This window comes from Paenibacillus sp. JQZ6Y-1 (assembly GCF_040719145.1).
Classification (GTDB): domain Bacteria; phylum Bacillota; class Bacilli; order Paenibacillales; family Paenibacillaceae; genus Saccharibacillus; species Saccharibacillus kandeliae.
On sequence record NZ_JBFDUZ010000001.1, the window covers coordinates 230,686 to 288,356 of the forward strand.

The following is a 57,671-nucleotide window of genomic DNA, read 5'->3' on the forward strand; positions in this document are numbered from 1 at the left end:
AGGCAGGAGCGGCAAAAGCGTGAAGCCGAATTGCGCAGTCTACAGGCGCATATTCGTCCGCATTTTCTGTACAACACACTCGATACGATTCAATGGATGGCACGGAAAAAGGGCGCCGAGGACATTTCGCAGTTGGTCGATTCCTTGTCCAAGCTGTTTCGCATTGGATTAAGCGGCGGTAGCGACATTATTACGCTACATGAGGAAGAGCAGCATATTCGCAGTTATTTGCAAATTCAACAGACTCGTTATCGCGATCGTTTGCATTATACGCTGGATATTCCAGAATCACTGCAAGGTGTATATGTGATCAAGCTACTGCTACAGCCGCTAGTGGAAAATGCGATCTATCACGGCATTCGTGCTCGTCGCGGACCGGGCATGATCACGGTGCGTGCGGAGCAGCAGGAGGAGATGCTGATCTATACCGTGACCGATGACGGAGCAGGCATTACCGAAGAACGGCTAGCCGAATTACAGCAACAGCTAGAGCATCCGCTGGATACGCTGGGCAGTCGTGGACCAGAGCCGAGTGGCAGCTATGGATTGCTGAATATTCAGGCGCGTATCCATCTGGCGTATGGAACACGCTATGGGTTGACCTTGCAGCGCGGAGAGCATGGGGGAGCGATTGTTACCGTCACTCAGCCGCTGTTGCGTCAATTTCCGCCACATACGATTCGTCAGGAGGAGGATGACAATGAGTGAACAATTACAGGTCATGATTGCCGACGATGAATATATTATTCGTGAGGGGATTCGGGAGTCGGTGGATTGGAAAGCGCTTGGTATGGTCGTCATCGCCGAGGCGGAGGACGGGGAGGAAGCGTTAGAGCTGGCTTTGCAGGAAGAAATTCATATTTTACTGGTCGATATGAATATGCCGTTTATGGACGGGATTACGCTGATTCGTCGGATTCGCGAGCATCAGCCAGATTGCCGATTTGTGATTATTACGGGGCATGATGAATTTAGCTATGCGCAGGAAGCGATTCGGCTTGGCGTCAAAGATTATATTCTCAAGCCAGTGGACCCGGTGCATCTGCGCCGTGTGCTGGAGCAGATTGCGACCGAGCTGAATGGCGATTGGCAGCAGGAGCAATATTTGAAACAGGCGACTGACCAGATTCGGCGCAATATTCCGCTGCTGCGCGAGCAATTTTGTCTCGATTGGCTACAAGGACGTTTGCTAGATTCGGAGGTGCAGCACCAGCTGGAATTTCTGGATTTGCCGACGCAGCTGCCTGCTGCACTGCTGTTGGTACGCTGGTCAGGTCATGCAGAAGGGCGACCACCCTTGCAGGAATATGACCGTCAACTGCTGCTGTTTGCGATTGGCAATATTGCTGCTGAACTATTACACGATATTCCGCTGGTTGCCTGCCGTGATGCTTCCGGTATGATCATTCTCTGTCTGTGGCAGCTGCCGCAGCAGAATATCGGTGAGCGTATCATCGCTGCGGTGCGTGATTATATCGGGCTGCATATTCAGCTGCATATCCAACCTGTCGGTCATGTGGACGAATCCGATTTGTCGCTGAATGCGCTGGCACCTGCCTATCGGTTTGCGAGACAGATGATGGAGGGGCAGCTTCAGCTGTCACCGCTGGTACGGCGAGCACGCAGTTATATTGCCGAGCATTATGCCGATCCACAGCTTACGCTAGAGGTACTAGCAGATCAGTTGCAGGTATCGTCGGCATATTTGAGCCGCACGATGAAGCGCGAGCTGGGATATTCCTTTATCCATCTACTAGTACAGGTGCGCATTCAACGTGCAACGCAATTGCTGGCGGAGAGTGAAGGTACTATTTTGGAGGTGGCGGAGCAGGTGGGGTATGAATCGCAGCATTATTTCAGTACTGCTTTTAAAAAGGTGACAGGTGTATCGCCCAATCGCTATCGCCGTGAGAAGGTTCCGCATTGATTGTCAGTTTTATGCTGATGGGGCATAGGGTTCGCTTTGATGAGAACGAACGATTGTATGTCGTAGCAGCTTGCCGTTAAGGAACAGCTATAGTATAGTGGAGCAGTGCTATCGTGCAATGAGCCAGTGTACGCATTGCCCATCGTGGTATGTTTCGTTGGTTGATGTGCGTGTACTGCCCTCGTTATCGGATATAGCTTGCATGATCTATACTCGCTATACTGCTATACCGAATCATACGACTCGGATTGTACGCTCATCATGCCTCTATCGCATCCATGTATCGGTGGAGCAATACAAGCAGACACAAAACTGTAAAAAATAAATACCGCTGTTCCACCACACCACAATCTCATGACCAAGATACGGTTCAAAATCACCTGTATCTTCCAAATGATGGTCATGCAGACATGATCCATGTACAACAATGTGAATATCGAATATAACACCATAGACGCAACAACCGGAGGAGCCTGTCAACACAGGCTTCTTTTTGTCTTTTTTCGGATGATTGTCGTTTAAGGTTGATCTCTGACTGATGAATTCGCTATAGGGTGGTTATGGGTACTATATAGTAGTAGGGCTTGTTTTTACGCTGTTCTGCTTGCGATCACACGGTATAGGATCGGTTTTTATAGCCGATTTGATATAAATCTATATATAGAACATTCGGGGGGTGTGTCTAAGGGTGTATGTGCTGCATGCTGCCATTCTGGCTCCATTTGTACTGGCTGCGCTGGTACCGCTGATTCGCAAATATGTAACATCTGTACATACCGGCTGGTTTGTGTTGATTTTGCCGGTGCTGCTGTTTACGCTGTTTCTTACTTACCTACCGGTAATCCGTTCCGCTGATACCGGTGTGATGACATTGCCGTGGATGCCATCGTTGGGCATCGATTTTGCGGTGTATTTGGACGGGCTGGGCTTGCTGTTTGCCCTGCTGATTACGGGAATCGGTGCGCTCGTCGTCCTGTATTCTATTTACTATCTTGACCCAGAGCAGGAAGCGATTCACCGCTTCTATCTGTATTTGCTGTTGTTTATGGGTGCAATGCTGGGCATCGTATTGTCCGATAATATGATCGTTCTGTATACATTCTGGGAGCTGACGAGCATCTCGTCGTTCCTGCTGATTGCGTTCTGGTATGAGCGGGATCGGTCGCGGTATGGGGCGCTCAAGTCGATGCTGATTACGGTATTGGGCGGATTCGCCATGCTTGCCGGATTCGTGCTGCTGCATGGCATGACAGGGACATGGAGCATTCGCGAAACGATTGCTGCGTTATCGCAGATTCAGGATCATCCGCAATTTATGCTGGCGATGATTCTAGTGCTGCTTGGCGCTTTTACCAAGTCGGCGCAGTTTCCATTCCATATCTGGCTACCAGATGCGATGGAGGCGCCTACGCCAGTTAGTGCCTATTTGCACTCGGCAACAATGGTCAAGGCGGGCATTTATCTGGTCGCACGCTTCAGCCCGATCTTCGCTGGTGAAGCGGAGTGGTTCTGGATCGTCTCGCTCGGCGGGATCATTACGATGTGCTATGGCTCGATTATGGCGGTACGTCAGAATGATCTCAAAGCACTGCTTGCTTATTCCACCATCTCACAGCTTGGCTTGATCATGTCACTGTTCGGTGCAGGCTCGGCGGCTGTGCATCTCGGTTATGGCGAGGAATCGCTGCTGTATGCGGGCGCAACGACAGCTGCCATTTTCCATCTGATCAATCATGCGACCTTCAAGGGAGCCTTGTTTATGGTTGCTGGTATTGTCGATCATGAAACGGGCACTCGTGATATGCGTAAGCTCGGCGGATTGATGAATCTGCTACCGATCACATTTACCATCTCTTGTATCGGGGCATTCTCGATGGCAGGCTTGCCGCCGTTTAACGGATTTCTGAGTAAGGAAATGTTTCTAGAAGCGATGGCGGAGTTGACACATGGCGACTTTTTCAGCTTGAGTACGTGGGGTATTCTATTCCCGATTCTGGCGTTCGTCGGCAGTGTGTTTACCTTTGTGTATTGCATGATCTTTGTATTCAAAACGTTCCGTGGTCCATATGAGCCGGAGCATTATGATACGAAGCCGCATGAACCGTCGTGGGGCATGCTGTTGCCGCCGGCGATTCTAGCGCTGCTTGTGCTGGTATTCGGATTCGTACCGAATCTGCTGTCCTACAGCTTGATCGAACCAGCGATGCGGTCGGTGCTGCCAGGTCTTGTGCCTGCTAGTGGGCATTATGAGGTGCATATTTCGTTCTGGCACGGATTTACTCCAGCACTGTGGATGACGGTTGGCATTATTGTACTGGGTACGATGCTGTATATTCTGCTGCCGCGTTGGGAGCGTATCTATCAATTCTATCCTGCCAAATTCACACTGACTCGCTTGTATGATGGCTTGCTGCATTATGGGGAAAATCTGTCGCGCGGCATCACGCTGCGTTATATGAGCGGCTCAGTGCATCATTATCTAGTGTACATTTTCACCTTTATTATTGTGCTGGTTGGATTCGGATTGTTCCGCGCGGATGGCATCTCGCTATCGCTGGATAACGCCGCACCGACAAGCATCTACGAGATTATATTGATTCTTCTACTGGTCGGCTCGGCGGTTGCCGTTCCCTTTGCTCGTCAGCGTCTGACAGCGGTTATTATGACTGGTGCGGTCGGTTATCTGGTGACGCTATTCTTCGTCTTCTTCCGCGCACCTGATCTGGCGCTGACGCAGATGATTGTCGAGACGGTGTCGGTTGTGCTGTTCCTGCTCTGCTTTTACCATATGCCGGAGCTGCGACGCGAGGTGAGTACGAAGGTATCACGCTGGCTGAATGCGATTATCGCGATCGGGGTTGGCGTGATTATGACCTTCGTCTCGCTCGCAGCGAGCGGCAGCAGTAGCTTTGACAGTATTGCTAGTTATTTTGTGGAAAACAGTCATGATCTAGGTGGCGGCGACAATGTGGTCAACGTCATTCTGGTTGACTTCCGTGGCTTTGATACCTTTTTGGAGATTACCGTGCTGGGCATCGCTGCACTAGGAATCTTCTCGATGATTCAGCTGCAAATGAAAGTGCGCGATACCGGCGCACGCATTCTATATGTGAAGCCGAAGATCGAGCTAGCGCCGAGTGTGCCGATCGGTCGTACACGCAAGGAAACACGGACAATCTCGGAAAATATGAATCTGTTCAAAAGTAATGACGTGATTCTCGCTACAGGCACGAAGGTGATCGTGTTTATCATTCTGACCTTCGCGTTATATCTGTTCTTCGCCGGGCATAACAATCCGGGCGGTGGCTTTATTGGTGGTCTGATGGCTGCCGCAGCACTCGTATTGCTGGCGCTATCCTTCAATGTAGAGCTGGCGCGCCGAGTCGTGCCGATTGATTACCGTGATCTGATCGCAACCGGACTCGCAATTGCATATCTGACGGGCATGGGTTCGTTCCTATTCGGAATGCCCTTCCTCAGTCATACGTTTGCGTATGTGGAGCTTCCGTTCCTCGGTAAGACGGAGCTGGCGACGGCAATGATCTTCGATCTGGGTGTGTTCTTAACCGTCATTGGTGTGACGATGACGATCATTTTACAAATAGGGGAGGACCGCTGATATGGAAATATGGATGTCGCTTGCCGTCGGCATATTGTTCGCTGTTGCCGTCTATCTCATTCTATCGCGCAGTCTACTGCGCATCATTCTGGGCGCTTCGATTCTGACGCACGGGGTACATCTACTGCTGCTTACCATGTCGCGGTTGAAAACAGGTGCCCCGCCGCTATTGGGTGAAGAATCCGGCTCGTATGTTGATCCGCTGCCGCAGGCATTGATTCTGACCTCAATTGTCATCAATTTCGGCGTGACCGCCTTCTTTTTCGTACTGGCGTACCGCTCGTACATCCGTCTGAAAACGGATGATATGGAGGAGGTGAAGCGCAAAGGTGGCCAATAATCTGCTTGTATTTCCACTACTGATTCCGTTGGTGACAGCAGTGCTGCAAGTGTTCGGACGCAATTCTATCCATTTTCAAAAGATCGCCGGAGCAGTCGCCGTGCTGCTGAATATCGGGATTGCCAGCTGGCTGATCGTTGATGTGCAGCACAACGGGATTCAACTGCTGCCGATGGGCGATTGGGCAGCACCCTATGGCATCGTGCTGGTTGCCGATATGTTCGCAGCGCTGCTTGTGTTGACTACCTCGATTCTGGGCGCCGTTTGTCTATTTTATGCGTTTGCTAGTATCGGGGAGGAGCGGGAAAAGCATCATTTTTATCCGTTTTTTCAATTTTTGCTGGCAGGGGTGTATGGGTCGTTTCTGACCGGAGATTTGTTCAACTTGTTTGTCTGTTTTGAAGTGATGCTGATCTCGTCGTATGCGTTGATCGTACTAGGTGGTACGAAGCGGCAATTGCGGGAGACGCTCAAATACATTTTGATCAACATTGTGTCATCATCGTTGTTCGTCGCGTCGCTTGCGTATCTATATGCGGCAACAGGAACACTCAATATGGCGCATTTATCGCAGCGCATTGCCGAAGTGGGGCAAACGGGCATTATTAGCGTCATTGCGCTGTTGCTGTTAACGGTATTCAGTCTAAAAGCAGGATTGTTTCTCTTTTACTGGCTACCGGGACCGTATTCGTCGCCGCCGACTGTGGTATCGGCGATCTTCGCTGGATTGCTGACCAAGGTGGGATTGTATGCGATTATGCGTACCTTCACGCTCATCTTTTACCATGATCACGGGTTTGTGTATGATCTGATCGGCTGGCTCGGCATTGCCACAATGGTGCTAGGTGTGGTCGGAGCGGTTGCGTACCGTGAGATCAATCGCATTCTGGCGTATAACGTAATCGCTGGGGTTGGTCTAATCGCCTTCGGGCTGGCAACCGCCAATCGTGCAGGCATGGAGGGCGCGATCTTCTATATGCTGAACGATATGATCATCAAGGCGCTGCTATTCATGCTTGCTGGTGTGATGATCGGTGCAGCCGGAACCGCGCGCTTGCAGCAGATGAGCGGTCTGATCAAGCGTATTCCGCTGACCGGCTGGATGTTCTTCATTACGGCATTGGCGTTAGCTGGTGTACCGCCGCTGAGTGGATTCGCGGGCAAGCTGCTGATCGTGCAGGGAGCGATGGAACGAGGCTGGTATACGATGACACTCATTAGTCTAGCAGCCAGTCTGGTCATGCTTTACTCAGTGATGCGCATCTTCATGCTCGGCTTCTGGGGCAAGGAGCGCAAGCTGGCGGATGAGCAGGATCATGTGCCGGAGGATGTATATCAGGACTGGATTGCCGAAGCGGGGAATCCGAATTTGATGCCGGATGCGCAAGAGAATGTGCTAGAGCATCGCTGGGGCATGTTCAAGCCCGTGCTGCTTATGCGCTCGGCATCGGTGCTGTTCGTGCTCGTTATCGTGATCGGGCTAGGTGCAGGTTATATTCAGACGTATATTGCCGAGGCGGCAGGCGTGCTGATGGAGCCTTCTTTATATATTCAGGCTGTACTGGGGGGCGGTTGAGAGATGGGATTTCAAATTGTACTCAATCTGCTGATTGCCTTTGTCTGGATGGCGCTGCATACGTCATGGGATACCCCCAGCTTCGTCATTGGGTATCTGATCGGTCTGCTAATGATCTTTGCTCTGCATCGCTTTTTCCCGCAGCCGTTTTATGGACGGAAATTATGGGCGGTGGTGAAGCTGATTGTGCTGTTCTTTTCTGAGCTGATCAAATCCAGCTATGTCGTGCTGAAGCATATTGTCAGTCCAAAGCTGGACATTAACCCCGGCATTCTGACCTATGAAACGGATCTGACATCCGATTGGGAATTGACGCTGTTGTCGACGCTCGTCTCGCTTACGCCCGGCACGGTGCTGATCGAGGTATCCAAGGAGCAGCATCTCGCCTATATCCATGCGATTGATATTCGGGACGAAGAGAAGCTATCTAGCGATATTCGCAATACCTTTGAAAAAGCGATCAAGGAGGTGACCCGGTAATGCCATTATTGCAAACTGCGCTATTGATTACGCTGATTCTGTTGTCGCTGGCGATTGCCGGGTGCATGTATCGGGTGCTCAAAGGACCGTCCATGACTGACCGCATTACCGCACTGGATACGATCGGAGTCAATCTGATCGCCATGATCGCAGTATTGTCGATGATGCTGGATACACAGGCATATCTGGAAGTAATGCTGCTAGTCGGGATTCTGGCATTTATCGGAACGGTGGCTTTTGCCAAATATATTGAACGTGGGGTGGTGATTGAGCATGAATATGAAGATACAGACGAGCAGCCTGATTCAGACGATCGGTGAGCCAGTCATTGCGATCTTGATTGTGCTGGGCGCGGTATTGAGTGTACTAAGTGCATTTGGTATTATTCGTTTTCCTGATGTGTACCTGCGTGCCCATGCCGCGACCAAAAGTGCGACGCTGGGTGTCCTGTTTGTCCTGACAGGAGCATTCCTATTCTTCTGGGTATACGATGGGTATCCAAGCATGCGCATTTTGCTGGCAATCGTATTCGTGTTCATCACCGCGCCGATTGCGGGTCATTTGAACGCGCGCGCTGCGTACCGAACCGGTGTACCGTTATGGAAGCTGGCAAAGGATGAATTGAAACCAGCTTTAAAGGAAAAGGGCATCGACCGCGAGCGTGCCGAGCGTGAAACGTTGAACTGAATACGTACGGCTGGCGGCTTTTTGCAAGGTTGTTCCCTTGCGATCTACAACTTGCTTCATAGGACAATATGCCTTGGTGACAGGTTCTCGAAAAGAATAAGGATATGACATTTCTATCATGTAACTGGGTATATAATGTTGTATCATGTCTGTTACGAGAAACTGAATAGGAGTTGATGTCTATGAGCAGCATTAGAACAAGTCGATCCAGCCGTATTACTTTATCAGCGATTCTCTGGAAAAGTATCTGGTACGGATTCATCGCTGGTATGATCTCCGGCATGGTCAAGATTGGGTGGGAGAAAATCCTACCACCGCGAACGATGGCGCGGGATGCAACCAATCCGCCACAGCAGCTATTGCAGCAGCTTGGATTGTCGCAGGATACAACGCATGCGTTTGTGTATTATTCGACCGATCAAAAGGTATTCTATGTGGCACTCATCATCCACTTTGCCTTCGCGATTGTGTTCGCGGCGTTGTATATTTTGCTGGCACAGTATTGGCAAACGATTACGCTCTGGCAGGGTGCAGTATACGGGATTGTGATCTGGATCATCTTCCATCTGCTGTTGATGCCTGCTCTCGGTACCGTTCCATCCGCTTGGGATCAGCCGCTGGCTGAGCATATATCGGAATTCTTCGGTCATATTATCTGGGCATGGAGTATTCATGCGACTGCCTTTTTCCTGATTGCTCAGGATCGTAGACAGACGTTGCGACAGCTATAATGTCGATCTTCTATGTTACATGATCTGCACTAATAGTGACGCTTCATGAGGGATAGTGAATGAGAAATGAATCGTACGAATCTAGAATAGCAACGCAGGATTCCTAACTGTTAAAAAGCTTCTTTGTGCACAAGAGACGATGTTTCGGATATTCTGAAACGATGCAGTCTTGGCACAAGGAAGCTTTTTTGATGAGCAGAACAGCAGATAGTTATTTTAATCCATTTACATACAGTCCCATTTTGTCATGTGGCGAAATATATGCTAGAATCATGTTGGATTAATTGTTAACCTATAATTTTATATAAGGTTAACAATTAAAACATAGCCTATGTTAAAGGAGTTATCGCATTGATGAATTCATCTACCATTCTCCCTACATACTGGAACGACCTTGCAGAGCAATCGTTAAGCGGCAAACCGCTATCGCATGAACAAGCGTTGTCGATGTTGCAATGTCACGACGACGAATTGCTCCCACTTATGCAGGCTGCCTACACTGTCCGCCGTCATTTTTACGGCAAAAAGGTAAAGCTCAATATGATCATCAATGCCAAAAGTGGACTATGCGCAGAGGATTGCGGCTACTGCTCGCAATCGATCGTCTCCACTGCACCTGTGCAAAAGTACAGTCTGCTGGATCGCGATACCTTGTTGGCAGGCGCGCGGGAAGCGCTGAACCGTCAGGCTGGAACATACTGCATCGTTGCTTCTGGCAGACGACCGAGTGGACGCGAGCTAGAGCAGGTGGTGGAAGCGGTCAAGGAAATCCGCGCTACCATGCCACTCAAAATCTGCGCCTGTCTTGGTTTGTTAAACGAACAGCAGGCACAGCAGCTTGCCGAAGCAGGTGTGCATCGGTACAACCACAATCTGAATACAAGCCGCGATCATTATCCATCGATTACTACCACGCACAGCTATGATCAGCGCTGTGAAACGGTGGAGCAGGTGAAGCGCAGCGGCATGTCGCCCTGCTCTGGCTTGATCGCGGGCATGGGCGAGAGTGACGACCAGTTGGTGGAGCTAGCAATGGCATTACGCGAGCTGGATGCCGACTCGATTCCGGTGAATTTTCTAAATCCCATTGCTGGAACACCACTCGCACATCGTCCGCACACACCAGCGATGAGAGGATTGCGCATCTTGGCGATGCTACGCTTGATGTGTCCATCGAAGGAAATTCGGGTTGCCGGAGGACGGGAATTGAATCTGCGTACCTTGCAGCCGTTGGCGCTGTACGCCGCCAATTCGATCTTTGTTGGCGACTATTTGACCACACCCGGACAGGAGGCGGCGCTGGATTATCAGATGATTGAGGATCTAGGGTTTGAGATTGAACACAATGCGCTTGCAGATCAGGCAGAGTGAGTGGAGAAGGCGACCGTTCCCATCTTACTTTACCATGCTCATGATGGCTTCATCGCTACATAATCCAGCAGCATCTTCACAACGGGCTGCACAACCACATCACCGTCCCGATGGTCTTGCAGCTTCGGTGTAGATGTCATGCTCACACGTTGCAGCACGCCCATGACCGTTTGGAAAATAAGTACCCCGGCATGGGATACATCCAGTTGTGGATTCAGCGAACCATCGCGTACGCCCTGTTCCAATGCATCATGCAAAAAGCCCCGCCCCGTTCCATGCTGCACAAATTGCTCATAGCGCTGCCGCAGGTCGTCATCGACCTGCATTTGTCCATAATACAGATCGAACAGCGCTATGAAGCGCAGCTGTTGTCCATGAATAAGCGCATAGTCTACCCATGCCTGCAAAATGTTCGCCAGTCGATCACGCCCATTGGTCTGCGGCAGATCGCTGGCAGTCAGCAGGTCGGTCATATCACGCAAAATGTGCATTTGCACATCGAATACGAGTTCATTCATATCACGAAAATGCTTATAAAAGGTCACCCGACTAATGCCTGCCTTGTCGCATACATCCTTGACCGTAATATCTGGGAAATTCTGCTGCAAAAATAATTCTGCCCCCGCCTGCACCAGCTCGTCACGATTGTGATTGCGTAGCTGCTGATGCCATGTTTCCTGTTGTTGCTTCATGTATCATTCCTCCAAGGCGTACCATATTATATAGAGCACATCCATGCCCGCACCATACTATGAATCCGAACGATCTGCATAGGTCTGCGTAGTCTCAACAGACGATGATCTGTCCTTGTTACGCGTTAACAGCAGCGCTGCCAGCAAAACAATTGCCCCAATCATATACGGCAGCCCGATCCGGTAATCAAATAATGTACCTGCTACAATCGGTCCAGCAATATTGCCGATGCTGCCATACGTCGTATTCAGCCCAGCGACGAACCCCTGCTCATCATCTCGTGCATGATTCGCCAGCAACGTGTTCACCGTCGGACGCAAAAAGGCATTAAATGCAAAAAACAACGATGATACCGCTAGCAAATACCACAAGTTTACCGGAATCAGCATCAACACGAGCGCCACTGCCGTCATAATCAGCGACAGCCGAATGAGCCGTGATTCGCCAATGCGACGAATGACTTTATCCAGCGCCCAGATTTGCACTGCGATCCCGATGACTGCGCCCAATGTAATAATGATCGCAATCTGTGCGGATGTGAAGCTATATTGCTGCTCTACATAGAGTGCATATACCGTTTCGTAATTGACCAGCCCGAACGTCATGACGAGAATCAGCAGCAAATAACGGAAATACGGAGTGTGAAACGACGACACCAGCTGCGATACCATCGACGGCGTTGCCTGCTGACCGCGAAGCTGCTGCGTCCGACGTTCCGGCGGCAATGTTTCCTTGAGCAGCAGTGTCATCACCGTCGCGACCAGTCCCAGCGCTGCGGCGACTAGATAGGGAACACGAATGCCATATTGCGCAATGATACCGCCAATCCCCGGACCAAGTACCATGCCCAGATTCATCGCTGCGCTGAGATACCCCATGCCTTTGGCACGTGTCGTATTGGTCGTCACATCCGCTACATACGCCAGCACCGACGGCACCATAATGCCCAGACCGATCCCGCCGATAAAGCGTGCCATGTATAGCGATGGCAAGTTGTACGATACCGCAAACATATAATCTGAGATCACCGTTAGGAACAGCCCGGAAAGAATCATTTTTTTACGTCCATAGCGATCCGACATGCGACCGCCAATTGGGGAAAAGATAAACTGTGCCGCCCCGAACGCCGCGATCATATACCCTGCCGCTGTACCCGCCGCATCAAACTGCTTCAAGTATTCCGGTAAAATCGGAATAACCATCCCTTGACCAAGTAAAGCGATAAACAGATTCAGCATTAAAATCCCAAGTGGAAAGCCACTTCCGGCTTGTAAGGAAGGCGATTTTGTCATGAATAATAAGCTCCTTCTAAAGGTTTACACATCGTAAACGTTAACAGTATGTAAATAATTATAAAGGATCTATTTTGAAAATGTAAAGGATATTCAGCGACTGATCACAGCAGATATGAGATCAACAACAATCTGCCGTACTCAGCGGCAGCATGGAGTACGGCAGATTGCATATGGTATATCGAATTTACGTAGGGCATATCGGATGATGATGGTTACTATGAGAACGTCTACACCTTTGAATATGTCTATCTAGGAAAGTGAGCGCCTTGAACGATTCGTAAGCTATACTTCGTTCGGACGATTTGATAAAAGATTACGATTGTTCCACTGGCAGCAATCCACGTTCATCAAATACCTGTTTCGCAACCGCTATCGCATTCAGCACCTTCGGAAAACCAGTATACGGAGAGCAGTGCATCAGCGCTTCTACAATCTCAGCAGGTGTCAATCCGACATTGAGCGAAGCATTCAAATGCACATGTAACTGCGCTTCACAGCCGCCTTGTGTGGTAAGCGAGGAGATGGTTACGAGCTGGCGCTGGCGTGCGTCAAGTGTATCCCGTGAATACATATCACCAAACGCATACTCGATCACATACCGCCCCAGATCGGGTGCGATCTCTTGTAGCGAAGCAATCACTCGCTCGCCTGCTTGTCCGTCAATCTCACGCAATTTGTTCCAACCACGCTCATATCGCTTGTTATCACTGGATGGAACAGTAGCATCGTTGGTTGAGGTTGGAGTGGAATCGGTAGTAGAGATGGGCTTATCGTTGAAATCGGCTGTTTGGGAAATAGGGTTTGTCATTGCAATCATCCTCCTGAAATGTTCACGAATATAATGCGGGTAAATCATCGTTTCTTTACTTGTTTGGGTAAATAGAGGCGGGTCTGCGTCCTACCAAATCAGCATATCGCTTTGAGCGCGCTCAAAGGCAAGCATGAATTTCGCAGCAGTATGGTATAGTAACCATATGGAAAAGTCACTGAACATACAGCAAATGGTAGACATGACTGGATTAAGCGCACATACGCTGCGCTATTACGAACGAATTGGATTGCTACGCAATATCGAACGAAACGCCCAAGGGCATCGCATATACGCGGCGCAGGATGTAGCATGGGTAGAGTTTCTGCTTCGTTTGCGCGATACCGGCATGAATATCGCAGGTATGCAGCGCTTTGCTGAATTACGCAGTCAAGGCGATGCGACAGCAAGCGAGCGTCGGCAGATGCTGGAGCAGCATGAGCTGCAACTACAGCAGCAGTTGGCGTCATTGCAGGATCATTTACACAATATTGGAGACAAAATTCAATACTATCGTCAACTCGAACAGCAGAGTGTGCGACAAACATAGCCTCATTGTCGCCATGTATACCATACACAAAGTAAACAGAATCAAAGGAGTCGTATTCATGACCAGCAAAGTAGTACAACATATTAGCGAACTTGTCGGCGATACGCCGGTATTGAAATTAAACCGTATCACGTCGCCGGAATGGGCAGATGTATATGTCAAATTGGAGTATTTTAACCCTAGCGGTAGCGTCAAGGATCGTGCTGCGCTGAACCTGATCATCGAAGCGGAAAAGTCGGGTGACTTGAAGCCCGGCAGTACCATCATCGAACCGACCAGCGGCAATACGGGAATCGGACTGGCGATGAACGCTGCTGCGCGTGGTTACGGTGCAATCCTCATCATGCCAGATAATATGTCACAGGAGCGCATCAGCATCCTCAAAGCCTACGGCGCACAGGTCGTATTAACACCTGCCGCCGAAAAAATGCCCGGTGCGATTCGCAAGGCAGAGCAGCTGCTAACGGAGATTCCGAACAGCTATATGCCGCGCCAATTCGATAATCCTGCCAATGCAGATGCGCATCGTCATACGACAGCGCTGGAGATCTTAGAGCAGATGGAAGGGAAGCTGGATACGTTTGTTGCCTCCGCAGGTACAGGCGGGACGATTACGGGAACAGGGGAAACGCTACGCGATCATTTGCCGTATGTACGCATTATGGTCGTCGAGCCGAAAGGCTCTCCCGTTCTGTCCGGTGGTCAACCCGGTCCGCACAAGCTTGTCGGCACTAGCCCGGGCTTTGTTCCGTCGATTCTGAACACGTCGATCTATGATGAGATTGTACAGGTGGCGGATGAGGATGCAATCTCTATGATGAAGGAGCTGGCGCGAACCGAAGGATTGCTGCTTGGACCTTCTTCGGCGGCGACGGTATGGACGGCAGTGCAGGAAGCAAAGCGGCTAGGAGCAGGGAAGAAGGTACTTTGTATTGCCCCAGACAATGGCGAGCGGTATCTGAGTATGGATTTGATTTGACCCGCTAGAAAAGCACATATGATCCTATTCATATGAAGTAGTAACTATAGATGAGTGAACAGTAGCTCATCATCAAACTGTATAGTTATCTTGAACGATAGCAAGTCAGCTTGCCCATCCATGGATGTTCTAATCATGTGGATGAGCAAACTGGCTTATTTTCATTTATATAGTGAAAGCATGGGCAGGCAGGACAAGAGGATTCCAACAGTACAATTGACAACTATATAATTAACCAGTAAACTAAAATTATTAACCGGTTAATTATTGGAGGATATCTTGATGGATGCGACACAGAAACAAGCATTTCAAGCGGTAGAGCAGCTATTGCTCAAGCGTGAGCAAAATGTGCAGAGGCAACAGCAGCTGGCTGAACAAATGGCAGCAGAAATGGAGGTTGCTTCTCACAAGTGGACCATTACCCAGCTTCATTTGCTCTCGATTTTACAGACACAGGGCGAGGTCAATAATATGTATTTGGCTGAGCAATTACGTATTTCACGACCAGCCGTTACCAAGGCGACAGCGATTCTACTCAAGCATGAACTGATTCGGGAAGTACGTAGACCGAACAATCTGAAAGAAGTCTATTATGCGCTTACTCCAGCAGGCGAGCAGCTTGCTACAATTCACGAGCGACTGCATAACCGTTTGTTAGAGCAATACGAGCAGCTGTTTAGTCAGTTTGACGAGTCAGAATTAACTACGATTATTCGATTTTTGCATGCGTGGGCAGCGTATATATGATGACGTCGATATTTGATGTTTCGATAATGCTAGCATCTGATTCTGCTCAAATGTTTGCAGCTGTACAGTTCGAATGAAGCGCAAGAATCATAATGTTCCGATCAATGGAGGATGATACAATGAACGAACAATTGAGCAAATCCGAAGCACTGGCATTTTTAAATACAATGTATCGTGATGTAGTTATTGGTATGGATGATACATGTATTGATCAGTATTTTGCCGCTGACTATGTACAGGTTACCGATGGTGTACGTAGTAATCTAGATGAGTTTAAGCATCATGTTCGTATGCTACGGAAAGAGGTGCAGTCGATTGCAATTTCACCATTTACGCATTATGCCTATGACGAGGCTATACAGACAGCCACCCTCCGCTATATCGTCGATGTAGAGAAGAAGAACGGCAAACGTGGGCAGGTAGAGTTAATAGCGATTTTTGAGTTACAAGGTGAGCAGGTACTACGTTGTCATGAGCTATCGTCTTCACTAGATCAAGCTGATGATTTTCACGATATTGCTAGCTTGAGTTGATCGTAGATTCCTTTTCACTATGTTCTCTTTAGACGTAAACGAAGCACCGCTCAGTATTGTTTCTTTAGATGTACATTGCGTACCATAGTTATAAACGTAAACAATACCATCTATACAAGAAAGCCCGCCAACCCTGCATACATACAAGGTTGGCGGGCTTCTTTTAATCTTGATTGTCCTGTTCATTCCATAATCGTCCATGATCATGCCATTGCCCGTACATCCGGTTTACCCGCGTCTGCTTGATGAATGTATCCAGTCTGCGAGCGAATAAATCGGGCTGGTGGCGGACATTTTGAATGTTATCGATCCGTATTCTGCGATACAGTTCAGGCATAGTGATAAAATTTGCATATACCTCAGGCTCACGCTGTAGCCACTCCATAATCTCTGCATCCACCACGAAATGCTCAATGTCCATATCAGGCAGCACCCGTCGTCCAGCTGGCGTCATCTGTCCGAGCCGTTCCAGTCGGCGGACACGCTCCTTATTCAGCTCTGTCCATGAGCTGTTGCGCCGTCTTGGTGACATCCGTTGCGCTAAGATTCCGTCAGGTGTTTTCTTTTTCACGCCATCGATCCAGCCAAAGCATAGCGCTTCTTCTACCGCATCGAGGTAAAGGAGCACACCATCCGTAGCCTTGATACTAACAGCGATCCAGCAATAGTCGGTATCCTCATGATGCTGATATAGCCATTCGCGCCATTCCGCTCGTGAGGTGACCGATAACATGGGTTCTGTAGACATGTGGGGTGGTTCCTTTCCGCGATTTGTTCAGATGTATTTGGCTAGTATTGGGAGCATATTGGGCTAGGAAATGGATTGATTATGGGTAGTTGTAGGATTCGCTTGCTGTGGCTGTTGATAGAGGTACAGGATATAATCGTTCATCACAGAAGGATATCCAAGCTGTCGTAGCATGGTTGTAATATTCCCACGATGATACGTACCATGGTTTACCAGATGCAGCACCAACTCTTCCAGTGATAGCTCGCGCATCCCAGCATACGGATTGTTCACGACAATCTTTTGCGACAAATCGGTCTGATTGCTCCATTGTGCATACTGCTGCGCCTGCTCGGTAAGGCGAGCCGTACATTCGGACAAGTCCCATTCGCTGCCGAGTGGTAGTAACGGCTGGCTCTGCTCTAATGCTTCTGGCATCTCTGTTCCATTCAGCACCAGATACCACATATGATCGACCGCATACAGATGACCAAGTGTAGCCGAGATGGTAGGGTAGGAGCTTAGTGTCTCTTCGTGAAATACAGAAGCAGGCAGCTCCTGTAGGCGTGCCAAAAGGGTTTCATTTGCCCAGTGATGATAACGTAGCATATTGCTGGTTGTACTATTCATAGATCAGCTCTCCTTTGGATATGTAGAATGAATAACCATTTACAAATCGAGTGTAGCAAAGGAAGTATGACAACAGACTGTCATACTTGCGAAGTGTATCGATGAATTTTGAAAAGGGACATTAAAGGAGGTTCAGCTCATCTTGCTCATAGCGCTCCAGCATCTGATAGAGCTTCTGCTTCATCGTCGCGCGTATTTCTGGCGGATATAACACCTCGGCGTTCTCACCCAAGCTAAGCAGTATGCCATATAGCCATTTCGTTTGCTTCGACTGCTGAATGTGGATGCGAATGGTCATGCTTCCATCGGAGTGGAATTGACGCTCGGCGTGCTGAAAATGATCCAGCGCATAGGCAAGTGCTTCCTGATTGATGCGAATAACAACCTCTATATTCGTATGGGGCAGTGATTGCTCTGGCTGTAAGGAAGTGGATTGTCGTTCTGTATTCGGAGCTGTATACGCTACGGCTTCATGCTGTCGTATCGTAAAATGCTCCTTCCTTAGCACCGTATCCAGCATGCGCGATAATCGGAATTCGCGCACACTTTGCCGGGAGCGGCAATAGCCAGCTACATACCATGCCCCGTATTTAAAATAAATCTGATTCGGCTCTAGCTCACGAGTTGTGCGTTCATTGTTGGCATTGATGTAGTCAAACTGCACGACCTGCTGCTCGGCAATCGCTTGGCGGAGTAGCTGTAACAGAAGGGTGTTTGTATGATACGACTGAAAATTAATGTCCAGCCGTGGCATCTGCTGTACCGGCTCGATACTTTGCAATCGGTCAATCGTGCTCTGCACCTGCGTATCTTCGAACATCGTGGACAGACTATGCAGCACCGTCACCAGCGAAGCGACATCATGCGAACCGAGTAGACTTTTATCCAGCTTGTAGCCGTCGATCATCCCGTATCCACCCTGACTCCCCTGATGCGAAATAACCGGAAAACCTGCTGCCCCGATCACATCCATATCGCGATAAATCGTCCGCGGCGATACGCCATATTCCTCTGCCAGCACCGTGGCAGATACAACTTCATGATTGAGTAGCTTGTAAATAATGGAGATGAGACGCTCCAGTTTCATGGTGAATTCCTCCTTTCCTCGCATTCGTTTGTATCTGAAGACACGAGTAATTGCTGTAACGCATATCCATCCTTGATACCTTGCTCATACATAGTAGATTCGGCGAGTGATCTTAGACTGGTCATGATGTCGCTATATTCAATCAAAGCTGCTTTTGATTCCGCTAACGTCCAATCGTGAAGCGACAACTCTACAATAGATTGAAAATGAACATCGCAATCCAGACTCAGTTTTCGATATTCTTCCTTTTGCCACAGTATCTTCTCATGGATATCTGCCATTCGCAAGGAAAGCATTTGATCATAACTCTGTTTCATGTTCATGAAAGATCCCCTTTCGTATGTATTCCGTTCATCTGCATACCGATTTGCCTTAGGCAACCGATCAGTAGTGCTTCTTTGATCATACATGGCTTGTATTTTTCAATACACAATGTAGACGTTTGGTTCGATAGAGCGAAGTAGATCTTCGACTTCACGAATGCAATGTACGACAATGCCAACATATCGTTTCGTTTTGAAGCAATTAAGTCCGATTTTTATAAAAAAGGTCAAATAAACGAAAAGACAGCCATCCATCACCAATGCTATCTTATTTAAAGAAAGCGTTACCAAACCATCGCAACCGGCAAAACCGACCGATACATATTTTCCTTTCATCCGGTTCTGCCATCTCAACCAACCATCTCAAACCGTGCCGTTCAAGCACATATACGAAAGGAGCATCCGTAATGAAAAGGGGACTAATCCTACTGCTGATCGCCGCGATGATGATCACACTCAGCGCCTGTAATCTGGCAGAAAGCAGCGTCGGCAGCAGTGAGAAAGGCTACGTCGGTATCGCCATGCCGACCAAATCGTCAGCACGTTGGGTAGCGGACGGACAGAACATGGTGAAGCTGTTCCAGTCCAAAGGATACAAAACCGATCTTCAGTACGCTGAGGATGTCGTCGAAAATCAAATTTCCCAAATTGAGAACATGATCACCAAGCAGGTCGATGTGATCGTGGTCGCTGCCATTGACGGCAACACACTGACCGACGTCATCGGTAAAGCGCACGCGCAAGGCATTCAGGTCATTTCGTATGACCGACTCATCATGAACACGCCATACCTAAGCTACTACGCCACTTTTGACAACTTCAAGGTCGGCGTGCTGCAAGCGTCTTATATCGAGAAAAAGCTCGGACTCGACAAAGGTAAAGGTCCGTTCAACATCGAACTGTTCGGCGGATCGCCAGATGACAACAACGCCTACTTCTTCTTTAACGGCGCGATGTCTGTTCTACAGCCATATATCGATTCCGGTAAACTCGTCATCCAGAGTAAGCAGACCACCATGGCACAGATCGCCACCCTACGGTGGGACGGCTCACTCGCTCAAGCGAGGATGGACAACCTGCTCAGCGCCTACTACGGCAGTCAGAAGCTCGACGCCGTATTGTCACCATATGACGGCATCAGCATCGGGATCATCTCATCCCTCAAAGGCGTAGGCTACGGCTCCGCCGACAAACCGCTGCCGATCATTACCGGACAAGACGCCGAACTCGCATCCATCAAATCCATCGTCGCCGGCGAACAAACGCAAACTATTTTCAAAGACACACGCAAACTCGCCGAAAAAACCGTCGGCATGGTCGACAGCATCCTGCAAGGCAAACAAGCCGAAGTCAACGACACCAAAACCTACAACAACAACGTAATGGTCGTCCCAGCCTACCTGCTCGACCCAGTATCCGTCGACAAAGACAACGTCAAACAAGAAATCATCGGCAGCAACTACTACACCGAACAAGAAGTCTACGGCGACAACGCACCAACCAATTAAATCAAAACCAATCATCACCACAACTATATAAACAAACAAATTCCTAACCAACATCTCATTCAAAACCCCAACATCTTAAGTACGAAATAAGTGAACAATCCAATAATCACTGTGCATTAAGTCCAAATCATCAACCTAAAATCACTCAAAACTCAAAGTTCGTTAGGTTTTAAATCTCTTAAATCTCTCAACCCTGCCCCGCGCAGAAAACGGCATGGATGCCTTTGCACAGAGCGGAGGGAAGGGAATTGGGGAAAAGGACGACCTTGGAGCTGCGGGAATCTTCATTTTCACCTAATCCAAAAGATTCCCGCGGCTCCACCGGAGTCCGTTCCCCAATCCCTTCCCATAGCGGTCTGCTGCAACAGCACCCAAGCCACCCCTTCAAGCCAACTGAAAGGAGCGCCACCATGGACAACATCATCCTAGAAATGAAAGGCATCACCAAAACATTTCCCGGTGTCAAAGCACTGGAAAACGTCAACCTTCAAGTGCGCAAAGGCGAGATTCACGCCCTCTGCGGCGAGAATGGTGCCGGTAAATCGACCCTGATGAAAGTACTCAGCGGCGTATACGGCTACGGCAGCTACGACGGCGACATTATGTTCGAGGGCAAAACCTGCCAATTCAAAAACATCAAGGACAGCGAAGAACTCGGCATCGTCATTATCCACCAAGAGCTAGCGCTAATCCCTTACCTGTCCATCGCCGAGAACATCTTCCTTGGTAACGAACGCAAAAAGGGCGCCGTCATCGACTGGAACGAAACGATGCAGCGGACGCAAGAATTGCTGAATAAAGTCGGTCTGAGCGAACCGCCAAGTACGCTTGTGACCAACATCGGTGTCGGCAAGCAGCAGCTGGTCGAAATCGCCAAAGCCTTTTCCAAAAAAGTAAAACTGCTCATCTTGGACGAGCCAACCGCAGCGTTGAACGAGGACGATAGTGAAAACCTGCTGGAACTGCTACTCGGCTTCAAAAGTCAAGGCATTTCCTGCATCATCATCTCTCATAAACTGAACGAAATTTCCAAAGTTGCTGATTCCGTCACCATCCTGCGTGATGGGAAAACGATTGAGACGTTGGATATGAAAAAGGACAGCGTTACCGAAGACCGCATCATTAGCGGCATGGTTGGACGCGATCTGACCAACCGTTATCCAGAACGCCAGCCGAAAATCGGCGACGTAACGCTTGAAGTGCGCGATTGGAATGTCTTCCATGAGCAGCACGCCGACCGACAAGTGATCCATAATGCAAACCTGAACCTGCGACGCGGCGAAATCGTCGGTATCGCCGGGCTGATGGGCTCCGGTCGCACCGAGTTGGCGATGAGCATTTTCGGCAAATCGTATGGTAAAAACATATCCGGCACCTTGATCAAAAACGGTCAAGAAATCCGCAACAATGACGTCACCCAAGCGATCAAAAACGGTTTCGCCTACGTTACCGAAGACCGTAAAAACTACGGTCTGATCCTGCTGGACGACATTAAGCGCAACATTTCCCTGACCGGCTTGGAGAAACTGTCCAAATCCAGCGTCGTCAACGAACATGAGGAAGTTCTCGTCGCCGAAGACATGCGCGGTCAAATGAAGATCAAAACGCCAAACATTCTGCAAAAAACAAGCAACCTAAGCGGCGGTAATCAGCAAAAAGTCGTACTAGGCAAATGGATCTTCTCCGGTCCCGACATCCTAATCCTCGACGAACCAACCCGAGGCATCGACGTCGGCGCCAAATACGAAATCTACACCATCATCAACCGCCTAGCCGACGAAGGCAAAAGCGTACTGGTCATCTCATCCGAACTCCCAGAAATCCTAGGCATCTGCGACCGCATCTACGTCATGAACGCCGGCCGCATCACCGGCGAAGTCACCAAAGCCGAAGCCACCCAAGAAAAACTAATGATGTACATGACCAAAGAAAAAGCCAAAACCGAAGCCTAACACCAAATCCCTTAATCAATCAAACTGCTACCCCCCCGTTTGGAGGGCACTGAGTATTGCAACGCACGGAGCGGAGGGAAGGGAATTGGGGAAAAGGACGACTTCTAGTGTTTGTGATTTTCAAACACGGGGTCCAATGAAAAGTGATTTTTGCGCAAGCAAAATATCTTACCGCTTTGGAGCTACGAGAATCTTCATTAACACCTAATCCAAAAGATTCTCGTAGCTCCACCGGAGTCCGTTCCCCAATCCCTTCCGGCAGCGTTCCCCGCGCGATGCACAACCCCATGCCAACCACCAACAAACATGTCGAAAGGAGCATCACCCATGTCCACATTAAGCAAGCCAGTCAAGCAAAAAGACAAGGAAGGCGGACTATCCCGTCTCTTCAAAGGAAATATTCGTCAATACGGCATGATCATTGCCCTCGTTTTCATCATGTTGCTGTTCCAAGTACTGACCGGAGGACTGCTGCTCAAGCCGATCAACATCACCAACCTAATTTTGCAAAACAGCTATATTCTCGTGCTCGCTATCGGTATGGTACTCGTCATCATCACCGGGCATATTGATCTGTCGGTCGGTTCCATCGCCGCCTTTGTCGGCGCAATCTCCGCCATCTTTATGGTCAATTGGCAAATGAATCCCGTGCTGGCGGTCATTCTGTCCATCGTTATCGGTGGTCTGATCGGTGCATGGCAGGGCTTCTGGGTCGCGTATGTGCGGATTCCCGCCTTTATCGTCACCCTTGCCGGGATGTTGCTGTTCCGCGGTCTGACCATGATCGTGCTGGAAGGGCAGTCCATCTCGCCATTCCCGAACGGCTTTCAAAAGATCAGCTCCGGCTTCGTACCGGACTTCACGAATGCAGCAACCAATATCGTCGCAATCATCGCAGGTATTGCGCTGTCTGTGCTGTACATCGTAACCGAGCTGAAAAATCGTTCTGCGCAACGCAAATACAATTTTGATACAGGCTCGCAGGCATTGTTTATCACCAAGCTGGTACTTGTGCTCGCGATTATCAACCTGTTCACCTTCGTACTGGCAAGCTATGCTGGTATCCCAACGATTCTGGTATTGTTGTTCTTGCTGATCGTTATCTATTCCTTCGTGATGAACCGTACCGTTATGGGTCGCCATGTGTACGCCATTGGTGGTAACGAAAAAGCCGCAGCACTGTCCGGTGTCAAAACGAAAAAAGTAACATTCTGGGTATTCGTGAATATGGGCGTATTGTCCGCTATCTCCGGTCTGATCTTCGCAGCACGTCTAAATGCAGCGACTCCAAGAGCGGGTACTAACTTTGAGTTGGATGCCATCGCAGCCTGCTTTATCGGCGGCGCATCTGCTTCCGGCGGGATCGGAACCGTGTTCGGTGCGATCATCGGTGGTCTGGTTATGGGGGTACTGAACAATGGTATGTCCCTCGTTGGACTCGGCATCGACTGGCAGCAAGGTATCAAAGGTCTGGTACTGCTGCTGGCGGTAGCGTTCGATATTTACAACAAAAACAAAGGCACAAGCAGTAACTAATTGCCAATCCTCAACATTTTACCAAACGTATCATCACCGTATATTTCGTATAAAAAAGGAGCCCTGTATATGATCAGGGCTCCTTTTGCTGTCTATTTACAAGTGGAATAATACAGACGACCCGAAAAATGAGACACCTCACACGAAATTTGGTACATTCCCGCGTCCCATTCTCACGTCTATAATAAAATACATAAATGTAATCGCTTACATAAATAGAAGGGAGTGGAATCAATGGAAAGCGGCATGAAAAGCAAGTCGGGTTCCCGGCAGTCTACGCGATCCTCGTCAGGCACTGCGCGACGCTGGTTTCGACGGTTGTATACACAGCGGCATTTACAGACGATGGCGCTGCTTGGTGTGGTATGGATGCTGGTGTTCAACTATATTCCCATGTACGGCATCATCATTGCATTCAAAGAATTTAATATTGTCGACAGCATTGCAGCCGCCCCTTGGGTCGGGCTGGAGCATTTTCGCGCCTTTATGGAGGATGAGAATCTGCGGGATGTCATTCGCAACACACTAGGCATTAGCTTGATCAAGCTGTTTATCGGCTTTCCGTTGCCGATTTTGTTCGCGCTATTTTTGAACGAATTGCGCTCGGTTCGGTTCAAAAAGTCGGTGCAGACGATCTCGTATTTGCCGCATTTTCTGTCGTGGGTTATTCTGGGCGGTATTCTAACCACATGGCTGGCGGATGTAGGCGTGATCAACCAAGTATTGCTCGCACTGCATCTGATTGATCAGCCGATCTCGTATTTGGCAGAGCCGAAGTACTTCTGGGCGATTGTGATCATTTCGGACATCTGGAAGGAGCTGGGCTGGTCGGCGATTATCTATCTGGCAGCGATGGCGAGTGTATCGCCAGAGATGTACGAAGCGGCAACGATTGACGGCGCTGGACGGTTTCAGAAAATGTGGTACATCACCTTGCCGGGCATTCAGAGCACAATTGCGATCTTGTTCATTTTGGCAGTCAGCGGTGTGCTGAACTCCAACTTTGACCAGATTCTCGTACTGCGCAATTCGCTCAACGAAAGTGCTAGTAATGTAATCGACATTTATGTGTATCAGACGGGTTTATTATCGGGGCGATTCTCGTACTCGACCGCTATTGGCTTGATCAAATCGGTCATTGCGCTTATCCTGCTGCTCATTGCCAATCAGGTGACTAAGCGTCTGAATAATACGTCATTATTTTAAATACTGAAGTAGGAAAGGAGTGTGCTGCCCATGATAACCTCGTCTCGGCGGACGCGTGGGGAAGTGATTTTTGATGTATGCAATACGATCTTTATGCTGCTAATCTGCTTTGTCACGATATATCCGATCTGGTATGTGATGGTGAATGCGTTTAATGAAGGTACGGATGCGATGCGCGGCGGGATTTATTGGTGGCCGCGGATATTCAGTCTGGAGAGCTTTGGTGCGGTGTTCCAGAGTGAAGGCATTATGCAGGCGATGTGGATTACCGTTGCCAAGACCGTGATTGGTACGTTCATTCATGTGCTGTTTACCGCTATGGTGGCATATGCACTGTCGCGGCGCGATCTGATCGGCGGCAAGCTGTATATTTGGATCGGCACGATTACGCTGTTTTTCAGCGGCGGCTTGATTCCAACCTTTTTGCTAATGAAGGATTTGCAGCTGTTGGACAATTTTATGGTGTATATTATTCCGGCGATGTTCAGCTTTTTTGATCTGATTATCTTTATGACCTTTTTCCGTGAGATTCCAGATGGGTTGGAGGAAGCGGCGCGGATTGATGGCGCGAATGATTGGTCGATCTTTTTCAAAGTGGTACTGCCAGTGTCGATGCCTGTTGTGGCGACGATTGGATTGTTTCATGGCGTGTACCAATGGAACGATTATTTTACCGGCATGATCTATATGAATGATACGTCATTGCAGCCAATTCAGACGTATCTGTATCGTGTCGTTGCCGAATCCAGCTCCAATCAGATGCTAGCGGCAGTGCCGGGTAGCATTAACCGCTCCGTGACATCGCAGTCGATCAAGCTGGCGACGATGGTTGTGACAACGTTGCCGATTGTATTCGTCTATCCGTTCTTGCAAAAGTACTTTGTCAAAGGGATGATGATCGGGTCGATCAAAGGATAGTGGAACGGCAAGCATTGGAATACAAACATACAGCAATACGAATACGCATCATTCTCACATAACGATCCCGTTCCCTAACCAGCACATCCATAACCAATACGCTCATGACCAACACATCTCTAACCAGTGAACCAATACAAAGAAAAACGAGAGGGGTTATTTTCATGTCAAATGGCGAACAGCGATGGAATGATATGCAGCAAAAGTCAGACCATCATCAGTCCAAATCCGCACATGATATGCCGACAATAGCTAGTCCTGAACAACGCTCATCTTACGATTCATCCCAAACAACGGAGCGCCGAACAGCCAACAAACGCCCAGCATCCTCATGGCGCAAGCCAGCTATGGCTGCGCTGATGGCGGGGCTGTTAACATTAACAACTGCCTGCTCCTACTTTGGCGGCGGCAGCAAAAGCGCCAGTGAAAATACCACACCAGTCAAGCAGGCATCTGCCGATGAGCCGGGCTGGAAAGTGGACACGTCACCGATTACCTTTGACTGGTATATGAACTTCTCGTGGTACACTGGCACCGATTGGGGCAAGGACATTACGAGTCAGTATGTAACCAAAAAAACAGGCGTGAGCGTTAACTTTATCGTTCCAGCGGGCAATGAGAATGAGAAGCTGAATACGATGATTGCATCTGGCAAGCTGCCTGATTTTATTACCCTTAGCTGGGGCGAGGATGCCGTGAAGAAGATGATTGAGGGCAAGCTGGTGTTGCCGCTCAACGAGCTGGCTGAACAGTATGATCCTTATTTTCTAAAAGTGGCTGATCCGGCGAAGTTATCATGGTATACGCAGCCGGATGGCAATGTATATGGGTATCCGAACGCGTCTTCGTCACCAGCGGACTTTGCGAAATATGGCGAAAATTATTTGTCCAATCAGGTATTTGTCGTACGCAAGGATATGTACGAAGCGCTGGGCAAACCGGATATGCGCACACCGGAAGGCTTTTTGAAGGCATTGGAGATGGCAAAGGAAAAGTACCCGCAGGTGAACGGACAGCCGCTCATTCCACTCGGTCTGCATGAATTTACCGAGAATGGTAACTACTCGCTGGAAGGATATCTGCAAAACTTCCTCAATATTCCGATGGAGCAAAATGGCAAGCTGTACGACCGTCTGACCGATCCCGAATACCTGCGCTGGCTGAAAACGCTGCGTCAGGCGAATCAGGAAGGGCTGCTGGCAAAGGACATCTTTATCGACAAACGCGCTCAAATGGAAGAGAAGATCTCGCAAGGACGCTATTTCGCGATGCTGTACCAGCGCAGCGATTTTGGCACACAGCAAAATGCACTGTATGCGCATGATCCAAACTCCGTGTATATCGCCGTCGATGGTCCGTCCAATGCGAAGCTGGATGCACCAGTACTAAATGGACCGAGCATTTCCGGCTGGACCCTTACGTTGATCTCCAAGGATGTAAAGGATAAAGCGCGTGCGATTCGCTTTTTGGACTATATCATTAGCGAAGAAGGACAACGCGATCTGTATATGGGCGAGCCGGGCGTGACGTATGACATGGTCAACAACAAGCCAGTATTCAAGCCAGAGGTGCTGAAGCTGCTCAATACTGACCGCTCTGCCTTTGATGCTAAGTATGGAGCTTCCCATAAATACTGGATGGAGATGGACACCAACATTACCGACCAGTGGAAGCCAGAAAGCGTCGAGCCGTTCAAGCAAATGGAAGATTGGACCAAGGGCAAGACCGTCAGTCGCTCTGAGTTTGATCAGCTCAATCCGACGGGCAACTCACCGGAAGGTATTATCAATACGAAGATCGGTCAGCTATGGGGCAAAACATTGCCACAATTGCTGCTCGCATCATCGGACAGTGAGTTTGACCAGATTTTCCAAGAGTATCTGAACAAGCGTGACCAGTATGGTCTTGCTAAGGTACAGGCATATCAGCAGGCAGAATATGAGAAAAACAAAGAGAAGCTGAGTATACAATAATCCATGTACACGCAAAACCGCCCATCATCATGGCTATAGGTCATGATGATGGGCGGTTTGTTGTACGTTCATATAGAAGAAGAGCAACAGCTATAGCGCAATGACAACGTTCATTCGTTATTGTGGGCTGTTTACCTTGATCAGCTGTTCAAAGGATTGAATGTTGGTAGCGAAATCTGGCACGGTGCCGTTTGCTTCCGCCTCTTGCACCAGTTGTACGACCAGATCGTTAAACGGAGTAGCGATGCCTTTGCCCGCTGCCATATTCGGTACAACGCCGTTAATATAGCCGATCTCTGTTTTGCGCTGCTTTTCCAGATCCTGCAACATGCTTGCTTTCAGGAGACGCGACGGCGCCATCACTTGGCGCAAGGTCATGATGCGTGCAGGCAGATCGTTCTCATCCTGCAATTCCAGCGAAGCAATATCAAATCCACCCATAGTGGCAAATTGGACTCCATTGGCGTGTCCAACTTTGATCGTTTCGTCGGCAATATGTGCAGCACTGGCGATACCGATTTCGTTATCCAGAATATCACCGTATTCCCCGTTCAGCGCCGCCGACAATCCGCTAAATGCGTTGTTGATCAGCAGCTTCGACCATTTGGTCCCTACCAGATTGTCGGAAATATGCGTACCACCGACCAGCTCCAATACGGATTGAATATCGTGGATGCGCGAAGTCATTTCCCCGTTCAACTCGCCAATTTGAAACGCATAAGACTTGAATTGTGCATATTCAGTCGTAAGTTGAGATACTCCCGGCTCCATAAAGGTAGCGCCAAATTCAACCGAACCCGCAATTACGCGATGCGCACCGACCAGCTCGGCTACATGCTGCTCTGGTATACCGTTTTGCAGCGAGCAGACAACGCTGTTCTCATTCAGAAATGGAAGCAGATCGTGCAGCACAGCATCATTATACAATTGCTTGGTCAGCAGCAGCACCAGATCGTAGATGCCGGATTTTTGCTGTGGAGTAATCGCTTTGACTTTGGATGAAAAGTCGGTGGTGCCAGTCACGGTTGCTCCTTGTTCATTCAGTGCTCGTACATGATCCTCATACGTGTCGATTAATTCTACATTCATACCGCCAGCGCTCAAATATGCGCCGACAATCGTTCCAAGTGAGCCTGCGCCCAGAATAGCAATTCTCATGTGTAACTCCTCCTCGATGAATTAAGCTTGTTCCAAATAGTTGTATACCGGATGTGCCGCATTTAGCGTCAGATCGGTTAAAATATGGGAAGCAGATACGATTTCACGCACAGGCAGATCGGCGAGCGGAGCGAGTACATGCTCAAACAGCTGGAGTCGCGCCGGACCAGACCATGCCCATTTCACATCAATATCGGTAATTTGGGTACGAACCAGATCGCAGATACGCAATTGTCCGGTATAGTCGGTTGCCATTTTGACCATAAAGGTAGGACGGCAGATTTCCTGTTTGGCTTGTTCAATATCCATAGGCACATGTTTGTAGCCCATCGTAGCGTTAGCTACACGCAGACTGCCATAATCCAGTGTGCCGACAAGTGTATCGGAGTCGACATACAGCTTCGGTGCGCCGAGCTTTTTCGGATAGGCGGTCAGCTCACGTCCGCTGGCAATGGCGGGAAAATTGTCCACGTACATGGAGTGGACATAGTCGCCTTCTTCGCCGTTAAATTGTACGGGAATTACCTGACCAGCTTCGGTATAAGCGCCCAAGCCGGATACATCTGGCATCCACATGACTTCAAATTTGACCAATGGATCGGTAATTTCTAGTGGCTCAGGTACGGCAGCACGCAGCGCCTCCGCATCTGTGCGGTAAATGATATTGAGATATTCACGATTCACGAATTTGTAAGGTGGAAGTGGATATGCAGGTGCAGTTAATGGAGTGTTAAAGTTTTTGGATATTTGGTTCACATCGATTTTCATGAGAGATTCATTCCTTTCGATATAAGATGGGATACCTGTATTGTACGTCTTTGTTTACATATGTTCTAATACATAATAAAGTATGAATATATTTATTCCAGTAAATGAATGGGGCGGATTTTGATATGGAATTGCTACAACTACAATACTTTCAAACCGTGGCATATACCGAGCATATATCTAGAGCGGCAGAGCAGCTGCATATCGCGCAGCCGTCGCTCAGTCTAACGATTAAGCGACTGGAGGATGAACTGGGTACGAATCTATTTATACGCAAAGGGCGCAATATTCAGTTGAGTGAATCTGGCAAAATCCTGCTCAAGCATGTGGATCGTATGTTTATGGAGCTGGATAACGCTCGACTAGAGATTCAGTCACAGCATGAACAGGCATCGCATACGATCAAAATTTCCATTTCCAATCCACGCTTTCTGTCTCAAATCATCATAAGCTATATTCATAAGGAACCGGACTCCAAAGTGCATCAGGGCATTCGAATGAAGGATGAGATCATTTCCTGTCTGAAAAAGGGTGATATTGATCTTGGCATTGCTGGTCATGCCACCGCAGATGAGGAGATTGAGAGCTGTCTGCTGGTGGATGAGGATATTGTGCTGGTGCTGCCGCTGACTCACCGCTACGCGCAGCGAACAGAGCTTCCGCTCATAGAGGTCGCACAAGAGCCGTTTATTTCGCTGGCGGATAATCGGGAATATAGCGAATTTATTCGAGATTTGTGCGGTAGAGCAGGTTTTGTGCCGAACAGCATGTTTGAGGTGGATTCGTATTTGCTGACCGAGATTATTCAGGTGAATCAAGGTGTATCTTTATTGCCAGTGTCCGTCTGCAAGCAATTGAATCTGCATTATATCCGTATCGCTGGTGTATCGCCTACCTATTCGGTTCATCTGTTCTGGATGAAGCATAAAGTATTGCCGCGCGCAGTGACCTCTTTCCGTGATTATATTATCGACTACTACCAAAAAAACGAGAAAATGTTCAAGCTTTCTTGAAAAATGATCACAATATTGGGTTACAATGGGAGTAATAATGTAAGCGCTTATATTTAAAAGGGGGAAGCAGTACGTTTGAAAGCATTGCGGGATACATTACAGACTCTTTTCAAGCGCCTAAATGGCATATCCTTACAAAGTCGGCTGATTGTCGCGTATATCGTCGTGATCTTGCTGCCGACTGCTGCCATTTCCTATTATTCGTATCAGCAGATCAATACGACATATATTCAGGATACCCGACTCAAAAGTGTCGATACGCTGCAAAATGAAAAACAGACCATTCTTACACAAATTGAGACGATGGAGCGTGCGGCACAGCTAGCATTATCAGACAAAGCGGTCATTCAATATTTGACCGAGAATCAGGATACACCGACAGCGGAGCTGTTAGAATTCAATGCGAATTCGTATGCACGGCTTGCTCAGATTCAGATCAACAATCCGTCGATCCTGCATTTGCGATTGTATAGCAATAGTCCCAATACGTACGAGATTTGGCCGATTATTCTGCATGAAAGTCGTACAGCGGATGCGCCATGGTACAACATGGTCAAAGGATTGGGTGATCGGGAAGCATGGTATATGCAGCGCAGTGATCTATCGTTGGATGAAGTGGATACTCGAGGAGCACTAGAGCCTGATCCGCCTAAGCTGTCCTTGCTTCGCGAATTGGAATTGCCGCGCGGTCATCATGCAGGCATCATTCAAGTTGATATGCGCTTGTCTGATTTGGCGCCGCTTACCTTTGGCAAAAGTCAGGAGGATAGCACGCGTATGCTGCTGCTGGATGCAGGCGGTGGCAACGTATCGATGGATGAGCAGGATAATCTGTACACGCGGCTGGCGCATCGTTTATTAACCGATAAGGCAGACCCAGCTATTCATGTTGCGACGGAATCCAGTACAGATGACTACACGTTATCTGGCGAACAGCCTTCATCATGGAATGGTCAAACGTGGGCGCAATACAGAGAGGATGGACAATCGTATTTGCTGACTAGTATTCCGGTGGAGCGGCTCGGTGCGCGACTGGTTCAGGTGACTTCGCTCGAAAAGATGCTACAGGATACCGGACGTGCGCGCAATCTGATCATTATGGCAACCGTGGCATTTATCCTGCTCGTCTCGCTCATTACGTATGTAGCAAATGCGTTAATTCTCAAAAATCTACGCAAGCTGACCCAAGCGATGCAGCAGATGCGCCGTGGTGAAGGTACACCTGTTGTACAGGTGGACGGCGGCGGGGAGATCGGCGAGCTGGCATACCATTTTAACCGGATGAGCGGCACGATCAATGAACTGATTGCACAGGCAGTACGCAAGCAGGCGCTGATGAAGGAAGCGGAGCTGCGAACGCTATACAGCCAGATAGATGCGCATTTTCTATATAACACGCTGGAAAATATTAAAATGCTCGCCGAAATCGAGGATCAGCGCCAGATCTCCGACGCGCTCACTTCTCTTGGCGGCATGATGCGCTATAACTTCAAATGGGCGGGGGAATACGTCACGCTAGAACAAGAGCTGCGCCATATTCGCAATTACATCGATGTCATGAATATTCGCTTTGATGAGCCAGTTCGGCTCGATGTGCAGATTGCCCCTTTGTATAACGAACTTGAGCTGCTCAAGATGTCGCTGCAACCCATTGTAGAAAATGCCTTTAAGCATGGATGGGATGAAGATAGTAGCAGGGAGCGCCTGCTGACCATCTCGATCGAAGACGAGGAGAATATACAAGAAGAGCATCCTACACAAGACATAGACACCAAGATACCGAACATACATCGAAATGTACAAGGAACAGAGCAACGCATTGATATGGGCATGGATATTAGCAAGCGCACCACCCATGCCAGTATGGAGGAACGCAAACCCTCGCATGTACGAATCCATATCAGCGACAACGGCAAAGGCATGAGCGCTGACACATTGGAACAGCTCAATGTCAGACTGCTGCAACATGGCAGTACGAGCGAATCGTCTGCACGAACGATGCAGGCAGATTCTACTGTATCAACACAGCAGTATGGCGTGGGACTGCTGAATGTGCAGCAACGTATTCGATTATTTTTTGGCGAATCGTACGGCTTGCAGGTGTACAGTGTGGAGGGCAATGGCACCGAGGTTACATTACGCATACCGAAAATTGTACTGGCAGGAGGAGACATTCGGCATGAGACAACTACTGATCGTGGATGATGAAAAGAATATCCGGCATGGCCTACAGGTGATGATTGAGCGAGAATTTCCAGAGCGTTATCAGATTCGCTGTGTGCGTCATGGGCAGGAAGGATTGGAAGCGATGATGGAGCTGCCTGCCGATCTGGTCATTACTGATATTCGTATGCCAGTGCTGGATGGCATGGGCATGTTGGACGCAGTGCGGGGAATGGCGGAATTATCGGTACAACCGGAAGTGATCGTGCTGAGTGGGCATGACGATTTTGAATATGCGAAGGCAGCGATTCGTTATCAGGTGCGCGAATATTTGTTGAAGCCGATTCGACGAGAGGATTTATTTCAGGCGTTGGAGCGGCTGGAGGGGGAATTGCAGCAACGCGATGAGCGAGCACGTCAGCTGGAAGATGCGCATCAATATCGAATACGCTGGCAGGAGGAACAGCTTTCTCGCTTGCTGGACAGCAGCACACCGGATACCGATAACATGCTTATGAACGGCGAATGGCCAGAGCTGCCACAGCCTTATGTGATCTGTGTATGGCAATGTGTAACCGCAGACGGTCATCCAGTTCCAGTGCAGGAGTTGGATATGCTTCTGCGTCAGCTGGATGCAGGAGAAGGCTGTTATTCGTCGAATATCGCGGAGCTGCAAGTATTGGATCGCGAAGGCAGACGCGTCTGGATTATGCACTATCAGCAATTGGTACGGTTGCAGGAACTGGCGCGTGCCGCCGGGCGGCGGGATGTTTCTGGCTTGTGGGCAGGTATAAGCTTGGCAGGCGAAGGGATTGCCCGCTTACCGCTTGCTTATACAGAAGCATGCCGCGCGCTAGCATATGGATTCTTTTGTCCGGGTGTGTATATGCTGCATTATCAGCCTGAGCAGGAATCGATGTCGTTATCCCCAGTGTCGGAGGAAGAGATTCGCCAGCTTGGCAATCTGCTTGGTACAGGCGATGTGGAAGAGATGAATCGCCGATTGCATCGTCTGTTCCGTTTGTCCGAGCTGCATCATATGAATATGGAGTATGTGCGGCGTACGGTATTCATGGTAAACGAGCATATTCTGGATGAGGTGTTTCGGCATTTTGGCGAAGCATCGCTGGAGGTGCTACGACTGTATCGTCGGGTATGCAGTCTGGATCATTATCGTTATTTTCACGATTATTACCGCGATCTGGAACGGCTGCTGCTCTGTCTGGACGAGTATATCGGGCAGCTGCGGCTGGTACACAGCGAGCATCATCGACTGCGTGAGGCGGTCGAGTATATGCAGCAGCATTATGACCGTCCGCTCAATATGGCAATGGTCAGCAATCATGTGTCACTCAACTACTCCTACTTCAGCGAAGCGTTCAAAGCGTATACGGGCGAGAACTTTATATTATATTTGAAAAAGCTGCGTATTGAGCGTGCCAAACCGCTGCTGAGCGAGCCGACATTGCGGTTAAGTGAGATTAGTCAACAGGTCGGATTCGAGAGCAGTCGGCACTTTTCTAAGGTGTTTCGTGAATTGGAAGGCATCACGCCGCAGCAATACCGATCCAAACTGGAATTACGTTCAAACATTTATTGATTATTCAGATGATTTTTACATTATGTTCGTTTGCAAACACAATAATTTGAAGTAAAATAGTTGGGTAGCCAAAATAAGTGATTTTCGGTCTATATTGTCGAACCTATTGGTCATTTCACTATATACTGGAGGGCTTTAAGTGCCAAACGGTGCAAAATGGAGTATACGCACTAAAATTGTGGCGGGTTATATCGTGATTATTATCTGTCTGGGTGTCGTGTTGACGATGATGTCAAGCCGTGTGAACCAGCTGGAGGAAGAAAGCCGATATATCAATGATCATGATCTTGAAGTCCATAACCTTACCAATGCCCTGGAAAAGCATGTGCTGGATATGGAAACCGGACAGCGAGGCTTCGCTCTAACCGGAGAAGAAAGCTATCTGGTGCCTTATAACGATGCCGCGACTCAGTGGGAATCGGATTATAACGAATTATTGTCCCTGATTGCAGGCAATGCGTTACAGCAGAGCAATCTAGAGACGATTAAGACAGGCATTCAAGGCTGGATCAATGATGCCGGAACGCCAGTCATTCAGATGAAGCGTGATGGCAATACCGCTGGTCTTACCCGCTTTTTTGCTAGCGATCCCGGCAAGCAGCAGATTGATCAGCTGCGCACGGAACTGGACGCATTTCGTACAAGTGAAAAGGCACTGACGACAGCTCGCATTGAAGCCACATCAGCGAGCAATGAACGTTTGCTCATGATGATGATCTCTGTTTGGGTGCTGTTAGGTGTCGTATCGATTTTGACGGCGATCTTCATTTCCCGTCAGATTGTGCGCACGATTAATGATGTACGCGATACAGTAAGAGGGATTGCAACCGGTGGGAATCTCAAGACACGAATCGAGATTCAAAGCCGCGATGAAGTCGGCGAACTGGCGGAAGCTGCCAATGAGTTGCTGGATCATGTGCAATATGAGAACTGGGTAAAAGATCAGATCGCACAGGCAGCAACTCGTTTCCAAGAAGCGGCTGATGCGGATGCGTTAGCAGCGATATTGCTTACTAAGGGCAATAAATGGTTTCACGCGCCATACGGTATCGCCTATTTGCAAAGTAATGATGGCACATGGCATCGTGCAGCGAGCTTTGCCGTCGATAACAAAGAGGCGGAGCTAGGCACAGAGATGATTCAGCAAGGACGCGGTTTGACCGGTCAATGTATCGCTGAGCGTCGGATGCTGGAATTGCATCCATTGCCTGCAGATTATGTACGCAATGTCAGCTCCGGTCTGGGGCAGGCAGAACTGCAAGCGATGGTAGCCGCGCCGGTTATTTTTGAAGGAAAAGTAATTACGGTTGTAGAATTCGCACTGCTTCAGCCACTGACGGAGCAGCAAAAGCATCTGTTCCAGCAATTGCTGGACATCTTTGCGGTGACGATGAATTTGGTCATGACTCGCATGGAGGTTGAACAGCTGTATCGCGATTCGCAATCGATGAATCATGAGCTGCAAGTACAATCGGAGGAATTGCAGGTACAATCCGAAGAACTGCAAGCACAGACAGAAGAATTGCAAATGCAGACAGAAGAACTGCAAATGCTGAACGAGCGATTGGAGCAAGGCAAGATGGCAGCGGAAAGTACAGCGATTGAGCTGGACAAATACGCACAGCAATTGCAGGTTAGCTCGCGTTACAAATCCGAGTTCTTGGCGAATATGTCGCATGAGCTGCGTACACCACTGAACAGTATGCTCATTCTGTCGCAGATTCTGGCAGAGAATGGCTCCGGCAATCTGGCGGCAAAAGAGCAGGAATATGCTTCGATCATTCACTCGTCCGGTAAGGACCTACTGAATCTGATCAATGATATTCTCGATCTGTCCAAAGTGGAAGCTGGCAAAATGCAGCTGGAAATCAATCCGATCAGCGTCACCGCGATGGTGGAGCAAATGGAACGCAGCTTCCGCGAAACGGCGGCACTGCGCGATCTGTACTTCAAGGTTGAGGTGGACTCGAAGGTGCCGGACCTGATCTATTCGGATGAATTGCGGATTCAGCAGGTGCTGCGCAATCTGTTGTCCAATGCGTTCAAGTTTACCCAGACGGGCGGCGTTACCTTGCAGGTAGAGAAGATGAATCGCATCCAGAATGCTGATTACGACAATGCACAGCCGATGCTAGCATTCAGTGTCAGCGATACGGGGATTGGTATTTCCGCCGAAAATCGCGATGTGATCTTTGAAGCGTTCCGTCAGGCAGACGGTGCGACTGCACGCAAATATGGCGGTACAGGTCTAGGGCTGTCCATCTCCTCCCAGCTGGCAAGTCTGCTGGGCGGCACGATCCATCTGGAAAGCAAGCTGAACGAGGGTAGTATCTTTACCTTCTATATTCCGTGCATGGTGACCGATCCGAATTCGGAGCATGCCATGTTTGAAATGAATGACTCGCTGCCGCTGAATCGTACGCTGTTTGTAGAGGAAGGAACGTTGTCCTCTGCGGATCGTCTAGATTCGTATATGACAAGTGGTGAGCGTCCGCTGCTGCATACCGACCATACGTTGTCTGGAGCGCACGCTGGATTAAGCGCAGATGACGCAGCGATTGCACAATCGCAAGCGCCAGGAACTGACATTTTGAATGGCAAAAAGATTCTCATTGTGGATGACGATATTCGCAATGTATATGCGCTGACCAGTATGTTGGAGCGCTATAGTATGAATATTGTCATTTCTCAAAATGGACGCGATGCGCTGGAAATCCTGCATATGGATCAGGATATCGATCTGATTTTGATGGATATTATGATGCCGGAGCTGGATGGATACGAAACGATGAAAACGGTACGTAACCTGTACGGCTACAGCGAAGTGCCAATCATCGTGCTAACTGCCAAAGCGATGAAAGAAGATCGTGAGAAGAGTGTTCAAGCAGGAGCAACCGATTATATGAGCAAACCGCTGCAAATGCAAGACGTATTACAGCGTGTTCGTTACTGGTTGCATCAGCAGGCTACACGTTATTCTGCACATTGAGGCAAATTCACTCATAAACTGCATGATTCAAAGGCTCGGATATCCCGTCAACGACGCGGTATCCGAGCTTTTTTGCTATCAGATAGCGCTCCTTTAAAAATATGTAAAGCAACTTAGTTATATAGGTCTTAATACCCTTGATGTGTTCATTTTTAAATAGTACATTTTTACTACAAACGTGGTGAGCTACGTCATCTTTTCATCATATTCACTTGCACTTCAATCATGGACTTGTACAGCACGATCGGAAGCAGGGCACCCGTTCATTTTGTCAGAAAGGAAGATTACAGATGAATATCAGTTCAAGCCCTGGGTATGCCTCCAGCAGTAGCTTGCAGCAGAGCTATCCTGCCAAAAGTAGTGGCGTTGATGCAACGGATACCGATGTCCCGAAGCAGAAGCAGGAACAGGACAATAGCGATCCACAGGTACAGGCAGAAAAAGCCAAGGAACAAAAGCTGAAGGATCAAAAGATTCAGGATCAAAAACAGCAGGACAAGCTGGCAGAGGAACAGAAAACGGAACGAAAAGAAGAGTACAAAAAAGAGGACAAAGCCAAAGAGGTCCGCAAAAAAGATATGGACACGTTGTTCGACAAGCAGCAGCATGAACAGCAGGCAAGCAACAAAACCGCTCATGATGTGCTGATCGAAAGCATTTACAGCAAGCTAGGCACAGACAGTCAGTTGCCAGTAACCAAAAACAATTACGAGGACACGATCAAAAATCTCGTCAGTCGCGGATTTCAGGTGAGCGCGGACGAAGAACGCTTGACCATTTCGTCCAAGATTCATCAGCTAAAGCTAGAAATCAGTAAAGATTCCTATGAGCAGTACATGCAGTCCCTTTATCTCAAAGCGGGTCTGGCATCTAGTAGCGATATCGCAACAGATCCATCCGATAGCGATAGTACGACCGAGCCGATCGGCGGCAGCATTAGCATCGGTACGGGCAGCGGTTCTACAGGCAATTCTTCATCGGATTCTGCAAATACAGGCACATCGACGCAACCGACAACTTCTCCTTCCACAGACAGCACCAATCAAGGCAATGCTTCGCATGACACCAGCACGACCACACCAGTAGCAAACGATTCAGGTCATGCTCCATCACCTACTGCCAGCAATGGCAATACTGTATCTTCAGATACGCATGGCAGCAGCTCGACACCGTCATCCAGTGACAGCAGTACAGCACCTGCTACTGGCAATACAACGCCTGCACCTACAACAAGCAGCGATAGCGGCAGCACATCGAACACGCCAGCAGGCACACAAAACACGACCACTTCGACAACCGACAGTGGCGGTACTAGCACAAGTACAACACCAACATCAACAACTAGCGATTCGTCTGGCAGCAGTACAACGAATAACAGTAGCAGCACATCGCCATCCAGTAGTACAGGTAGCAGTAGTACTACGACATCATCAGGTAGCACAACAGGCAATACAACGTCATCTGGAAGTACAGGCAATAGTGGCGGTAGTGGTAGCACATCGTCCGGCACTACGACCAATAGTGGTAGTACGACACCATCTGGTAGCAGCACAGGCACTGGAAGCAGTTCCTCTTCGGACACGACCTCAACCGGCACTACAGGCGGTACAAGTGGAACAGGTGTCGGCTTGATTCCGGGTGGGATTTTAAAATAATCTTCGCTATCCTAATATATTGTGCACATCTGTGTAATGAAGCCTTTTTCCTGAATATGGGAAAAAGGCTTTTTTGTTGCTTCTTGTCGGTTCCTGACTAGCTTTTGTTTGTAATATTCGTATAACAACATGTAGATACATATATAAATTAATTGGATAAAAATACCTTTATTAGGAATAAAGTACCTTGCTGGATAACTGTATTAATAGTAAATTATTACCAATAAATATGGTATTATATTCCTTAATTGTATGTGACATAAATGGTGGATATATAAATAAACCGAATTCACTGCCGCTGCCGTCGACGTGCATAGGATCAACAACCTACAAAGCGAGGAGCACACTTCCATGAATATGACAACAGCCAGTTATACTCCCTCTTCCAATGTATATACTTTGTATGGAGGCGCACAAAATCGGATGCAGGATCAATCGATTGCCACCGATACAGGGAATGGAACCAATGTAGATACATCGTCGTCCGACGGCAAAACACCGGCAGAGCAAAAGATCGAATCCAATAAACAGTATAAGCAAGAACTGAAGGACAAGGAGCAACGCGACAAGGATCTGGATAAGCTGTATGAACAACAGCAGAAGAAAACGGAATACGTTCATCAGCAGCTCAAGCAGACGATAACCGGTCAAGGGTATTTCCAAATCGGCGAGCGTCAGGATATTGCGTTGACGAAGGATAACTTTGATACGACGGTGAAAAATCTGATGCACAAAGGCTTTCAGGTGGATAACACGGAGCAGCAGGTAACGATCTCATCAAAGCTGCATCAGCTAAAATTGGAAATGAGTAAAGAATCATATAATAAATATCTGGAAATGACCTACGGCAAACATATTGCCGAGCAGATGACTGGTACGAAGCCAGCGGCGAATGCCAATGCGTCTACTTCTGTTATTTATACAGGTAATACAGGCAATCTGTCTGGCAGTGCTACGGTGAATGTAGGCGGTGCATCTGCAAGTGCATCAGCAGGCGCATCCGGTACGTCCGCATCGTCAGGTAATACAAGTACTGCGCAATCCTCTTCACCAGCAGTCGGTCAGCCAGCAACGCCGTCTGAGCAGCCAGTATATACACCACCAGTGGCACCGCAACAACCAGCCACTGGAAATGATCCGGTTGATCATCAATCTAGTCCTGCGCCAGCTAGCCCGGCAACTTCCCAGCAAGACGGCAATACGAACGGATCAACGAATGCACAACCAACACCAGCTTCGACAACTCCGGTGGCAGAAGCGCCATCGTCCGGTACACCAACATCTGGAACAGCTCCATCCACTAGCGAGAATCCAGTAGCACCGACAAATTCTATTCCAGTAACCATACCGATAAGCGTGCCCAATATCGTGACTGATACGGTGGCACCAGTCGTGAGCAGCCCAGCTGCTACCTCGACGACTCCGATAACCAATACAGGAACCGTCCCATCGGGCAATAGTGGCACTACTACCGATTCGTCCGCAACAATTCCAGCAGCATCGACACCGATAGCAACAACGACACCTACAACCACAGCACCAGTTACATCGACACCAGTAGCGACAACGACGCCTACAACCACAGCACCAGCTACATCGACACCAGTAGCGACAACGACACCTACAACCACAGCGCCAGTTACATCGACACCAGTAGCAACAACAGCGCCTATAACAACAGCGCCAGCGTCTTCAACCGTTAGCGCTCCAGTTACAACAAGCAGCACGCTGAATAGCGTTACCACTACTACAGCACCTGCAACAAGCACCACAACAACTGCAACACCAGCACCAACAACATCAACATCCACTGTGTTGGGTACTGTTGTAGGCAGTGTGAACAAAACGCTGAATGGTACACTCCGTAAATAATTTGCATATTCCATAACAACGTAGAAGCGAAGACAGAAAATAAGCCATACGAGCAGCAAGACAGCTCCAAAAGAGATATTCTTCCACTCAAAAAGCCTGCTTTTCCGACTCGTCTGTACAGTGTGTTCACTGCATAGACGGGAATGACGGAAAGGCAGGCTTTATATTGTCACGTTGTCACGGCTTCATGTGGAAAGGAATATTGCACGTTGCTTGCATTTGCAGACGTATTGATCTGACCGATTGCGATATGGATAAAATAGAACGCTGTATATCCATACAGATCATGCTTCGGCTGCGGTACCGGCGCTGTGACGTGCATGTCGATACAGCTCGGCATAGATACCGCCCTGCGCCAGCAAGCGTGAGTGTGTACCCTGTTCCGCGATGCGACCATGCTCCATGACCAGAATGCGGTCGGCATGCATAATGGTGGACAGTCGGTGGGCGATTACGATGGTGGTTCGTCCGCGCGATACGGTTTGTAGCGCTTGCTGTACAAGCTGCTCGGTATGCGAATCCAGATTGGCTGTCGCTTCATCCAGAATCAGTACCTTCGGACGAAATACAACAATGCGGGCAAAGGAGATTAGCTGACGTTCTCCAGCGGATAATCCGCTTCCTCGCTCTGACAATGTCGTATCGTACTGCTGCGGCAGACGTTCAATCATCTCATGCGCACCGACAAAGCTACATGCCTCGATGACCTGCTCACGCGTAATATGCGATTGGAATAGGCGCACATTATCGATAATCGATCCAGAAAATAAGAACGGCTCCTGCTGAATCAATCCAACGATCCGATGCAGCTGCTGCTGCGGAATGCGGCGCAGATCAATATCATCAATCGTGACGGAACCGTCCCATACATCGTAAAATCGATTCAGCAGCGAGATCAGCGTACTTTTGCCCGCACCCGTCGTTCCGACCACGCCGATCATTTCGCCGGGGCGAATATGCAAATCTAGCTCTGGCAGTACCGGTTGATCCACATCATAGCCGAAGGTGATATGGTTGAAATCAACTTTCCCTTTCACCTTTTCAGGATCAAGCGGGGTCAGCTGATCAGCTTGAGCATCGGCGATCTCCGGCTTGATTCGCAAAATGCGCCAGATGCGATCCATCGACACAATCGTAGACTGAAAGGTATTCCATTGCATCGTAATTTGCGTAATTGGCTGGAAGAATTGACGGATATAGCTAATAAACGCATACAATACGCCGACCTCCATCTGCTTGTTGAAGACGGCGACGCCACCTAGCCATACCATCAGCACCAGCGCGATATTGCCGAGCACATCAAAGGTACGGTTGAATAGCACGTTCGATTTGAGCTGCCGTATATTTGCCTGCCAGTAATCGCTATTGTATTCGGTGAATCGACGAGTTTGCTCCTTTTCCTGATGAAAAATCTGAATCAAGCCCATACCGGACAGATTCTCAGCAGTAAAAGCAACCAGTGTGGACAGGCGGCTGCGCGCATATTGATACACTTCGCGCAGCCGCTTGCGAAATAAAATCGCTAAGGTAACAATCACGGGTAGCGTTAGCATCGAATACCACGCCAGCGTCGTATCCAATCGGAACATAAAGTAAATAATAAACACTAGCATCATACCGTCACGAATCAGACTAAGCAACACTTGGGTAAAAAACTGGCTGATCGTCTCCGTATCACTCGATACATTGGTCACCAGCCCGCCGCTGCTAGAACGGTCAAAAAAGCTCATCGACAGCTTGGAAATATGTTCAAATAGGTCTTTGCGAATACTAGCAACGATATGTTGACCTGCATATTGCAGCAGATTGCTCTGCACATACGTAAAGATCAGACTCACAATCGCCAATCCGAGAAACACTAGCGCCATTTCAATGAGAAAGCGCAGATCACTATTGCCAACTGCAATATGATCGTCGATGACAATACTGACTAGATACGGCTGCAACAGATCAGCCGAGATGGACAGCATGGTTGCAAAGATAATGCCGATAAAGGTCAGACGATGTGGACGCGCATAGCGCAAAATCGACCGCAAGGATTCATAACGGCGTGGTTGCTTCGGATCGGGAGAGGAAGCTGCCGTAGGTGGTTGCTTGCCATGCGGGGATGACGGTTTGCTGCCTGATGGTATATGTTTGGCTTGATCCGATGCAGTTGTGCTTGCATCGGCAGATGACTTATTCGGCATACAGACCCTCCTCCTGCAATTGGTACATAGATGCGTAGATTCCTCGTTGTTGCAGCAATTGCTCGTGGCTGCCCTGTTCAGCGACTTTCCCTTGATCCAGCACGACGATATGATCTGCCTGCTTCACTGCACTGATCCGATGGGAAATGATGAGCGTGGTGCGTGTTTTGCGTTCCTGCACCAGATTGGCGAGGATTCCAGTTTCGGTGACAGCATCGACTGCACTCATGCTATCGTCGAGAATCAAGATCGGACCGGTTTTGGCAAGCCCGCGTGCTAGACTGGTTCGCTGACGCTGCCCACCGGAGAGCGTAATGCCGCGCTCACCCAGCTTGGTGTCGAATCGGTCGGGAAAACGAACAATCGGCTCATAGATCATCGCCTGACGCGCATGATTCTCTACCTTTTCTAGCGGAATGCTGCGGTCACTAAATGCGATATTGTCACGAATCGTAGTACTAAACAAAAAGCCATCCTGTGGCACATAGGCAATGCGAGAACGTAGGCTTTTGATGGAGATGCGGCGCACATCCGTTCCGCCGAGAAGCACCGTGCCTTTGGGTGGATCATAGATGCGCAGCAGCAGCTTTACTAGCGTCGTTTTGCCGCTGCCCGTTTTCCCGACGATGCCTACGGTCTGTCCGCTGGCGATCTTGAGATGAATATCTGACAACGCGGGACGGTCACTGCCCGGATACGCAAAGGTCAATCCATTCAGCTCCAGATCGGGCGAAGCAGCGAGCGGCTGGGCATGCTCATCGTCACGGATGTCCGGTTGTTCGCCGAGCAGCCGATTGACCCGATCCAGCGAGGCGCTTGAGCGCTGCATCATATTGATCACGTTACCAATTTGCTGCAACGGACCCGACATGATGCGCAGATACAACGTTAACGCGATAAAATTACCAATCGTAATCTCACCTCGAATCGCCAGATAACCACCATACAGCAGCGAGATAACTAACGATAATGCTCCCAGAAAAGGCACTGCTGCCTGAAACAGCGACGACATTCTCACCAGATGCAGCTGATTGTCGCGAATACCGTCAACCGTATCACCGAAGCGTGCATTGGCGGTGGATTCGATAGCAAATGTTTTGGTGACACGTATGCCGCGCAGCTGTTCTTCTGCCGCATCGGTCATCACCGCGAGCGATTCTTGTACATTCATCGACCGTTTGCGAATGCGAGGTCCGAAGTAAACGACCAGAAACGGAATCCCGATCATCGGTAGTACACTGACCGCGATCAGGTACAGCGGAATATGACTGAGCAGCATCATAACCACACACGACAAAAATAGAAATACCGCATTGGTTGTCATCGTGACTCCGTTAGAAATCGATTCACGCACTGAGTTTACATCATTGGTCATTGAGCTAAGCAGCTTACCTGTACCTTGGCGAGAAAAGTAATGCTCGCTCAGTGTAGCGAATTTGCGAAATAAACTTTGCCGCATCGCAAACTCAAATTTGCGTCCAAGCCGCATGACCGAGAATTGCCCCGCGCCGAACAGCAGATTGTACACAATGCCGATCAACGCCAGAATCAAGCTATAGCGAATGATCATGTTATACTGGATGCCGCCTGCTAGCAGCGCATCGGTAAACTGCCCCAATACCCGTGGTAGGGCGGCTTGCGCGATATTGGACAGGATGATCAGGGCGACAGCCATCAGGTAGAAATACCAGTGTTGACGCACATAATCCGTCAAAATGCTTCGGTCCTTTGTCATAGATGTGTTCCTTCTTTCTTTTGACAGCTATGTTGGAATGGATGATGTAGTGATGAACTTGCAGGATTGGGATGGCATCGTTGTGATTGGGTGCTGGTGGTAAGACGGGAATGGTTGCTTTGTTGCGCTATTATTCTTTTAACCAAAATGTGGGTGGATGGCTGCGCGGAATGGAGCTAGGATAAGTAAAAAAATGTAGACAGAAGAGCAGCAGCTAATGTAGGAAAGAGATATACATCGTAGGATGCGAGTGTTTCCGCTATCCTATGAAGTTCCTATCTAGCTGCTGCTGCTTTTTTATATTAAATAAAATAGAGTCCGTACATGTACGGGAGGGCGACAGTAGGGAAGCCGGTCAGGTGTTGGGACAGGACTTCGGTATACGGGTTGAACAGGAGAGAGCAAAGTTCTTGATCATCTTGAATCACATACGTGTTCTGTGGGGTTTCTAGGGTGTAGCTATTGTCTGGGTTGTTGGTGATTTGGAGATCGTTGTTTTCGGCTAGTCCGTGCAGTAAGCCGGTTTGGGCGAGCAGGGCTTCACTGTTGATAATCATCATAGTACCGCCATTGCGAACGGCAGACACCGTGACGCCAGCTTCTTGGGCGGTGGTGAGCATTTGTTGTTCTTGCCATGGGATGGTTGCGGACAGGGAATCCAGTTGGAAACGACAAATCGCTTCGCCCCATAGTTCACGTACGGCATCTGGTCTACCTGCCCATTCAATGACAGAGCCACGACGAGGTTCGTTGGTATGAGCTGCTGCGGATGTGGATGATTGTTCCGTAGTAGAGAGAGCAGGATGAGGAGGAATCGCAGCATCGGTGGAATCGGAAGAATTGACAGCGTTTGGCGTATCCATTGGAATCGATAAGACGACAAAAGCAGCGATGCCGTTTGGTGTCGCGGCGACAAGGATGTGCTGCTGTTGACGGTTCACATGTGCCATCGCTTCGGCATGGATCATCAGCTGCATTTCACTAAGGCTCATATTGATATGGGCGCTTGGACGTTGCAGCAGCGCATGTACGGCGAATATATCCTGCGCTTTCATCGGGCGAATATCCCACAGATTGGAGGATTGCCATTGCGATGAGACATCGTGCGAGATGGTTGTCTGATGAATATGACCGAAAAATTGACTGCCTGCCCGTGTATACAGGGAGCGGTCGCCGGAAATGAACAGCAGCGATGCGCCAGCATCAATAGCATGCTGCGTGCATTGCGCTAGCAATTGTCCAGCAAGACGCTGTCCGCGATAATCTGGATGCGTACATACAGCACCGATAGAAAAGGCGGACAGAATATGCTTACCAGAGGACACCTGTACTGGCACCAATCCCATAAATGAAACCAATTGACCCTCTTCGGTAAAAGCACCATACGAATGACTAATGCCCGGACGGAATAATGTAGGAAACGAATGCTCCATATATCGCTCTCCGGTGGCGCAAAACACCTGCTCTGCCAATTCCACTGCCATCTGTAATTCATTATTATGTACTCTGCGAATATTCATTCTGATTCCTCCCGATAGATGCTAGTGTTTTTAAAGTTAAAGCGCTGTAACTTTAGCATACATGAATATAGTATTCATAGCGATGGGTCGTGCATCGGCTTGTGAATGATCATAGCATAGAACACCCAGTTATCATCCTAACACGACAAAAAAGGAACACGCTGTCATTGTGACTGATTTGCACGCAAAGTGCAATAGTGGCAGCATGTTCCATAGACAGATAGAAGGAATACATCCTCTATAGTGACGTTTGCCAAAAAGCATATAAAATATAAATAGAGCTATATCAAAAACACAAACAGCAATCAGAGGGAATATACATTGAATACAAAGCCATTGTAAAAACTGTCATTCATCCAATAATCATAATAGATTCCGTACACGAAAGGAGCCGTTTCCGTTGAAAATGTATCGTCTGCTTGCCATCACGATGATGCTATTAAATCGCAAGCGTATTAGCGCCAAGGAGTTGTCTGAACGCTTTGAAATTTCACTACGCACCGTATACCGCGATGTGGAAACGATTATGCAGGCAGGCATTCCTATTTTGTCTCATGCGGGTGCGAATGGTGGGTATGAGATTATGGAGCAATATCGATTAGACCGGCAGTTTTTATCTATCGAAGAATTACAGTCCATTATCATTGGATTAAAAGGAATCTCGGTCGGCATTGGCGAGCAGGAAGTCGGCATGCTGCTCGATAAAGTAGGTGCGCTCATAGCCAAGTCAGAGCACAGCACACTCGCCGAGCTGAACAATCAATTTGTTATCGATCCGAATCCGTGGTGTAGCAGTAGAGACAAGGATAAGCTGGACTGCATTCGCAGCGCCACTCGTCAGCGTCAACTGCTGCGATTCGTCTATACCGACTTTCAAAGTAGACTGTCTACGCGCACCGTTGAGCCTATGACCATTGTGATGAAGGGCTTTAGCTGGTACCTGCATGCGTTTTGTTTACTACGGCAGGAGTTTCGGATCTTTCGTTTGTCTCGTATGAAAGACATTCAGCTTCTGCCAGAGCTGTTTATACGCCGATCAGAGCCAGTTCTTACCCTGAGCTATGGGCAGAATCGTCCAGCTTCGACCTCTTACGTCAAGCTAGTGCTACAGCTACAGCCGGATGCACGTGCACAGGCGGAGGATTATTTTGGTGCCGAGCAGATCGTTACTCAGCCGGACGGGACGCTGCTTGTTACTTCGCAGCAACCGGAAGGAACTTGGCTATACCATATGCTGCTTAGTTATGGACCGAGCCTACGAATTGTGGAGCCTATACGTATTGCCCAGATTGTCAAAGAAAAGGCTCAGCAAATTGTAGAACTCTATGCTGCGAAACACTGACACACTGTTGTCAGTGGAGGTTGTCTACAATGGGAGGACAACTCGCCAATTCACGGCGTTGATCCCAAAGGAGGCTTTTTATGTTTACTACGATTCCCGCTTTTGTAGACGAGTGGCGCAGTGTATCATCCCATACGCAGCGTGTACTGGATGTACTGACCGATGCTTCGCTGAATCAGGGTAGCGAGTCCAATATCCGACCGCTTGGACAGATCGGCTGGCATATCACGACTACCATTCATGAGATGGTGTCACGTACTGGGCTGCAATTTGTCGCGCCTGAGGGCGAAAAGAAGGCACCTGCTTCCGCAGCGCAGATTGCTGAGGCATATCGCTTGGTTTCTCAAGGTATGTTGGAAGCGATACAACAGCAATGGACCGATGCCAATTTGACAGAAATGAGCGATATGTATGGCGAGTCTTGGGCAAACGGACTCACCTTACGCGCTGTTATCGCTCATGAAATTCATCATCGGGGACAAATGTCGGTATTGATGCGCCAAGCTGGATTACGTGTGCCGAGCATATACGGACCTACACGAGAGGACTGGATTGAGCAAGGGATGCAGCCAGCATTATAGGGATAGTTAACCGCGATGCCAAGAGAGTAGGAGAAGGTATACATGACTACAATCATTGAAGACTTTGTTCCATATACAGGTGATCATTGCGAGACGACCGCGATCGGCAATCTATTGCAGCATGCTGGCATTCATGTGTCTGAGCCTATGCTGTTCGGTCTGGGGCAAGGGCTGGGCTTCATTTATTGGGATTCCAAAGTCATGGAATTTCCTTTTATCGGGGGACGAAGTAAACCCGATACGGTGATTGCGCATCTTGCCGAAGCTCTTGGATTCATAATGAATGTGCAAGAAACATCGTCCGTTTCCAAAGCATGGCAACATGTACAGGCTCCTATCGAACACGGTATGCCGGTCGGTGTAAAACTGGATTCATATGATCTGGATTATTTTACAAACAAAGTCCATTTCGCTGGTCATTATGCTGTCATCTATGGCTTTGATGAGGAATACGCCTATATGGCGGATACCGAGCAGCAGGGCAGTCTTGTACAAACTCGACGAACAAGCCTATCTGCTGCTAGACAGGCAAAGGGATTCATGAGCTCACGTAATCGTTCCTTTACACTGGGGAAGATGGACTCATTCCCACCGCTTGCTCCTGTGATCCGTCAAGCGCTAACGAACAATGCGCATAGCTATCTGAATGCGCCGATACGCAACATCGGCAATGCAGGCATCATCAAAATGAGCAAAGAAATCGTCAAATGGCATGAACGCACAAATGATATACAACACCACTTCTGCTTGACTGCAATGCTGATGGAGCGAGCGGGAACAGGGGGCGCATTATTTCGGAATCTCTATCGTGATTTTCTGAGAGAATGCAGCGAATTACTAGATGACTCGGCAATCGAACAAGCTTACCGCTCATTTTCACAAATTGCCCCGCTATGGGTCGCTGTCTCTACAGCAATCGACCATGCAGGCAACACAGGAGATGAGCAGCATGTACGACAAGCTTCGGCTCTGTTAGTAGAGATTGCCGACAAAGAACGCACTGCGATGGAGTTGTTGCTATAGCAAGCTTTAGCTGTATATGTATATGCGTAAGTCCGTACAAGTAAAGATATATGCTTTATGTACACAGAACAGAACCTCGGTCGGCAAGCGTAGCAAACTCATAGTTTTTGGATGGATCAGCTTCCGCATATATCAACTTTCGTATAAATAACTCATACTCTCCGATTTCATTAAAAAAGCAGCGATGTCTCCTACGTAATCATAGGATTCATCGCTGCTTTTCATGCGTTATGCTATTGTTTCGATCTCATATACCTGATTCATTCATACTTAGCATCTGTCCAGCCGTTAGCCTAGCTTGCGCGAAGTCAGCTTGGCTTGTGTGAACAGCAGCAGGTAATCATGCCCTCCGGCTTTGGAGTCGGTGCCTGACATATTGAAGCCGCCAAATGGATGTGCGCCAACCAGTGCGCCTGTGCATTTGCGGTTGATATACAGATTGCCGCAGTGCATCGTTTCTAGTGCTTCGTTAATCCGCTCGTCATTGGTGGAAAAGAAGGCGCCGGTCAGACCGAACTCGGTATCATTGTAAATGTCGATCGCCTCGCGGTAATCGGCAGCCGGGCATAGTGCCAATACAGGACCAAAGATTTCCTCCTGCATAATACGGGCTTTGCGATCCACATCGGCAATAATGGTCGGCTGGATATAATAGCCGTTGCCTTCCGCACGTTTGCCACCAGCAAGCAGACGTCCTTCGGTTTTGCCGATTTCGATATAGCTCATAATTTTATCGCAGGATGCTTGGTCAATGACCGGTCCAGCAGGATAGTTGTCCTCAGGTAGCCCGCTAGACAATTTGCCAGTCAGCTCCACAACCTTTTGTACGAGCTGGTCATATACCGATTGTACGATGACAGCGCGTGATCCGGCAGAGCACTTTTGACCTTGGAAGCTGAAGGCAGAGGAGACGATCGCTTGTGCTGCTGCGTCCAGATCAGCTGTCTCATCGACTACGATGCCGTCCTTACCACCCATTTCGGCGATCAGACGCTTGATCCAAATTTGACCGTCTACCGTATCGGCAGCCAGCTTGCTGATGCGCAGTCCCACTTCCTTAGAACCGGTGAAGCTGACAAAACGAGTTTTTGGATGCGTGGTCAGATAATCGCCGACCTCGGCACCACTGCCCGGTACATAGTTGAGCACGCCCGCTGGCAGCCCAATTTCCTCCATCAGCTCGACAAATTTATGCGCAATCGCCGGTGTGGTGGATGCTGGTTTGAGCAGCACGGTATTGCCGGATACAATCGCAGCAGTAGTCATACCAACACAGATGGCGAGTGGGAAATTCCACGGCGGAATCACGATGCCGACACCAAGCGGGATATACGTCAAACGATTCTGCTCACCAGCAACTGGTGTCAGTGGCTGAGACTCGTTGATGCCGTCCAAGCGGATCATTTCGCGTGCATAAAATTCCATAAAGTCGATGGCTTCGGCGGTGTCTGCATCAGCTTCGGCATAGTTTTTGCCCGATTCCAGAATCATCAGCGCTGAAAATTCATGCTTGCGCTCTCTCATCAGTTGGGCGGCATGGAACAGATAATCAGCGCGCTGACGTGCAGGTACCTGTTTCCATGTTTCAAAGGTGGACAGTGCGGTTTGCATCGCTTGTTCTGCCAACTCACGGGTAGCTTTGCTTACTAGTGCGATGGTTTGGTCTGTATTGCCGGGATTGATGGACGTAATCACATCGTCAGTAAATATTTTCTCACTGCCGATATGCAGCGGAATTTTGCGACCTAATGTACTCTTTTCACTATCCAGTGCTTGTTTCATGGCATCGCGGTTTGCGGGTACGCTAAAATCAACAAAAGGTTCATTGGCAAATGGTTTGATATTCGTTACTTTACTCATGGTCGGATACCCCTTTCGAATGGTCAAGCCTTGGAATGAGATTGGTTGATTGCTCGTATTGCCTGTTCAAGTCACAGCGACAGGTGAACAGCCGCTCATAATGTCCATATATGGTGCACAGACAGCAGCATATGCCTTGTAGAGCGCCATGCCAGCGGTTGTAACGAATGGAAAGCTCATGTAAAATGGATACAAAATAACACGAAGTGAGAGGTTGTCATGTTCAATAATGAACAGATCAGGTTGGAGAAGCAATGGACACAGCTGAATATACAGGATGAGCGTGACAGACTGCTGGATGTACTGGAAAACGGGCAGGCTGTGTATGTGCAGACGACAGACGGACATTATGTGTGGACGGCAGACGATTTGCGTTTCTGGCGTCATTGGAATGGTACGATGCAACAAGGCGCGAATCTGTTTGCACCATCACTGGTCTTCACGTCAGATCAATGGACATCGCAGATCGAATGGTCTCGTCTGCTATTGCAGCAGAATCAGCGTCCGCTGCTGGTGACAGAGAGCGGGAAAAGCCCTTCATTGCTCGGCTGGATCAGCGTGGGCGAGCTGGTGAATCAGCTGGCAGCACAGAAGCGCCGGACGGAGCTGTATTTGCAGGTGCTGCTTGATACGATGACCGACGCCGTTACTGCGGTGGATCGTGACGGTACTGTTCGATGCTGGAATGATATTGCCGCTAGCATGTACGGCATTCCACAGGAGCAGATTATCGGTCGCCAGATCGGTGAGCATTTTAGCCCGGAATCGCTCATGCTGCTTCAGGTGCTGGACAAAGGGCGACGTGTACGCAACATGTATCACAAATCATCTGAAGGTACGCATGTGCTCATTAATGCTTCCCCGATTTTGGACGATGCTGGCACCATTATCGGTGGTCTTGCCTCCGAGCAGGACATTACTCACCTCGTCAAGCTGAACGAAGAATTATCCACCGCACAGGCGAGCATTCACGAAACCTTGCCGCGTGGCGACGATCCATTTACCCTGATGGATGGGCAGAGTCACAGCATCAGTAAGGTCGTACGCATCGGGAAAAAAGTCGCTGAGCTGAATACGCCCGTGCTGCTGTACGGGGAGCCGGGTTCAGGCAAAGAGCAGCTGGCACGTGCGATTCACCTTGCTGGTGCGCACGGCGATGCGCCGTTTCTGAGCATCAACTGCGGAGCGATTCCGCCTGGGCTACTAGACAGCGAGCTGTTCGGCTTTATCGGAGGCACATATTCTGGTCAGGATATTCAGGAAGCGGGCAAGCTAGAGCAGGCAGGGTACGGAACGTTATTTCTTAATGAAATCCATCGACTCACCCCAGATATGCAAAACAAGCTGTACCGTGCGCTCAAATCTCGTTCCTTCCGCCGTTATGGTGGTCAGGAGGAATTGCCGCTGCATACTCGCATCATCGCTGCTAGCCGTTCCGATCTAGAGCAGTTGGTCGCCGCCGGACAATTCAGTTCCGAGCTGTACTACGCGCTTGGTGTAGTCAGCATTACTGTGCCGCCGCTGCGTGAGCGCAGGGAGGACATTGCGATTCTAGTGCACATGTATTTGCGCGAGTTTGCGATGCAATACCGTAAACCATTGCCCAAAGCCGCACCAGATGTGATGTTTGCCTTTGCCCGTTACGATTGGCCCGGCAATGTGGCAGAGCTGCGCGCCGTGATCGAGCGCTGCGTGATCCTGAGCGATGGGGATGAGTTGCAGCCTGAGCTGCTGCCAGATGTGTTTCAAGCATTTCTGCATTTGCCTGTCTCCGCACCTGTTCATCTGCCGACGCGTCAGCAGCCTGATGGCGAATCGCCTATTCAACATCAGGGGCTGAAAGCCCGTATTACCGATGAAGAGGAAAAGCAACGGATTGAGGAAGCCATTCGCAAAGCATCCGGTAACAAAAGCACCGCCGCCCGTCTACTTGGCATCTCGCGCGGCACGCTGTACAACAAGATGATCAAGCACCAACTTCATTGAGTGAATCGAATGTACGTGAACGGAAGAATATACGAGATATGGCGAACCTGTCATGTCTCGTTTTCTATGCAATATCGAACGGTCCGCCCAGCTGCACAGCTTCATCGCATGAGAGGTTGGCGGATATTAGCGAAATAGATTTTTCATGACAAACCATACATTCGCTGGGCGTTCAGCAAGCCGCCGCATATTGTAACCAAACCAATCGCGTCCATACGGTACATAAATGCGCACCTTGTAGCCTTCCTGCACAAGTCGCTTCTGCAAATCCTCGCAAATGCCATACAACATCTGAAATTCAAACTGCTCGCGCGGAATATTTTTGTCCGTCACCAGTTGCTTCACAAACCGCACAATAGTTTCATCATGGGTAGCGATGGCGGTATAATTGCCGTGAGCCAGATGCTGCGCAATGATTTTGCGGTAATTGGCATCCACATCTTCTTTGGCTGGAAAAGCTACAGACGCTGGTTCCTTGTAAGCCCCTTTGACCAACCGTAGATTCGCATGTAGCCCATTCAGATCGTCAATATCCTGAGCTGTACGGAATAAATATGCTTGCAGCACAATGCCCACATTATCAAACGATTGCCGTAATTCGCGATACAAATCCAGCGCTGGCTGACAATGCGCATAATCCTCCATATCAATCCGCACAAAATTGCCGTACCCCTTCGCCTTTGTCAAAATCTGCACCATATTGTCCAAACAAAGTTGCCGATCCAGATCTAATCCTAGCGACGTTAACTTGAGCGACAAATTCGATTGCACGCCACTATCATGAATCGCATCTAGCGTCGCCAAGCACATGTGTAGCGAATCCAACGCTTCTTGTCGCGTCGAAATAAATTCCCCCAGATGATCCAACGTCGCCAGTCGACCATCCCTATTCAACTGCCGGACTGCCTGAACCGCTTCCTCCACCGTCACCCCAGCAACAAACCGTTTGGCACCAAAGCGCAACCCATACTTCTTCGCCATCCGATTCGCCGATGGATTTTTAGCAAGGGATTGAAACACATTGCGAAGCATCGTTTCCATAATACCCCTCTTTTCCATAAAAACTGGTTGAATTCAACTCCATTCTATTCACTCTCTCCGCAAATGTACACAAAAATGTTCAAAATAATACGAAAAATTGTGAAAAAGTTTGTTTTTATTTGATATATTGTTCAATATTGAACAAATTACTATAAGAACTAAAAATTGTTAGGATAAGCGATATAGCAAAGCAACACAAGGCATAGGTGGACACAAGCAATCACCAGAGTTGAATGTGTAGGCAACCAGTTAACGTATGTTTGGAAACGAACAAGAACCTTCCAGCCCGAAGATGGCGGAAGGTTCCTGTTTGTGTAAATATACCATTTTGTCTGGATAGCCAATATAGATCATCAGGTGGATATAACGTACAGACCATAGTACACGTATACGATTCAGCGTTATTTAGGAAGCAATATCGGTTACAGGTGCAGACGATGGAATAGGCGAAGTGGATGAATGAGAGTCGGCAGATGACGAATGAGGGTCTGTAGTTTTGCCTACGTCATCACGAGTAGATACAGGCTCCTGATCGGCACGTTGCTGTCGGCTAAACTGTTGCACCAAGCTACTTAGCTGATCGCTCATTTGGTTTAATTGGTCCGCTTCATTACGAACTGCATAGCTATGCTCCAGCTGTTGATTCACAGTGCCAGCGACCGTTTGCTGGCTATTCAGCGATTGCTGGATCATTTCGGTCACATAATGGGTCGCTTCATTGACCGCTTCAGCATTGCGATCCAATTCCAGTGTACGCATTGTAATCTGCTCCACTTGCTGCCCATTAAGCTTGGTCGCGTCTACAATATCACGAAATGTCTCATGAGTTTGTTTGACATCGTCTAGCGTCAAGCGCATCTGTTGTGCGCCACGTTCGGATGATTGCAGTGCATTGCCAGTTGCACCGGTAAATTCATGAATAATCGTAGACATGCGTTTCAGCGCATCGCTGGTTTCGACGGACAGCTTTTTCACCTGCTGAGCAACAACGGCAAAGCTTTTGCCATGTTCACCCGCACGCGCTGCTTCGATAGCGGCGTTCAGGGATAGCAGATTGGTTTCCTCGGCAAGATGGGCAATGATTTCGATAAAACGGGCAATTTCCTGTGCACGCTCATCTACGCCGTAAATCCCGGCAGCCATTTGCTCGACATCTGCCTGCAAGGAAGCGATGCGTTCGGTAATTTGATCTAGCGATTGCCTGCCATATTGGGCGCTATCAATCGTAGTCGCGGATGATTGACGGAGTTGTTCAAGTGCGCTAGCAATATCGTGAATGGCGGCAGTCATCCGATTCAGCTTGTCTTCGCTTTGCTGCTGGGAAGGCAACAGCTGATCTGTTGCGGCGGTGCTGATTTGCTCAACAGAGCGAGCGATTTCTTCAGATAGTAAAACGAGTGATTGGGCATTCGTCTGCAATGCACCGGCAGATTGCTCCATATATTGCCCGGTATGCTGCAAATTGTCCAAGGCGGTACGATTCAACTCGTCAGCGCTACTCTTTTGCGCTTCCAGTGAGCGAGTGGTGCGGTGTTTGGTCACAATGAGCAGGCTGGCAGCAGCGCTTGTCAGCAGCAGAAATACCGCATGAATCAGCAGTAGGGAGAAGGAATAATTCATATGTCCACAGATCAGTTCAGGAAAGAGGAAGAAGCCTGCGATATGATGGACGGCAAAAATCACTGTCGTCAACAGTACCATCTTTAACGAATCGTAAAAGGCGACAAAAGCGACAACCATAAAGACCGAAAAGTGGTACTCCACCAATCCGTCACCAGCAGCGATCAGGGCGATACTGCCAAAGGTAAGGATTAGCGTATTGAGCACAGGCAAATAGGAGTGAAGAGGCTGCTTGGTAAACAGAACAAGCGAAATAATGAATAGAGTAAGCGGAATAGCGAGCAATACATACCGCATTGGTTGCACATGATCCATGCTGCCATGTGACATATGATCCATGTTCATATCCATTGGAACTGGAATAATTGTTGTAAACGTATGCAGCGCAAATACGATAAAAGAGAGCGCTACCGTAACTAGGCATAACAAATTCATGACTTTGTTTTTTTCATACATCAAGAGGGGCTCCTTTGGGCATCAAGATCAGTAGTGGGGTAGAGATGATAGGCAGGGTGATGTCGGATGGGGGATTAAACGGTATAATGAAAAGATAGTGACGATACATATCCTTCATGACCTGTTTGATATCCGTCGTATCACGTCATAGATAGCTTATACACTGAAAAGTTTAATATTGAATCATTGGTTGTGTACGATATTATAGGACGTGATTCAGTGGAAAGAAACTATTTTCGACAAAATTCATCAAATCTACATCTAATTTTGTCGAATGTATAAACAGGTGTTGGAACAAGGAAAAAGATGTATCGATTTTAGCGACAGACAAGGGGACCGAGCAGATGAGTACATTTACAAACATGTTGGAAAAATACGCCGAGCTGGTAATCAAGGTAGGGGTGAATATTCAGCCTGGACAGGTGCTGATCGTGAATGCACCACTGGAAACGGCTGATCTTACCCGCTTGATCGTTGCTAAGGCATATGATGCTGGTGCCAAATACGTCATTGTGGATTGGGATGATGAAGCAGTCACTCGTATCCGTTACGAGCATGCAGCCGATGATACGTTTGACTACTACCCACAATGGCAGGCGGATATGATGGAGAAGTTTGCGGAAGAGGGCGGCGCTATTCTGCGCATCAAAGTACCGAATCCAGAGCTATTTACCGGTATCGATTCATGGAAAGTATCTACCTCAGTTAAGGCGGCAGCCATCGCGAATGAAAAATATAGCGTCTTTACGCGCAACAGCCGCATTAGCTGGTCGCTGATCAAAGCGCCAACCGCAGCATGGGCAGACAAAGTGTATGCCGATCTGCCCGAAGCGGAACGTATTCCAGCGATGTGGGAAGCGATCTTCATGATGAATCGGGTCAAAGAAGATAATGATCCAGTTGC

At 48.8% G+C, this 57,671-nt stretch carries 46 protein-coding genes (2 of these 46 only partly in view); 31 read left to right on the plus strand and 15 right to left on the minus strand.

What is annotated here, in order from left to right:
* The 10 genes from ABXR35_RS00960 to bioB all read left to right on the plus strand — a co-directional run.
* Positions 1–708, plus strand: partial view of a cache domain-containing sensor histidine kinase gene (locus ABXR35_RS00960; RefSeq protein WP_367054197.1) — the 3' portion only. It extends 1,359 nt beyond the left edge of the window; the window shows 708 of its 2,067 coding nt (coding positions 1,360–2,067); its start codon lies beyond the left edge, outside the window; it ends in the stop codon at positions 706–708.
* On the plus strand, positions 701–1,927 hold the full coding sequence (locus ABXR35_RS00965) for a response regulator transcription factor (protein WP_367054200.1): 1,227 nt from the start codon (positions 701–703) through the stop codon (positions 1,925–1,927). The genes ABXR35_RS00960 and ABXR35_RS00965 overlap by 8 nt, the downstream gene beginning before the upstream one ends.
* Before the next feature lie 688 nt (positions 1,928–2,615).
* The gene (locus ABXR35_RS00970; protein WP_367054203.1) at positions 2,616–5,546 is read left to right on the plus strand and encodes a Na+/H+ antiporter subunit A; all 2,931 of its coding nucleotides are present in this window, start codon (positions 2,616–2,618) and stop codon (positions 5,544–5,546) included.
* Between the two features lies 1 nt (position 5,547).
* Complete coding sequence (locus tag ABXR35_RS00975; RefSeq protein WP_367054206.1) at positions 5,548–5,886, plus strand: Na(+)/H(+) antiporter subunit C; 339 nt, start codon at positions 5,548–5,550, stop codon at positions 5,884–5,886.
* Complete coding sequence (locus ABXR35_RS00980; RefSeq protein ID WP_367054209.1) at positions 5,876–7,462, plus strand: Na+/H+ antiporter subunit D; 1,587 nt, start codon at positions 5,876–5,878, stop codon at positions 7,460–7,462. Before ABXR35_RS00975 ends, ABXR35_RS00980 begins: the two co-directional genes overlap by 11 nt.
* A gap of 3 nt (positions 7,463–7,465) precedes the next feature.
* The gene (locus ABXR35_RS00985) at positions 7,466–7,942 is read left to right on the plus strand and encodes a Na+/H+ antiporter subunit E (protein ID WP_367054212.1); all 477 of its coding nucleotides are present in this window, start codon (positions 7,466–7,468) and stop codon (positions 7,940–7,942) included.
* Positions 7,942–8,262, plus strand: coding sequence for a Na(+)/H(+) antiporter subunit F1 (locus tag ABXR35_RS00990; protein WP_367054215.1), 321 nt, complete (start codon positions 7,942–7,944; stop codon positions 8,260–8,262). Before ABXR35_RS00985 ends, ABXR35_RS00990 begins: the two co-directional genes overlap by 1 nt.
* Complete coding sequence (gene mnhG, locus ABXR35_RS00995) at positions 8,216–8,629, plus strand: monovalent cation/H(+) antiporter subunit G (protein WP_367054218.1); 414 nt, start codon at positions 8,216–8,218, stop codon at positions 8,627–8,629. Before ABXR35_RS00990 ends, mnhG begins: the two co-directional genes overlap by 47 nt.
* 269 nt (positions 8,630–8,898) lie before the next feature.
* Positions 8,899–9,360, plus strand: a complete 462-nt coding sequence (locus tag ABXR35_RS01000) for a DUF1440 domain-containing protein (RefSeq protein WP_367061045.1) — start codon at positions 8,899–8,901, stop codon at positions 9,358–9,360.
* A 354-nt stretch (positions 9,361–9,714) separates the two neighbouring features.
* A complete protein-coding gene (gene bioB / locus ABXR35_RS01005) occupies positions 9,715–10,731 on the plus strand; it encodes a biotin synthase BioB (protein ID WP_367054221.1) in 1,017 nt (338 codons plus the stop codon).
* 38 nt (positions 10,732–10,769) lie between these two features.
* Here bioB and ABXR35_RS01010 read toward each other — a convergent pair whose 3' ends face one another.
* From ABXR35_RS01010 to ABXR35_RS01020, 3 genes are all read right to left on the minus strand, one after another.
* Positions 10,770–11,423 carry a TetR/AcrR family transcriptional regulator gene (locus ABXR35_RS01010; RefSeq protein ID WP_367054224.1) on the minus strand — a complete coding sequence of 218 codons (654 nt, stop codon included), beginning with the start codon at positions 11,421–11,423 and terminating at the stop codon, positions 10,770–10,772.
* A gap of 57 nt (positions 11,424–11,480) precedes the next feature.
* Positions 11,481–12,716 (minus strand): MFS transporter, encoded by a 1,236-nt coding sequence (locus ABXR35_RS01015; protein WP_367054227.1) that lies wholly within the window; start codon positions 12,714–12,716, stop codon positions 11,481–11,483.
* 316 nt (positions 12,717–13,032) lie between these two features.
* Positions 13,033–13,392 carry a carboxymuconolactone decarboxylase family protein gene (locus ABXR35_RS01020; protein ID WP_367061048.1) on the minus strand — a complete coding sequence of 120 codons (360 nt, stop codon included), beginning with the start codon at positions 13,390–13,392 and terminating at the stop codon, positions 13,033–13,035.
* Between the two features lie 301 nt (positions 13,393–13,693).
* Here ABXR35_RS01020 and ABXR35_RS01025 point away from each other — a divergent pair, with 301 nt between their 5' ends.
* From ABXR35_RS01025 to ABXR35_RS01040, 4 genes are all read left to right on the plus strand, one after another.
* A complete protein-coding gene (locus ABXR35_RS01025) occupies positions 13,694–14,077 on the plus strand; it encodes a MerR family transcriptional regulator (RefSeq protein ID WP_367054230.1) in 384 nt (127 codons plus the stop codon).
* Between the two features lie 58 nt (positions 14,078–14,135).
* Complete coding sequence (gene cysK, locus ABXR35_RS01030; RefSeq protein ID WP_367054233.1) at positions 14,136–15,056, plus strand: cysteine synthase A; 921 nt, start codon at positions 14,136–14,138, stop codon at positions 15,054–15,056.
* A gap of 282 nt (positions 15,057–15,338) precedes the next feature.
* Positions 15,339–15,803 carry a MarR family transcriptional regulator gene (locus ABXR35_RS01035; RefSeq protein ID WP_367054236.1) on the plus strand — a complete coding sequence of 155 codons (465 nt, stop codon included), beginning with the start codon at positions 15,339–15,341 and terminating at the stop codon, positions 15,801–15,803.
* A gap of 119 nt (positions 15,804–15,922) precedes the next feature.
* The gene (locus ABXR35_RS01040) at positions 15,923–16,336 is read left to right on the plus strand and encodes a nuclear transport factor 2 family protein (RefSeq protein WP_367054239.1); all 414 of its coding nucleotides are present in this window, start codon (positions 15,923–15,925) and stop codon (positions 16,334–16,336) included.
* A gap of 163 nt (positions 16,337–16,499) precedes the next feature.
* Here ABXR35_RS01040 and ABXR35_RS01045 read toward each other — a convergent pair whose 3' ends face one another.
* The 4 genes from ABXR35_RS01045 to ABXR35_RS01060 form a co-directional block, all read right to left on the minus strand.
* Positions 16,500–17,084 carry a YdeI/OmpD-associated family protein gene (locus ABXR35_RS01045; RefSeq protein ID WP_367054242.1) on the minus strand — a complete coding sequence of 195 codons (585 nt, stop codon included), beginning with the start codon at positions 17,082–17,084 and terminating at the stop codon, positions 16,500–16,502.
* 63 nt (positions 17,085–17,147) lie between these two features.
* Positions 17,148–17,693: a DinB family protein gene (locus ABXR35_RS01050; protein ID WP_367054245.1), complete on the minus strand. Its 546-nt coding sequence runs from the start codon at positions 17,691–17,693 to the stop codon at positions 17,148–17,150.
* Between the two features lie 121 nt (positions 17,694–17,814).
* Positions 17,815–18,780: a helix-turn-helix transcriptional regulator gene (locus ABXR35_RS01055; RefSeq protein WP_367054248.1), complete on the minus strand. Its 966-nt coding sequence runs from the start codon at positions 18,778–18,780 to the stop codon at positions 17,815–17,817.
* Positions 18,777–19,103 carry a hypothetical protein gene (locus ABXR35_RS01060; protein WP_367054251.1) on the minus strand — a complete coding sequence of 109 codons (327 nt, stop codon included), beginning with the start codon at positions 19,101–19,103 and terminating at the stop codon, positions 18,777–18,779. Before ABXR35_RS01060 ends, ABXR35_RS01055 begins: the two co-directional genes overlap by 4 nt.
* A 407-nt stretch (positions 19,104–19,510) precedes the next feature.
* Here ABXR35_RS01060 and chvE point away from each other — a divergent pair, with 407 nt between their 5' ends.
* The 6 genes from chvE (at position 19,511) to ABXR35_RS01090 (ending at position 28,196) form a co-directional block, all read left to right on the plus strand.
* Positions 19,511–20,611: a multiple monosaccharide ABC transporter substrate-binding protein gene (chvE, locus tag ABXR35_RS01065; protein ID WP_367054254.1), complete on the plus strand. Its 1,101-nt coding sequence runs from the start codon at positions 19,511–19,513 to the stop codon at positions 20,609–20,611.
* Between the two features lie 410 nt (positions 20,612–21,021).
* Complete coding sequence (mmsA, locus tag ABXR35_RS01070) at positions 21,022–22,563, plus strand: multiple monosaccharide ABC transporter ATP-binding protein (RefSeq protein WP_367054257.1); 1,542 nt, start codon at positions 21,022–21,024, stop codon at positions 22,561–22,563.
* A 327-nt stretch (positions 22,564–22,890) separates the two neighbouring features.
* Positions 22,891–24,099, plus strand: a complete 1,209-nt coding sequence (gene mmsB, locus ABXR35_RS01075) for a multiple monosaccharide ABC transporter permease (protein ID WP_367054260.1) — start codon at positions 22,891–22,893, stop codon at positions 24,097–24,099.
* A 234-nt stretch (positions 24,100–24,333) separates the two neighbouring features.
* Positions 24,334–25,305: an ABC transporter permease gene (locus ABXR35_RS01080; RefSeq protein WP_436669308.1), complete on the plus strand. Its 972-nt coding sequence runs from the start codon at positions 24,334–24,336 to the stop codon at positions 25,303–25,305.
* 30 nt (positions 25,306–25,335) lie between these two features.
* The gene (locus tag ABXR35_RS01085; RefSeq protein WP_367054263.1) at positions 25,336–26,223 is read left to right on the plus strand and encodes a carbohydrate ABC transporter permease; all 888 of its coding nucleotides are present in this window, start codon (positions 25,336–25,338) and stop codon (positions 26,221–26,223) included.
* A gap of 347 nt (positions 26,224–26,570) precedes the next feature.
* Positions 26,571–28,196, plus strand: coding sequence for a type 2 periplasmic-binding domain-containing protein (locus tag ABXR35_RS01090; RefSeq protein ID WP_367061054.1), 1,626 nt, complete (start codon positions 26,571–26,573; stop codon positions 28,194–28,196).
* 117 nt (positions 28,197–28,313) lie between these two features.
* Here ABXR35_RS01090 and ABXR35_RS01095 read toward each other — a convergent pair whose 3' ends face one another.
* Both ABXR35_RS01095 and ABXR35_RS01100 read right to left on the minus strand, forming a co-directional pair.
* Positions 28,314–29,354 (minus strand): ketopantoate reductase family protein, encoded by a 1,041-nt coding sequence (locus ABXR35_RS01095; RefSeq protein WP_367054266.1) that lies wholly within the window; start codon positions 29,352–29,354, stop codon positions 28,314–28,316.
* Between the two features lie 21 nt (positions 29,355–29,375).
* Positions 29,376–30,122, minus strand: coding sequence for an acetoacetate decarboxylase (locus ABXR35_RS01100; protein WP_367054269.1), 747 nt, complete (start codon positions 30,120–30,122; stop codon positions 29,376–29,378).
* Positions 30,123–30,247: 125 nt separating this feature from the next.
* On the opposite strand from ABXR35_RS01100, the gene ABXR35_RS01105 reads away from it, so the two are divergent.
* The 6 genes from ABXR35_RS01105 (at position 30,248) to ABXR35_RS01130 (ending at position 41,414) form a co-directional block, all read left to right on the plus strand.
* Positions 30,248–31,135, plus strand: coding sequence for a LysR family transcriptional regulator (locus ABXR35_RS01105; protein ID WP_367054272.1), 888 nt, complete (start codon positions 30,248–30,250; stop codon positions 31,133–31,135).
* Positions 31,136–31,210: 75 nt separating this feature from the next.
* A complete protein-coding gene (locus ABXR35_RS01110; protein ID WP_367054275.1) occupies positions 31,211–33,340 on the plus strand; it encodes a sensor histidine kinase in 2,130 nt (709 codons plus the stop codon).
* On the plus strand, positions 33,315–34,898 hold the full coding sequence (locus ABXR35_RS01115; protein WP_367054277.1) for a response regulator: 1,584 nt from the start codon (positions 33,315–33,317) through the stop codon (positions 34,896–34,898). The genes ABXR35_RS01110 and ABXR35_RS01115 overlap by 26 nt, the downstream gene beginning before the upstream one ends.
* A gap of 139 nt (positions 34,899–35,037) precedes the next feature.
* Positions 35,038–37,887 (plus strand): CHASE3 domain-containing protein, encoded by a 2,850-nt coding sequence (locus ABXR35_RS01120; protein WP_367054280.1) that lies wholly within the window; start codon positions 35,038–35,040, stop codon positions 37,885–37,887.
* A 290-nt stretch (positions 37,888–38,177) separates the two neighbouring features.
* Positions 38,178–39,542, plus strand: coding sequence for a hypothetical protein (locus ABXR35_RS01125; protein WP_367054283.1), 1,365 nt, complete (start codon positions 38,178–38,180; stop codon positions 39,540–39,542).
* 351 nt (positions 39,543–39,893) lie between these two features.
* Positions 39,894–41,414 carry a hypothetical protein gene (locus ABXR35_RS01130; protein WP_367054286.1) on the plus strand — a complete coding sequence of 507 codons (1,521 nt, stop codon included), beginning with the start codon at positions 39,894–39,896 and terminating at the stop codon, positions 41,412–41,414.
* A 284-nt stretch (positions 41,415–41,698) separates the two neighbouring features.
* On the opposite strand, the gene ABXR35_RS01135 is transcribed toward ABXR35_RS01130, so the two are convergent.
* The 3 genes from ABXR35_RS01135 to ABXR35_RS01145 all read right to left on the minus strand — a co-directional run bounded on the left by ABXR35_RS01135 (position 41,699) and on the right by ABXR35_RS01145 (position 46,858).
* Positions 41,699–43,603 (minus strand): ABC transporter ATP-binding protein, encoded by a 1,905-nt coding sequence (locus tag ABXR35_RS01135; protein WP_367054289.1) that lies wholly within the window; start codon positions 43,601–43,603, stop codon positions 41,699–41,701.
* Complete coding sequence (locus ABXR35_RS01140) at positions 43,593–45,338, minus strand: ABC transporter ATP-binding protein (protein WP_367054292.1); 1,746 nt, start codon at positions 45,336–45,338, stop codon at positions 43,593–43,595. Before ABXR35_RS01140 ends, ABXR35_RS01135 begins: the two co-directional genes overlap by 11 nt.
* A gap of 302 nt (positions 45,339–45,640) precedes the next feature.
* Positions 45,641–46,858 (minus strand): GNAT family N-acetyltransferase, encoded by a 1,218-nt coding sequence (locus ABXR35_RS01145; RefSeq protein ID WP_367054295.1) that lies wholly within the window; start codon positions 46,856–46,858, stop codon positions 45,641–45,643.
* A 406-nt stretch (positions 46,859–47,264) separates the two neighbouring features.
* Between ABXR35_RS01145 and ABXR35_RS01150 the strand changes: the two genes are divergently transcribed.
* The 3 genes from ABXR35_RS01150 (at position 47,265) to ABXR35_RS01160 (ending at position 49,804) form a co-directional block, all read left to right on the plus strand.
* The gene (locus ABXR35_RS01150) at positions 47,265–48,200 is read left to right on the plus strand and encodes a helix-turn-helix transcriptional regulator (RefSeq protein WP_367061057.1); all 936 of its coding nucleotides are present in this window, start codon (positions 47,265–47,267) and stop codon (positions 48,198–48,200) included.
* 80 nt (positions 48,201–48,280) lie between these two features.
* On the plus strand, positions 48,281–48,781 hold the full coding sequence (locus tag ABXR35_RS01155) for a DinB family protein (protein ID WP_367054297.1): 501 nt from the start codon (positions 48,281–48,283) through the stop codon (positions 48,779–48,781).
* 42 nt (positions 48,782–48,823) lie between these two features.
* The gene (locus ABXR35_RS01160; RefSeq protein WP_367054300.1) at positions 48,824–49,804 is read left to right on the plus strand and encodes a BtrH N-terminal domain-containing protein; all 981 of its coding nucleotides are present in this window, start codon (positions 48,824–48,826) and stop codon (positions 49,802–49,804) included.
* 288 nt (positions 49,805–50,092) lie between these two features.
* On the opposite strand, the gene pruA is transcribed toward ABXR35_RS01160, so the two are convergent.
* A complete protein-coding gene (pruA, locus tag ABXR35_RS01165; RefSeq protein WP_367054303.1) occupies positions 50,093–51,664 on the minus strand; it encodes an L-glutamate gamma-semialdehyde dehydrogenase in 1,572 nt (523 codons plus the stop codon).
* Positions 51,665–51,883: 219 nt separating this feature from the next.
* Between pruA and ABXR35_RS01170 the strand changes: the two genes are divergently transcribed.
* Positions 51,884–53,650, plus strand: a complete 1,767-nt coding sequence (locus ABXR35_RS01170) for a sigma-54 interaction domain-containing protein (RefSeq protein WP_367054305.1) — start codon at positions 51,884–51,886, stop codon at positions 53,648–53,650.
* Between the two features lie 126 nt (positions 53,651–53,776).
* On the opposite strand, the gene ABXR35_RS01175 is transcribed toward ABXR35_RS01170, so the two are convergent.
* Both ABXR35_RS01175 and ABXR35_RS01180 read right to left on the minus strand, forming a co-directional pair.
* Complete coding sequence (locus ABXR35_RS01175) at positions 53,777–54,691, minus strand: proline dehydrogenase family protein (RefSeq protein ID WP_367054308.1); 915 nt, start codon at positions 54,689–54,691, stop codon at positions 53,777–53,779.
* Between the two features lie 405 nt (positions 54,692–55,096).
* On the minus strand, positions 55,097–56,767 hold the full coding sequence (locus ABXR35_RS01180) for a methyl-accepting chemotaxis protein (protein ID WP_367054310.1): 1,671 nt from the start codon (positions 56,765–56,767) through the stop codon (positions 55,097–55,099).
* A gap of 344 nt (positions 56,768–57,111) precedes the next feature.
* On the opposite strand from ABXR35_RS01180, the gene ABXR35_RS01185 reads away from it, so the two are divergent.
* Positions 57,112–57,671: the 5' end (the start) of an aminopeptidase gene (locus ABXR35_RS01185; RefSeq protein ID WP_367054312.1), read on the plus strand. 676 nt of this gene lie beyond the right edge of the window; the window shows 560 of its 1,236 coding nt (coding positions 1–560); its start codon is at positions 57,112–57,114; its stop codon lies off the right edge, out of view.

Coding starts and splice junctions, on each gene's coding strand:
- ABXR35_RS00965 (WP_367054200.1), top strand. CDS start 701: ATGAGTGAACAATTACAGGTCATGATTGCCGACGATGAATATATTATT.
- ABXR35_RS00975 (WP_367054206.1), top strand. CDS start 5,548: ATGGAAATATGGATGTCGCTTGCCGTCGGCATATTGTTCGCTGTTGCC.
- ABXR35_RS00985 (WP_367054212.1), top strand. CDS start 7,466: ATGGGATTTCAAATTGTACTCAATCTGCTGATTGCCTTTGTCTGGATG.
- ABXR35_RS00990 (WP_367054215.1), top strand. CDS start 7,942: ATGCCATTATTGCAAACTGCGCTATTGATTACGCTGATTCTGTTGTCG.
- mnhG (WP_367054218.1), top strand. CDS start 8,216: ATGAATATGAAGATACAGACGAGCAGCCTGATTCAGACGATCGGTGAG.
- ABXR35_RS01000 (WP_367061045.1), top strand. CDS start 8,899: ATGATCTCCGGCATGGTCAAGATTGGGTGGGAGAAAATCCTACCACCG.
- bioB (WP_367054221.1), top strand. CDS start 9,715: ATGAATTCATCTACCATTCTCCCTACATACTGGAACGACCTTGCAGAG.
- ABXR35_RS01010 (WP_367054224.1), bottom strand. CDS start 11,423: ATGAAGCAACAACAGGAAACATGGCATCAGCAGCTACGCAATCACAAT.
- ABXR35_RS01015 (WP_367054227.1), bottom strand. CDS start 12,716: ATGACAAAATCGCCTTCCTTACAAGCCGGAAGTGGCTTTCCACTTGGG.
- ABXR35_RS01025 (WP_367054230.1), top strand. CDS start 13,694: ATGGAAAAGTCACTGAACATACAGCAAATGGTAGACATGACTGGATTA.
- cysK (WP_367054233.1), top strand. CDS start 14,136: ATGACCAGCAAAGTAGTACAACATATTAGCGAACTTGTCGGCGATACG.
- ABXR35_RS01035 (WP_367054236.1), top strand. CDS start 15,339: ATGGATGCGACACAGAAACAAGCATTTCAAGCGGTAGAGCAGCTATTG.
- ABXR35_RS01040 (WP_367054239.1), top strand. CDS start 15,923: ATGAACGAACAATTGAGCAAATCCGAAGCACTGGCATTTTTAAATACA.
- ABXR35_RS01045 (WP_367054242.1), bottom strand. CDS start 17,084: ATGTCTACAGAACCCATGTTATCGGTCACCTCACGAGCGGAATGGCGC.
- ABXR35_RS01050 (WP_367054245.1), bottom strand. CDS start 17,693: ATGAATAGTACAACCAGCAATATGCTACGTTATCATCACTGGGCAAAT.
- ABXR35_RS01055 (WP_367054248.1), bottom strand. CDS start 18,780: ATGAAACTGGAGCGTCTCATCTCCATTATTTACAAGCTACTCAATCAT.
- ABXR35_RS01060 (WP_367054251.1), bottom strand. CDS start 19,103: ATGAACATGAAACAGAGTTATGATCAAATGCTTTCCTTGCGAATGGCA.
- chvE (WP_367054254.1), top strand. CDS start 19,511: ATGAAAAGGGGACTAATCCTACTGCTGATCGCCGCGATGATGATCACA.
- mmsA (WP_367054257.1), top strand. CDS start 21,022: ATGGACAACATCATCCTAGAAATGAAAGGCATCACCAAAACATTTCCC.
- mmsB (WP_367054260.1), top strand. CDS start 22,891: ATGTCCACATTAAGCAAGCCAGTCAAGCAAAAAGACAAGGAAGGCGGA.
- ABXR35_RS01080 (WP_436669308.1), top strand. CDS start 24,334: ATGGAAAGCGGCATGAAAAGCAAGTCGGGTTCCCGGCAGTCTACGCGA.
- ABXR35_RS01085 (WP_367054263.1), top strand. CDS start 25,336: ATGATAACCTCGTCTCGGCGGACGCGTGGGGAAGTGATTTTTGATGTA.
- ABXR35_RS01090 (WP_367061054.1), top strand. CDS start 26,571: ATGGCTGCGCTGATGGCGGGGCTGTTAACATTAACAACTGCCTGCTCC.
- ABXR35_RS01095 (WP_367054266.1), bottom strand. CDS start 29,354: ATGAGAATTGCTATTCTGGGCGCAGGCTCACTTGGAACGATTGTCGGC.
- ABXR35_RS01100 (WP_367054269.1), bottom strand. CDS start 30,122: ATGAAAATCGATGTGAACCAAATATCCAAAAACTTTAACACTCCATTA.
- ABXR35_RS01105 (WP_367054272.1), top strand. CDS start 30,248: ATGGAATTGCTACAACTACAATACTTTCAAACCGTGGCATATACCGAG.
- ABXR35_RS01115 (WP_367054277.1), top strand. CDS start 33,315: ATGAGACAACTACTGATCGTGGATGATGAAAAGAATATCCGGCATGGC.
- ABXR35_RS01125 (WP_367054283.1), top strand. CDS start 38,178: ATGAATATCAGTTCAAGCCCTGGGTATGCCTCCAGCAGTAGCTTGCAG.
- ABXR35_RS01130 (WP_367054286.1), top strand. CDS start 39,894: ATGAATATGACAACAGCCAGTTATACTCCCTCTTCCAATGTATATACT.
- ABXR35_RS01135 (WP_367054289.1), bottom strand. CDS start 43,603: ATGCCGAATAAGTCATCTGCCGATGCAAGCACAACTGCATCGGATCAA.
- ABXR35_RS01140 (WP_367054292.1), bottom strand. CDS start 45,338: ATGACAAAGGACCGAAGCATTTTGACGGATTATGTGCGTCAACACTGG.
- ABXR35_RS01145 (WP_367054295.1), bottom strand. CDS start 46,858: ATGAATATTCGCAGAGTACATAATAATGAATTACAGATGGCAGTGGAA.
- ABXR35_RS01150 (WP_367061057.1), top strand. CDS start 47,265: ATGTATCGTCTGCTTGCCATCACGATGATGCTATTAAATCGCAAGCGT.
- ABXR35_RS01155 (WP_367054297.1), top strand. CDS start 48,281: ATGTTTACTACGATTCCCGCTTTTGTAGACGAGTGGCGCAGTGTATCA.
- ABXR35_RS01160 (WP_367054300.1), top strand. CDS start 48,824: ATGACTACAATCATTGAAGACTTTGTTCCATATACAGGTGATCATTGC.
- pruA (WP_367054303.1), bottom strand. CDS start 51,664: ATGAGTAAAGTAACGAATATCAAACCATTTGCCAATGAACCTTTTGTT.
- ABXR35_RS01170 (WP_367054305.1), top strand. CDS start 51,884: ATGTTCAATAATGAACAGATCAGGTTGGAGAAGCAATGGACACAGCTG.
- ABXR35_RS01175 (WP_367054308.1), bottom strand. CDS start 54,691: ATGGAAACGATGCTTCGCAATGTGTTTCAATCCCTTGCTAAAAATCCA.
- ABXR35_RS01180 (WP_367054310.1), bottom strand. CDS start 56,767: ATGTATGAAAAAAACAAAGTCATGAATTTGTTATGCCTAGTTACGGTA.